Below are 57,671 nucleotides of genomic sequence, written 5' to 3'. Positions count from 1 at the left end.
GAGCTTCCGGCCAGTGCGCAAATTAGCATCGTGCAAGATGAGTTCTCGGAAGTATACGGGATGTTGTTTGCAGTACACAGCGACGACGCTGCGCCAGCTGAGTTAAAAGCCCATGCCAAAGAGTTACAACGCCGCTTAAAAGCCGTTGATGGCATTAAAAAAGTAGAGCTACATGGTGTTCCCCAGCAAATCGTTAATATTGATTTGCCAAGCGAGCGCTTAGCAGAGCATCAACTCTCGGCTGCTCAAGTATTTAGCCAATTAACCACCCAAAACATGGTGCTAGATTCTGGCAGCTTTAAACTTGGTGAAGAGCGCATAAGAGTTAGCCAAAGCGGCACCTTTGAAAACCTAAGTGATATTCAGAATCTATTGCTTAAATCTGGTATTGCCGAACTCGGCTCTGGCTTAATTCGCCTAGGTGACATCGCCGATGTTTACTTGGATTACCAAACTCCAGCTTTATCAGAAAGCCGCTATAACGGCAGTACTGCGATTACCGTTGCAGTAAGCCCAGTTGATGGCATTAATGTCGTGGCCTTGGGTGACACCCTAAAACAGGTGATTCAGCAGTTTACTAGCGAACTTCCACTTGGCACCGAGGTTGGCACCATTGCCTTTCAGCCCGACGAAGTGCAAAAGTCTATCAATAACTTTGTAAGCAACTTAGTTGAAAGTATTCTTATTGTGGTGGCAGTGCTTTGGGTATTTATGGGGCTGCGCAGTGCTGCCATTGTTGGCAGTAGCTTGCTTATTACCTTGCTTATTACCCTTATTTACATGCTAGTTGCTGGCATTGATTTACAACGCGTGTCGGTTGGCTCGTTTATTTTGGCGCTAGGTATGCTGGTAGATAACGCCATTGTTATTACCGACATGTTCAAGGCAAAACTCAACCAAGGCATAGAGCGCTATCAAGCCGCCACTAACAGTGTAAAAGAAACCGCTGTGCCCTTACTCGCTGCTACCGTGATCGCCATTATGGGTGCTACCCCAGTGTTGTTATCACAAACCGATGCTGCCGAGTTTTCTATTTCGGTATTCCAAATACTTTGTAGCTCACTGCTGTTGTCTTGGTTAGTGGCGATGACACTTACCCCTCTGATGTGTTGGGCCTTCATTAAACCTAAGGCTAAACAAGTAGACCAGCCAGAGCCAAAGTTTGCCCAAGTTGCGCGCAAGGTTCTTACCTGGGTAGTGGCAAAACCCTTTAGCGCTATTGCTTGCATCATTCCGGCTTTACTTGTTACCGCCTTAATTGTTCCCAAAATTGCGATTAACTTTATGCCTGGCTCCGATAGGCCCATCTTATTTCTAGATTACTGGCTACCCAACGGCGGACAAACCGAGGTGGTGTCACGTGATATGAAAGTGATTGAGGACTGGTTATTGGAGCAACCGGAAGTAAGCAGCATTTCAAGCTACATAGGCGCCAGTGCTCCGCGCTTCTCGGTAACCGTTGAGCCAGAACCATTTGATAGCAGTTACGGGCAAATTCTGATTAATGCAAAAGATTTTGAATCTATTGCGCCGCTTATTGAACGTGGTGATAACTGGCTAATGAGGCGGTTCCCTAATGCTGAACCTCGCTTTAGAAACTTAAAGCTAGCCACCAAGGATAAGTTTGCCATTGAAGCGCGCTTTAAAGGCCCCGATCCGCAAGTTCTGCAAGACTTGTCAGCGCAAGCTCAAGCCATTTTCAATGCTCACCCTAATACCAAGTATGTACGTGATGATTGGCGACAAACCAGTAAACAGCTGGTGCCAATTATGAACCAAGACAAAATGCGCCGCGCAGGTATTAATCGCAGCGACGTAGCACTGGCTATCCAACGAGCGTCTAGCGGTGTTGTTGTGGGTGCGCTGCGCCAAGGCGATGAGACCTTGCCAATTAAAATGCAAAGCAGTAACACCGATATTGCGCAATTAGAGAACATTCCTGTTCGCTCACTATTGGGTTTACACACTGTGCCGCTTAGCCAAGTTGTCGACGGATTCGAAACCCGCGAAGAGCAAAGCATTATTTGGCGCCGTAATCGAGTACCAATTATCACTGCGCAAGCAGAAGTATTTGGCCAAACACCTTCGGATGTGCGCAAAGAGTTAGCCGAGCAAATTCAAGCCATTGAATTGCCTTATGGTTACAACTTTGAATGGGGTGGCGAGTACTACGATGAAAAACGCGCAATTGACGACACCTTAAAGCAAATTCCAAAAGCGACGTTGATGATGGTGATTGTAATGGTGGCGCTGTTTAATGGCTTAAAACAGCCTGCGATTATCCTAATTACCTTGCCGCTAGCCGCGATAGGTTGCGCTTGGACGCTGTTCTTCTTTGGTAAACCCTTTGGCTTTATGGCCCTAACTGGCGCAGTTGCGCTATCGGGAATGATCATCAAAAACGGCATTGTGCTCATTGATCAAATCGAACTAGAACGCAAACAAGGTAAAAGCATTAACGAGGCCGTTGTAGAAGCCACAATTAACCGCACCATGGCCATTTCGATGGGCGCACTAACCACCGTACTGGGCATGGTACCGCTACTTAGTGACCGTTTATTTGACCAAATGGCAGCGATTATTATTGGCGGCTTGGTGGTAGCGACCTTCTTGTCGTTAATCATTATGCCGGCGTGGTATCGGATTTTTTACCGTGACCCACAAACCGAAAACAAAGCTGAAGATCTAAGTGTAAGTTCGGAGCTAAACCATGAACAAAATTAAGCCTTTAACTACAAGCAAAGCCCTGTCGGTAATGGTGTTCTCAGTATTGGCAACCGCTTGTGCTAGTGCTCCCGAATATCAAATGCCAGAGACATCGGTAGACACCGTGTACTCTGAGCAACAGTCTAATCAGTTTGTAAACCAACAAACGGTTGAGGCGGCGTGGTGGCAGCAATTTAACGACCCCATTTTAAATGATTTGGTGCTGCAAGCTCAGCAGCAAAACTTAAACATTAAAATGGCGGCTAACCGCGTTCAAGCAGCGCAAGCTTATCGCAGTGCGGTAGCGTCATTTAAAGTACCAACCGTGAGCTTAGGTGGTGGCTACACCAGCTACCAACTCAGTAAAAACGATCCTTTAGCGGGCCCCGCTTTTGGTATTGAAAATCCCATATCGGGCGGAGAGTTCGACTTAATTGAGCAGCAAAACGGCGGCTTTTTTGCTGGCATAAATGTAAGTTGGGAAATGGACTTGTTTGGCCGAATAGACAAGCAAGTAAACGCTGCAGAAATTAGGGGTGAGCAGGCCGAAATTTTCCATCAAGGCATGCACACCTTAGTGAGCGCAGAGATCATTAATAACTACTTACAATATCGCGGTGCTCAACAACGTATTGCCATTGCTAAACGAAATATTAGTGAGCAAGAAACCGTCCTTAAACTGGTTAAATCGCTCAGCGCCAGCGGCTACGGTTCAGATATGGATGTAGCCAAGGCAGAAAGTGCACTGGCTTTAAGCCGCGCGGCCCTGCCCCAGCTTAACAGTGCCGAAAGTGTGCATTTAAATCGCATGGCTTTAGTACTTGCGCAAACCCCGTCTAGCTTGGCTGAACAACTTGGGGAGCCAGAAGCCTTGCCAGACTTTGAAGGCATGATCCCCTTAGGTTTGCCGTCTGATTTACTTAACCAGCGCCCCGACATCAATATTGCGGAGCGCGAAATGGCGGCGGTGAATCAAGAACTAGCGGCCAGTTTGGTAGCGGGTTACCCACGCTTTTTCTTAACCGGTGGGCCAGGCTTAAGTGCTGAGAATTTTGATGATTTATTCAAAGCAGACTCTGCCGCTTGGCTCGCTAGCATAGGGGTGCAATGGAACCTGTTTGATGGCGGACGAAACGACGCCTTGGTAGAAATACAGCAGCAGAGATTTAACGACAGCGCCTTGCAATACCAACAAACCGTGAATGCAGCCTTTGTTGAAGTAGAGACCATGTTAATGGCCTATGGCAATAGCCAAGTGTTTGCCAGCAACATAGAGCAAGCAAGCGAACAAGCCGATCTTGCATTAAGTAAAGCCAACTCACTATACCGAGCTGGCCTACTGGACCACTTGGCTGTTTTAGATGCGCAACGCCAGCAAAACTTGCTTGAAGACGCACAAGTGCTTGCTCAGCTGCAAACCGCTAACAGCATAGTTGGTTTACATAAAAGTTTAGGGGGTGACTGGACGATGCAATAAGTTTGGTCATGTTGACGCTTTGGCAGGTAAGCCTAATTAATTAGCCAAAGCGTCCTTTTTCTCGCCCATTATCAATTTGAGAACAAATCAATTTCAGGTGACAAATAGAAACCATCGTTTAAATGAGTAAGCTGTTTTTCTGAAAGATTCGCAGGAGTGTATTCATTTGAAGGCTTTTGCTTATCCAACAAACCAATATGTTGGTAGGCTGCTGCCACTAATTCACTGCAAAATAATGAATCGAGGTTTTCTTGATTCTCACCAAATGGGCCTTCCCATCCAGCCCGAGCCAGCTCCCAAAAGTCTTGTTCATAATGGCGTAGTTTTAGCTGTTCAAGTAATTGCATTAATTTGCTTAAATGCACATCCGATAAGGTTCCACCTAACAACTGGCGAATTGAAATACTGCCCAAGTGTTGTTTAACCCGTTGGTGTAGCGGCACTACCTGCACCCCATTGCTGGCTTGTTGAGAATACAAACAGGTATCTTTTGAATTAGGAACTGCTTCCCAAAGGGTCACAAAGTCATAGGCTTCTAGCTCTAGCACCATGCCAACATGTGACCATTTGCTAAACGTGCCGTAACGAATAATGTCGCTACTTAAACCTTTGCCAGAAAAAAACACCAAATCGCCAGTTTTTAGTTTTTTGGCTAGTGGGTCGGGCTTTAGCATCCTGCTAACTCTCTCGATAGTCCTAAGGGTCTGTTGACCTTTGGTGTTGAAATTTTGTTCGAGATAAGCGGACTTCAATCGCGGCGAACACTTTGAAACCTAGTAGGCTAAGTAAGAAGTGCTCAACAAAGAGTAAAGTTCGCTTTTCCGAACCCGCTGGGCAGTATTGTTGAAAAAACCATCAACAAAGATCAACAGCCCCCAATTTGCTTTATATGATAAAAACAAAAAGCCCGCAATAGAGCGGGCTTAAATCAAAGAATAGACAATTAGCGCTAGCGATTATGCCGAAGTACGGCGTCTCATAAGCAATCCGCCCAAACCTAGCAACATAATGGCTACGGTTGTTGGCTCACTAACCTGCGCTGGTAGAGAAAGATTATTAACCCGCACTAATAAAGTATCTTGATTACCGCCATTAATAGAACTCACCATAGGATCATTGAAATCACAATGGCTGTAGGTGTTGTCAAAATACTGAGCAGCACATTTATTCCCATCTTTAAATAAATCTCTAGCAGGAATAATGGCAAGCTCTGCCAAACTAGCGAAACGCCAAGTACTTACACCTAATGCCGCATTTAAAGCATCGTCGTATAAACCACCAGCGTATTCCCAATTATCCACTAGCTGACTACAGCCACCTGAGCAAGGCGAGGCCCAAACCCAATCAAAAATATCACTACTTACAATCACGTCTTCCAGAGGATCTAGAGCGATGACCGTAGCGGCCGATTGTTGTGAAAACACCATACTTGAGATGAACATGGCAAACATCGTTATTTTTTTTATTTGTTTCATTTTTCCGCTTTCCTTGCTTTAGTTTGTTAGCGAGCGCACAAATGCAAGAAATATACCTTTATATCAATAGCTTTACTTACAAGCACTTAGCGAAAAAACGACCACTCTTTAATTGATAATTGTAAAATTAACCGACAATAATTTAAACAAACAAGAAAATTAAATTATTTATTTTCAATACCTTATAAGCTCACATAATTAGTTTAATAAGCTTTAGGTGAACGGACACCTAAATGTGATATTAATCACAATTTAACCAGCCTTAATCAGGCTGTTTCTGCACCAAACACTGCTGCATATTGTCGGTGACTAACTTAAAGCGCGAAGCCAAACGGTGATAACGGCGTTGCACCAAATAAATGGTTTCACTCACTGGATTAGCTAAATGGCTAGCAGCAATAAGCTCAGGTTTGGCAAAAGCGGCCACTGCGTGCGCAGGCAACACCGTAAAGCCCAAGCCCATCGCAACCGGCTCTAAAATCAAACTAATTTGGTTAGAGAATCCGCGAAGTTTAAATTGGTTCGTTTGCTCGAATTCTGGGTAGTTGGCTGACAATAACAATTGTGAATGATGAGCGCCGTCGGGGTGGTCCACATAACCTAAATCTAATAAGTCTTGCCAACTAGCATTGTTATATCGTGCCGGTGTTACCAATACCAAAGCCTCTTCTGCGAAGGCTTGGGTAGCCAACTCACTTAGGGTGCTGGGGCGAGTAATAAAACCTAAATCAAGCTGACGATCGGCCAGCATTTGTTCGATGCTAGCATTGGGTGCAAATTTATAATCAAACACCAAATCAGGGTATTTTGCTTGTAAATCCAACAGATTTGGATAGAGCTTCAAACCCACGCTGCCGGGGCTGGCAATCCGACACAAACCGGCATGAGGATCATCTTGTTTAAGTGACAGTTCAAGCTGGTTAAGTTGAGCCAAGGTTTGCTGCGCTTGCAAATACACTTGATTGCCCGCCTCTGTGAGCGTGAAGCTTTTGCCTTCTCGTTGTAACAGAGTTTGCTGGTAGTAGTGTTCTAGCTTACGAATTTGCTGGCTTACGCCAGGCTGAGTCATCGCTAGCTTTTCTGCGGTGCGAGTAAAATGTCCGGTTTCAATTAAGGTGCAATAGGTTTGTAACCAGTCGATATTAATCATAATGAAACCTTATTGAAGTAGCCAAGAAGGATAACATTATGCAGGAGCAGATTTTTCAAACAAGGCTGCACAGCAAACAAAGCCTATCGCCCCCCCAAAAAAACTTAAAGTCGAGAGAACAGGATGTTTGCAGCACCGGATACAAGCGCTAAATTAGATGGGATAAGCACATAGATTGTAGCAACGAACAGCAAATAGAATTGCAGCTTCACAAATAGCAGGTTTACTGTAACCCCAACATAAACAGTAACATCGCTAGAGAAGAAGCAAGGCTGCGCCAGTGATTCCAATAGGTCCACTCTGCTAAATATTGCTGCCACTGCAAGCTTTGTGCTTCGCTTAGCGCATCACCCACGGAAATTAGCGCCAGCGATTTATTCCTTGGTACGTTAGCAAACGCGGTCACCGCAAAGCAGCCCAGTAAATAACAAAGGCCCGCAGCCACCAGCCATAGGTTAATTGTTGCGGCAAAAAACACCTGCCAAACAAGCACCACTAAACACAAGATTGCCGTGCCCATAAACAAGCCTAAAAATCCTGGGTTAAGCACCGAGATATTAATGCTTTGCATGGCCGCTAAACCTTGCTGAGCATTCAGCCTAGCCAAAGCAGGCATTACAAAATTTGAAAATGCCACAAAAATACCAGCCACTAAACCACAGCCAAAAGCCGCGGCGATTATTAAGCTTTGTTCAAACATGTATTTCCCCTAAACCACTAGCTTTAGTCCTATAACACTAATGCAAACTAGGCTAATCATTGCCCACTGTTTGAGCGTAGGCTTTTCCGCTAATAGCCACCAGCCCAGTAGCATACTAAATACCATCATAGTGCTTAACACAGCTGCCGCAATGGCTAGGGGGCCTAAGGTCATTGCTAAGGCATAGCAACCAGTGCCAATAACCGTAGGTGAGGCGAAAATGAGGATCTGTTTATACTGTACGGCTGTCACCTTTTGCATTCCGCCGTGGCCGCTAAGCTTACCTCGCGCGAACGCCATTAACATAGCCATCACGCCAATCATCACTTCCCAGCTAAATCCCACTAGAAATGGGTGGCTGTCGCGAGACATTTTGGCCACCAGTATCAACGCACAAGACATTAAAGCGCCATAACAAGCACTGGCTACAATGCCAATAAGCGGCTTGTATTGGGGGGGATTCTCCGTGGATTTAGTGTTAGTACGAGTTTGACTTGCTCCCAACAGCAGCACAGCAAGTAAGGTTAGTCCGGCCATTAACCATTGCAATGGACTTAAACGTTCATCTAACAGTAACTCGCCCAACAAGCCGACAAACAGCGCCGTAAATGCCATCGATAAAGCGCTAGCAATGCCCACAGGTAACCTTACAAAGGCTATTGCATTTGCCCAGTTAGCCAAGGCGGCTAAACCCGCCGCTAGTACCAACCAACCAGCATGATGAATAAAACCAGAATACGCAGACAGCGGCACCAATAGCAGTAAGGGAGACATGCTAATGAACAAACTTAAACCGCGGTAGGCCACCGCACTAAGCAGATCTGATTGGCGATAAACCTTGGCCATTAGCACCCCTTGTAGGGCATAGGCAAAGGTAGCGGTTAAGGCGATAAAAAAGAACAAGGCTGCGTACTCACTAAAAATTTACCCCAGCCTACGCAACAAACTTAATAGCAACAAGGGCTTAACTAAGCATCGAAATGGCGTAAGCAAAAAACATTAGCCCTGCTTAAGTTTAGCCACCCTATTTAAACGCTTGATGTAACCTCAATCACTAACGCGCTCGCAATGCCTCTTGCTTAGCTAAGCTCTGCTTTAAGTAATCGATGAGTAAACGCAACTTCTTAGAACTCGCCGAGCCTTTAGGGAAAACACAATACACATCAATATCTTGTAATTGATAATCGACCATAAGCACTTCTAGCTTTCCAGCCTGTATTTTTGGCAAGGCGTCGTACAAGGGAACACGCCCTAAGCCATGGCCACCTTCAACAAAGGCAGTGCGCACTGCTGCATTATTAGTGCTCATGCCACCTTTGGTTTTTATGCTATAAGAACGAGAACCTTTGCTTAGCTGTAAGGTACTTGAGCCTGCGGTATAAATAACCCATTGGTGGGCATCTAAATCTGCAGGTTTAGTCGGCCGGCCATGCTTATTTAAGTATTCTGGGGCAGCGCATAAGCAGGTACTTAAGGTGGTTAGCTTGGCGGCTTGCAAACCAGAGTCGTTAAGCTCGGCGCCACGGATGGCTAAATCAAAACCATCTTGAATAATATTTACCACCTCATCACTTAATACCAGCTCGATATTCACCTTGGGATACAAACGGCGAAACTCATTAATCGCTGGCACAATGGTTTGTAGGCCAGCGTTTACCGGACAAGAAATTTTGATCGAACCTTCCGGCTCTTGCTTAAGGTTTTCTATCTGTAAATTTGCGGCTTTAGCTTGCTCGGCAATGTTATGACAGCGCTGATAGTATTGCTCGCCAGCCTCGGTTAAATGCAAACTTCGAGTTGAGCGATTTAATAAGCTAAGCCCTAGTTGCTGTTCTAGCTTTTTGATGTGGTAACTAACCACCGCGCGGGTAATGCCAATATGCTTTGCGGCAGCGCTAAAACTGCCCTGCTCCACCACCTGAGCAAATACCACCATACTTTTTAGCTGTTCAAAGCTAACGCTCATTGTTCTATCTCTTTTTTAAAACACCTCCTCATTGTATCAATTATTCTACCAATTATGTCTATTTAATCTGCATTGTTGGAATGAGCTTACCCACCTACACTAGGTGCATTGCTATTGCGAGATCGCATAGTTACTCATCAATTTTAAGGAATGCACCAATGAACACAGCTAAGAAAATCCTAATGGTTCTAACTTCTCACGACCAACTGGGCAATACCGAACATAAAACAGGTTTTTGGGTAGAAGAATTTGCCGCCCCTTATTATGTGTTTTTAGATGCTGGAACAAACATCACCTTAGCGTCACCTAATGGCGGCCAACCACCCATTGACCCAAATAGCGAGCTCCCTGATTTTCAAACCGATGCCACTCGCCGCTTTGACCAAGACGACGCGGCAAAACAACAGTTAGCCACTACACTTAAGCTCGCCGACCTTGATGCTAGTGATTACGATGCGGTGTTTTACCCAGGTGGTCATGGTCCATTGTGGGATCTTACCGACAATCCACAATCTATCTCGCTACTAGAGACCTTTGTTGCGCAAAACAAACCAGTTGCAGCAGTTTGCCATGCCAGCGCAGCCTTACTAAATGTAAAACAAGCCGATGGCCAATTACTGGTAAAAGGCAAAGCAGCAACCGGCTTTACCAACAGTGAAGAAGCCGCAGTACAACTTACCGAGGTGGTGCCATTTTTGTTAGAAGATGAGTTAAAAGCCCGCGGTGCAGATTACCAAGCAGTAGCCGACTGGAACCCTTTTGCGATTCAAGATGGTTTAATGATTACCGGTCAAAACCCGGCATCTTCAGAAATGGCCGCAGAAAAAGTACTACAGCACTTGGCCTAATCGCTAAGCTAGTTAATTGAAGGAAATATGATGTTAAATTTTTCGTTCCAAAACAGTACCCAAATTCATTTTGGCGAAGGGCAAATAGCTACCATCGCTAACGAGATCCCGGTGGATGCCAAAGTATTGGTCACCTATGGTGGAGGCTCAATAAAAAGCAATGGCGTTTATGATCAAGTTGCAAAGGCCTTAGAAAATCACCAGTGGTCTGAGTTTTCGGGCATCGAGCCTAACCCTAGCTATCACACGCTTATGCGGGCTGTTGAGCAAATTAAAGCGGAAGGGCTTGACTACATTCTTGCAGTAGGCGGTGGCTCGGTGATTGATGGCAGCAAATTTATCGCTGCTGCAGCTTGTTACCAAGGCGATGATCCTTGGGACATTATTGCCAAGCAACACCCGGTTGATGCAGCCTTACCATTGGGTGCAGTGCTTACCTTGCCAGCTACTGGCTCAGAAACCAACCCAGCAGCAGTGGTCACCCGTGACGGCACTAAATTACCTTTTTATGCCCTAGCAGTGCGCCCTAAGTTTGCAGTTTTAGACCCAAGCGTAACTTTAAGTTTATCGCCCCGCCAAGTAAGCAACGGTGTGGTAGATGCTTTTGTTCACGTAATGGAGCAATACCTCACTTACCCGGTAAACGCCAAAATCCAAGATCGCTTTGCCGAAGGCATTTTGCTCACCTTAATTGAAGAAGGCCCTAAAGCACTTGCCGAAGAGAGCAGCAAAGACTTAGAGGTTCGCGCTAACATTATGTGGGCAGCCACCATGGCCTTAAACGGTTTAATTGGTGCTGGCGTGCCGCAAGATTGGGCAAGCCACATGTTGGGCCACGAGTTAACCGCCGCTTATGGCGTTGACCACGCACGTAGCTTGTCTATCACTTTGCCAGCGGTAATGAAAATTCGCCGTGAAGCAAAAGCCGACAAATTGCTGCAATACGCAGAACGCATTTGGGGCATAAGCGAAGGCGACAAGCAGCAACGCATCGACCAAGCGATTGCCGCTACCGAAGCCTTCTTCCGTAGCATGCAAGTTCCAGTGCGCTTAAGTGACATCGAACTAGGTGCTAGCGATGTAGAGGTATTGTTGACTAAGTTAGAGCAACACCAAATGGTGGCTTTAGGTGAAGATAAAAAAATTACTTTAGATGTTAGCCGCGAAATCCTAAACGCCGCGCTATAAAGTCAATACAGTTAACAAAAAGGGCCTGAGGGCCCTTTTTTATTGAGAACAACACAGAGTTCTAGGTGCAATATAAGCACCGCATTAATTAGATCGTTTTTAGGTACTCAAGTATCGCGTCACATTGCTGCGAATCAAAGGCAGTACCAATCACCCCTTTAGGCTGATCCAAATAGTGTTTACTAGGATCGTATATATCTGAGAAGTGATGGCCAGTGTTGTGATTACCCGGTATTGAAGTATCTAAGATAAAGTAGCCTTCCGCCGTATATTGCTGACCTTTTCTCAGCGCTTTGTTAGCCACTTTTTCAAAACCTTCAGGCTGCTGTAATCCTAGATTCACCGCGTCATAGCCAATGTTACCCAACTGCAAATACTTAGGGCGCTCGCCTCCCTCTGGGCAAAGCAAATCACGCAATGTTGCTACAGAACCGTTATGCAAAAATGGTGCAGTAGCCCAAACACCATTCAGTGGGCGAGCTTTATAGCCAGAAGTGACTCGAATACAGTTGGGGCGTCCTCCTTCAAATTCAGCTTGTAAGGCTTTATCACTCACGCCCTGTTGTTTAAACCAAGCGTTCACGGTTTCCTGCACTATAGCGCCCAGCGCTAAGCCAAATAATACTTCTCCGCTATCGTTTACCGACAAGTTCACCAGCTGGGCTTTATCTTTCTTCGAATAGTTAGCGCCAGCCATTTGGCTGCCATAAAGCTGGTTAGGGTTTTCGCCACAAATTGTTTCATCAATGCCTAAACCCGGAGTCACGTTCGCAGCAGCTACATTGCTTACTCCAGCCGTGCTTAAGGTGCGAGTAGCCAATACATTTGCCTGAGCAGGATCGGTCCCAACCTGCGACAAATCAATCAGCTTAAGCTGTAGTACTTTCTCTGCGGTTTGTTTTTGCTCGCCATTTTGCTGATAAACAATCGGTGAAAAATATTGCTCTTGCCAAATCTCTTGGCTGTCTAAGGGCGGTAAATGGCAGCCCTGACACTTAGCTTGATAAAGTGATGCCCCAAGCTCGGCTTTTTGTTGATCTATTGGGCCAAATTGCCACTTAGGAGGCTGTAAACCCGAAAAGCCCTTAGTTTGGCTAGGTTGTTCCCCACCAAGAAAGTGTTCTAGCCACACCAAGTTTTGCATTGGGATTGACGAACTAAAGCGATTGTCATCCATAGCGCTTTGCATATCCACGTAGGCATTTACCCCCATCGCTTCGCCAGCATTGCGAATGAGCGGGCTCATAATTGAGGCGTCGTATTGCACCCAGTTAAACCAAGAAGCGCTCCATAAATGCGGATAATTAACTGGCGCATTTATCGCGTGGTAATTATCACGGCGATTGATGTTCTCGGCAAATACCTGGTTACCAATACGGTTTAGCGCGTCTAAGCGCATAAAGCCTTCATTTACTCGAATAACATCTTGCTGCCCTTCGCTAGCGGCAACAATGCTGGCTAACTCTTCTGCCAAAGACAGCTTGTTGGCAGAGCTATAACTAGCGCCAAGCACTCGGCGAGCAAAGCGGTCGAAACGCCCATCTAAAATGGGTAACTTACTCGAAAGCAAAGTTTGACCCAGCGCAGCGGCCAAGGTTTCGGTAAGCAAACTTAAGTCGGTGGTGGCGGGAGCACCGTCAATCACATACTCGGTTTTGCTCTCCCCTTCCCCATGAACAAAGTGGCCGGTATGACAAGCCGCACAAGTAAAACCAATGCCCGCAGTGCGAGTTGGATAACCAGGTAAATTAACAGAATCGGTGCGAGCAAAACCAATAGGTAAACCATCGGGATTTTGCTCACTAACTTGTGAGCGAATAAAGCCAAAACGCAGCAAAAACTCGTTTGCCGAAAGCAAGCCATTATCAGAAAAACCGTTTAGCAATAGCAAAGACCAAAGCGAGCCGCTGGGCTGCTCTAAACTCACAAACCATTGGTAAGGAATGGGAATGGTGCGAGTACCCTGGGAAATGTGATGATACTTCCTAGCATCATCACTAACGTAATCACCTTTGCTGCCCCAATTTTGCTCTGGCCAATACTGTTTTAGCCAAGAGCCATCTTGGTGAACAACTTGCAGCTCGGGCAAATTAGGCGGTGTTAAGGCATCGGTAATGCTCTTCACCTTGTCACTGCTTAGTAGCATCAATAAATACACCACTAGCAGCACCAACAATATGATGCCTAAACGAGCCAGTTTGCTAGATAACACCTTACTCATACATTAATTCCTTTCTTCCATGAAGGGTAACAAGCAGATGATGATTCACTATTACTGCGCTGAGCAAGCGCCTAACATCCTTGAAAAGATATCTCTGCTAAGGCTAAACCATAGAGGAAAAGTGGCTTTAATGTAAACCTATTAACTGTGGTGTCAGTACCGTAAGCTTTACGCACGTGCGTAACACCTAGAGATAAGGCAGCTAAGATAACAAAGCTGCCTAGCATCGCTTAAGCCTTTAGTTTTTGAGTAAACTTATGCCCGCTGCTTTGCCGATTATTTTTGTCACTATGGCTACGCCCAGCGTTACCTGCTTGCCAAAAAGGTTTACTGCCTTCAGCTAAGGCTTGCGCTCGGCTTAAACCAATATCTTTGAGCAACTCGTCATTCAAGGCTAGTAAAGCTCTGCGACTGCGGCGACGTGCTCGATACAGGGCAAGGCGCTTAATCAGTGCATGAAAACCCATATGGAAAGAAACTTGTATCTGCATATTCCGCTCCTTGTTTTAATCAGCTACCCCTCTAGCTTAAATTTTGAACAAGCAAGCTTACAGATTCAGAATATAAGAATTTTTCCATTACAGATGCCGCAAATAGTTATCTGTAATGCTTGTTAATGTTCAATCTGTACTGCTTTGCTACACAACTTTGCTTAACTGTATTCCTCTGTGTTATTAATGAGCGATGTTTTGGCTAAGGAGTTGCCAATGACCCTCTACGAGCAATTTGCACAAGAACTTAAGGAACAAATCTCTCAAGCTTATTACCCGGTTGGCCAAAAGCTGCCATCTATCCGCGAGATGAGTAAGGCGAGAGGGGTAAGTATTTCTACGGTGCAAGAGAGTTATCGATTGTTAGAAGATGCCGGCTTTGTTCGCAGTAAGCTCAAGTCGGGTTATTATGTTCAACAACCTCCAAGCACCGCACAGCTGCCAGAAACCAGCCAACCAGAGCAACGCCCTGTGCCGATCGACAATTGGCAAGCAGTGTTAGAGCTTATGATGACAGAAAGCAATAGTCACTTTCTTGCCTTAGGCAGAGGCTCACCAGATACCGAGTTAAGCAGTTTAAAGCCATTGCAGCGCTTACTTAGCGACAATATTAAGTATCAAAGCAAACAAGTTTTTAGCTGCTCAAAAGGCAATGGTTTGTTTAAGTTACGGGTGCAAATTGCTCGCCTAATGCAGAACTCTGGCTGTCATATTCATCCCGATAACATCCAAATCACAGCTGGTTGCCAGGAAGCACTATCCTTAAGTTTAAAAGCACTCACACAGCCAGGCGATATTGTGGCGATTGATTCACCCAACTTTTATGGCTCGATGCAGGCGATTCAATCTAACCAATTGAAAGTTATTGAGATCCCAACCCATCCAGAAACCGGCATTAGTTTGCCCGCCCTAGAACTTGCACTAGAACAGTGGCCGATCAAAGTGCTGCAACTAATCCCAACATCTAATAACCCTTTGGGTTATGTGATGCCCGAAAAGAACAAACTTAAGCTGCTAAAAATGGCCGAAAAATACGATTTCGCCATTATTGAAGACGACATTCTGGGCGACGGCTATTACCAAACACCTCGCCCGCGCAGTTTAAAGTCCTACGATAGCCAAGATAGAGTGTTGTTTTGCTCGTCGTTTTCTAAAACCATTGCCCCAGGCTTGCGTGTGGGCTGGGTAGCACCTGGCCGTTATGGGCAAATGCTCACTCACTTAAAATTTGTTACCTCACTAGGCGCTAACAGCTTACCCCTGCTGGCAGTGGCCGATTTTATCGAGCAAGGGCATTACGAAAAACACCTAAGACTGGCAAAGCAGCAGTATCAAGCAAGGCGCGATTTGATGCTCCATTGGGTACAGCGCTACTTTCCCAGCGGCAGTAAAATGAGCTTTCCTAAAGGCGGATTCTTTTTGTGGGTAGAGTTACCAGAGTCAATCGACAGCTTGGTGCTAAACGAAAACTTAAAGCCGTTTAACATTGGTATTGCGGCGGGTAGCTTGTTTTCAGCTGCAGGCAAGTATCAAAACTGTTTACGCATAAGTTACGCCAACAAACCCAGTGAGCGCATAGAGCAAGCCATCAAAATTGTTGGCGAACAGGCAAAGATTCTCTTACAACAAGCCTTAACGCGAGCTTAATAGCGTTAAGCTCGCTCGCTTATTTATTACAGTTTCTTCCACTGTAACTTAGTGCATTTGCCGTTGTCGTCGTGCACACGGCAACCAAAGCGGTAGCCATCTTTTACTAGGCTTTTATTGTAATACTCTGCATTTTTATCGAATTCGCTAAGCGCTGGCTTGCTGCTTGGTTGTTCAGCAGCAACTGTAGTTACGCTAAGACCTAAACCGAACACTAGTGCAACTGAGCTGATTAAAACATTACGCATTTTTCTTCTCACAATTATTGATAAAAGTAATTTCTGCGTTTTATACCAGCTATTTTCCGCAGTGCAATCTGCGACAGTTTTGTGAAAAAACTCACAATATAAAGCAGACGTAAAAATGACAGCATTTTCACTTCTTGAGTATCAGGAAATTAATTATGTAATCAGTAAATAATAAAAATGACATCGATTTCAACAGAGGGTTATTTTTATTTAATTGTTAGTTTAAGTGGCTATTATTTACGCAAATTCTGTGAAAAGCAGCCAAACATCATACTTTAAACATAAATCTTTAAATTTCAGTCAATTAAAACTAACGCCAAGTAAACGATTTCATAATTTAGCATTAATGTTAATAAGCATACTTTAAGCGATCATGTTTATTAACAAACCACAAATATTAAAATTTACATGACGAATTAAATAATAATTTCAAGCCTAAAATCTAAATTTGTTAGTTTGACAAGTATCATAGCTTGGGATAATTTTTGGGCCACAGTAAATGGATTTAAATCATATTTAACGGCAATTGCTATTAGATATATAAGGTAACAATGAAATTAAAACACATAGTTAGTGCTGCTGTTATTTTACTTAGTTCTCAAGCCAGTGTGGCCAATGAAAGCATTGATAGCTCTGAGCTTCCTGCGCTTAAAAACTATGCTTTTGCCGCTTGCATGTACCACATTCAAGCCAAAATCGATCCCACTCCGGCTGCCACGCTAAATGGCTTACGCGAAGAAATGGAAGTGTTCTACCAGTACAGCGTATTACCTACCGAACACTTTGAAGCGGTATACGCCGAAGCTGAAGCTGGCGCTAAAAATGTCCCACCTTCCGGCTCTATTCGCTACTGTATTAGCTGGCTACAAGAAGACAAAGTAGAACAAATACTGGCTAACTAAATTTGCCCTACTCTAGCGCTTAACGCCGTCTAACCGCATAATAGCCACTTCTTAGAAAGTGATGAGATTATGCAATGCAAAACGTATTAGTAACCGGTCTAAATGGTCGACTTGCACCTTACCTTAAACAAGCGCTAGAAAAGCAAGGCATTGCAGTACATGGCTTTAATCGCCAAGAGCTAGACATTACCAACCGCGCGCAGCAGCTAGGCTATGTTCGCGGCAACCACATCGATGCAATATTTCACCTAGCTACAGGGCCCGAAGAGTGGCTGGCTTGTCTAGCTGGCATTGCTGGTGAACAAAATATTCCAATGCTATTTACCAGCACCGAAAGTGTATTTAACCCAGAGAGCACCGGCCCTTTCACCCCAGAGCATCCCGCAGATGCGGTAAATGATTATGGGCTATACAAAATAAGCTGTGAACAAGCAGCCCTTGCCGCTAACCCCAATACCATTATTGCTCGCCTAGGCTGGCAAATGTTCGATAACTTTGAGCAAGATAACCTACTCACACATGTTAGAGATATGCATGCTGAAAAAGGTTACTTGGCTGCTAGTACCGAGTGGTTACCAGCCGTGGCCTTTGTTGAACATAGCATGCAGTGCTTAGTCACTTTGGCTAAGCAAGCCAAACCGGGGATATATCATGTAGGCGGTAATGAGCAAGGCTTGTCTTTCTACCAATTGGTGCAAATGATCAATCAAAAGTACCAGTTAAACTGGGACATTCGCCCCGGTAGTGATCCACAGCGAGATGGCCGAATTATCGACTCACGAGTAGTATGTGGCAGCATCGCCGAGCAATTGGCTGTATAGAATGGCCGCGCGCTAAATCAGGGCCTCGCCTTTTCCAACTAAATTGAAGAACAGTAAATATGTCAGAGCAAAGTATTAAAGTAGTAGTAGGGTCGCGCAACCCAGTCAAAGTGCGAGCAGTTGCTAAAGCCCTCGCGATGTATTACCCAGATGCTGAGATTGACTGCCAAGGCATTGATGCCCCTTCTCAAGTGCCCGAGCAACCCATTACCACTCAACAGACTCGCGATGGTGCAGTAAATCGCCTGCGTTACTGCCAGCAGCACCAAACTGCCGATTTTTATGCCGCAATTGAAGGTGGCGTAGATATGTTTGAAGATGGCCCCGCTACGTTTGCTTATGTGGCAATCGCACGTGGTGAGCACCTTTCGGTAGGGCGTGGGGCCAACATGCCTCTGCCGCCAAGCGTTTATCAAGCACTAGAGCAAGGTGAGGAACTTGGCCCACTAATGGACAAGCTGTTTAATACTAAGAATATTAAGCAAAAAGGCGGCGCCATTGGACTACTCACCAATGGCTTAGCAACCCGCGAAGATAACTATGTGCATGCCCTAATATTGGCGCTAGTGCAGTTTGCTCACAAAGAGCTATTTGCTCTGTAAACCCACCATTGCAGACAGGCGGCGTTTACGCCGCTGTAAACAACAACCAAGCAAACCACTGGCTAGCAGCCATGCTGATAGCGGCTCTGAAGCTTCTACAGGAGTTGTTATAGAGGCCGGTTTAAAATCCACTAAATACATCATGTCGTCGTAATCATCATCTCCCAACATGCCTGGCTCAAAAAAGCCAAAAGGAAGGTCTTCCCAACCGATTAAATAGGCATTAGTAAATATGTGTTCGACAATGTTTCCACCAATATCTAGATAGCGTGATTGTCCGTTAAGCTCAGGCATTGCAAAAGTCATAGTATGATCCCAACCTCCATTTAGCTGATTTTCCGAATAGAACGTTGAGTAAGTAAGTGGACCACCCTGCTCCAAATACCAACCAAATTCGCCATTAATATCCAAAGTAACACCTGAAAATGGCTGACTTGTTGAGCCATCCCCCTTAATACCGTAATGTGGATCGGAGGGTAAAATAGCTGTTTTATCGTTACCCACACCGATATCTGTATAGATACCTAAGGTATTGTGGTTACCGGCTGTTAGGCCAACTAAGGCCACACTTTGAGAGCCTTCACCAACAAACAATTGATCATTAGCTACAAAACGATTATCCAAATCGACATTGCTTTGGTAGTTGGTGCCCAATAACAGATTTACAGCATCGTAAAGATCCGGTACTCCATCATTGTGATCCCGAGCAGTCGGGACTCCGTTGGCTTGATTGTGATATACATCGTTAATAACATTGCTACTAAAGGGAGTAGCTTGTCCACTAAAATGCAGCAGTGCTAGCGCCGCTATTGTTATTCTCATTTTCATTCCCGCTGTTTCTAATTATGTTTTTTAAGCGAGCAAATAATAACCACACAAAAATAAAGGACAACCCAAAACTGAACAATTTGTGAACTAGATAATAATTAAGTCAATATTGGATGTTTGTGGAAATACCTCATCACTCGTGCCTAAAAGAACCTAGGCTCAACGACAAAAGTTGACTTTCCGCCACAAGTCTATAAAGTGGCGGCCATTAGAAATTCAGTCTATTTTTTGAACTCCGCTTTAAGGTTGCCTTCTTTTAACCTTCGTTTCGTCGTTTTAAATTCAAGCTTGTTTTTCCAATCTTGCCTTTCGGCAACTATATGATTGTCTGTCATCTATGTGTCACATAAGCGGCTTATAAGTCAGACCAACTACATCACTTGCAAAGCCAACTAATGGCGCCAGCAAGTAACAAATTTTAGCGACTTGCTTTAAAGCAAGCGCCCAGGCCTAACAACCTTGAGAGTTATATCTGAACTGCATACTTAAAACATTTCATGATTTCCCTAGAGCAAGGTTATTGGCCCTATTAACAGAGAACAATAACTATGAGTAAACACTCAAGCTCTAAAGAGCAACAATATGCTAATCCCATTCCCGACCGCGACGCGATTATTGCGCTGCTCGATCAGCAAGGCCAAGCACTTAACCGCGAGCAAATAGCGGTAGCCCTAAACCTAGACAGTGAAAACGATCTAGAAGCCCTGCGCCGCCGTTTAATTGCGATGAGCCGCGATGGTCAATTACATAGCGACCGTAAACGCAATTACTGGCCAGTAGACGACAGTGAGTATTTGGTAGGTAAAGTAATCGGCCACCGTGAAGGGTTTGGCTTCTTAAAATGTGAAGGCTACGACACCGACTTTGTATTGCATAGCTCGCAAATGAGCAAAGTATTTGATGGCGACCTTATTCAAGCGCTGCCAAATGGCTTTAATAATCGCGGTCGTGAAGAAGCGCGAGTGATTAAAATACTGGAAAAGAACACCCAACAAATCATTGGTAAGTTGGTTGAAAGCAATGGCCACTTTAGCCTGCAACCAGACAACCAAAAAATTAGCCAGATCATTGAAATACCAGCAGAGAAAACCTTAGGTGCTAAGCAAGGCCAATACGTGACTGCAGAGCTAATTAGCTACCCACATAAACGTGACAATGCCATCGCCCACATTAGCGAAGTGATTGGTGACCCTATGGCGCCAGGCATGGAAATCAACCTTGCGATCCGCAGCCACGATATTCCCTTTGAATGGCCTGAAGAAGCACTAGCCCAAGCCAAACAATTAGCCCCAGAAGTGGCCGCGCAAGATAAACTAAACCGGGTGGATTTCACCGCAACGCCTTTTGTCACTATTGATGGTGAAGATGCCAAAGACTTCGACGATGCTGTGTATGCAGAGCCGCTAAGCAACGGCAACTGGCGCTTACTGGTGGCGATTGCCGATGTATCACACTACATTCAGCCAAACAGTGCCTTAGATATAGAAGCACAAAAACGCGGCACCTCGGTGTACTTTCCTGGCCATGTAGTGCCTATGCTGCCCGAAGCGATTTCGAACGGTTTATGTTCGCTTAACCCTCTGGTTGACCGTTTAGTAATGGTTTGCGAAATGAACATAGATGCCCAAGGTCAGCTGGCCAGTTACCAGTTTTGCGAAGCGGTGATTCACTCACATGCCCGCCTCACTTACACCCAAGTGGGCGCAATGTTAGAGCAAGCCAACTCAGCGCAAGGCCAACAGCTGTGTAAAGAATTTGCCAACGTACTGCCACACCTACAAGACTTACACCGTTTGTATGGCGTATTGAAACAGGCGCGTGAACTACGCGGAGCCATTGATTTTGAGACCCAAGAAACCCGATTTGAATTTAATAGCGAACGTAAGATTGAACAGATTGTTCCGCTAGTACGCAACGACGCCCACAAGCTGATTGAAGAATGTATGTTGTGCGCCAACGTTGCCACAGCGCGTTTCTTAGAACAGCTAAAAATTCCGGCTTTATATCGCGTACACCAAGGCCCTAAAGAGAAAAAGCTAAGCGCTTTACGTAGCTTTTTAGCCGAGCTAGGTTTGAACTTAAGCGGTGGCGACAAACCTACGCCAGCCGACTACAACAAACTACTCAGCAGTATTGGCGAGCGGGATGATGCCAGCATTATTCAAACCATTATGCTGCGCTCAATGAGTCAAGCAGTGTATACCCCAGAAAACGAAGGACATTTTGGCTTAGCTTTTGATGCTTATGCCCACTTCACCTCGCCAATTCGTCGCTACCCCGACTTATTGGTGCATCGCGCTATTCGCTCAATCATTCGCAGCAAAGAGTCTGGTGGCATCATGAAGCGTGCCCTTAAGAGCCTAAGTGGTAAAGGGTTTGATCCTGTGCAGCGCCTAAAAGGTGCTACGCCACTAACCATTGAACAAAGCTATCCTTACGACACCGCACAAATGTTGATGTTGGCTGAGCATTGTTCGTTAGTATCTCGCCGCGCTGACGAAGCCAGCTGGGATGTTGATGCTTGGCTTAAATGCGAATACATGCAAGACCGAGTGGGCGAGAGCTTTGAAGGCATTGTAAGTGGCGTAAACGGCTTTGGGTTGTTTGTTGAATTGCCTGCCACTCAGGTTGAAGGCAGTATTCATATTTCTGCTTTAAAAGGCGATTTCTACCATTACGATGCCAACAAGCAACGTTTAACCGGTGAAAACAGCCGTAAAAGCTATGGCATTGGCCAAGCCATCTCGGTCACCATTGCCCGAGTAGATATGGAACAGCGCAAAATTGAATTTGTCTTAAAGCAAAGCCATAAAGGTTTAAGTAAAAACGTCGCTTAAACCTTCATCGAACAATGGTTTTGGGGCTCCCTCAAAACCACTGTTCACAAAACGCATAAGCACCGCAGCTAAAAGCAAAACACAAATCTGGCCACGATTTATAAACCTCGAAAACTGGCATTAAGAAAGATAAACGTTTTTGGATACCAAGCTATCTAGGGCCTAACTTGGCTAAGGTACTGCTGCAAAAAAGCCACAAAATGCTGCAAGCGAGAAGAGTGTTCAATTTTAGGTGGGTAAAGCATCCACACCTGTCGCTGCTCTACTTGGTAGTCACTAAGCACACGCTGCAAACGCCCCTCTCTGACTAATTGCCACAGCAAATGCTCGGGCACCCTAGTGACCCCTTGATGATTTAGTGCAGCCTTAATCAAAATATTGTTGTCGTTTACCGCAAACTGCCCTTTTGCTTCAATTTCTTCAACTTTCCCTGCTTTTACAAACTGCCAATTGCGCCAACTTGGAAATGCTAAACACTGTAAATTTGCTAAATCACTGGGTTGAGTGGGTTGCCCGTTAGCCGAGAAGTACTCAGGTGAGGCAACCACCCAATGGCAATATGGCATAAGCTTACGTGCCACCATGTTTTCTGGAGGCTTTGTGGTTACCCTAATGGCCAAATCAAAGTTTCGTTCGTGCAAATCTTCTAAGTGGTGGCCTACATCAATTTCAAAGCTCACTTCTGAATAACGCTGCGAGAACTGATAACACACATCGGCCAAGAAGCTATCGGCAAAGGCCGCTGGAGCGGTTAAGCGCAAGATACCTGCAACCTTATCACCACTGTGTTCAAGCTCGCGCTCTAGGTCTAACAATCCGTGGTGCATAGCTTGCGCTTGCACAAACACTTTGTGCCCTTCGGTCGTTAAGCGCACCTTACGGGTAGTTCGTATTAATAACTGAGTTTGTAAATCTTGCTCCAAGCTGCGAATTTGCTGAGACAAATAACTACGCGAAATAGCTAAATGCTCAGCAGCTTTAGAAAAGCTCAAATGCTGAGCAACTTCATAAAACAGCAACAAGCGCTCCAACTTTTTATGATTCTTAGACACTATCACCCATCCACGCGTTTAGTTGTAAACAATAATACTCAAAAATTAGAGTTTGTATGTTATATCAAACAGTATTTTTGCTTTTACGATCTTTTTTCATGCTTTAGCTACGCTCTATACTGGTGCCAATTTCCTCTATTTAAGTAGGTGTAATATGCAATATCGTCGTTTAGGCCGCAGCGGCCTGCAAGTTAGTGAATTTGGCTTAGGCTCATGGGTAACCTTTGGTAAACAGGTGGATTTATCAGCGGCCAAGCAGATCATGGCAAGGGCTTATGATGCTGGTATCAATTTTTACGATAATGCCGAAGGCTACGAAAGCGGTGAAAGTGAGCGCTTAATGGGCCAAGCCATCGAACAGCTTGGCTGGTCACGCGACAGCTTTGTTGTGTCTAGCAAAGTATTTTGGGGAGGCGACAAGCCCACCCAACGAGGTCTAAGCCGCAAACATGTGTTTGATGCTTGCCACGCCGCACTGGCCAGATTACGAGTAGATTATTTAGATTTGTTCTATTGCCACCGCCCAGATATTGATACGCCAATATACGAAACAGTGCGAGCTATGCATGACTTGGTTAGCCAAGGCAAAGTGATGTATTGGGGTACATCTGAGTGGAGCGCCCAACAAATTACCGAAGCATGGGCAGTGGCTAAAGCCGAAAACTTACATGCCCCAATAATGGAGCAACCACAATACAACATGATGGTTCGTGACAAAGTAGAAGCCGAGTACCTGCCGCTTTATTCCTTAACTGGGCTAGGCACCACTATTTTTTCTCCATTAGCGAGTGGCTTGCTCACTGGTAAATACCTAAATGGGGTGCCAGAGAATAGCCGCTTAAGTTTGCCTGGCTATGAATGGTTGCGCGACATGCTAATTGGTGAAAACAACAAACTTGAGCAAATTGCCCAGCTAAATCAGCTCGCCCAGCAATTAGACATGCCATTACACCACTTGGCCTTAAATTGGTGTTTACGCACTCCCAATGTAAGTAGCGTGATTTTGGGCGTATCTAAACTGGAACAGCTTGAAGATAACTTGCAAGCACTAGCCAACAGCAGCAGCTTAAATCAGCAAGTTTGGCAGCAAGTGGATGATATACTGGGTAATAAACCAGCAGGGCCAGAGCGCTTCTAGTGTTTTAAAAATAAGCACTTACAACAATAGAGCAAAAGCTCTACCACGACATACTACCCCTTGGGTAGTATGCTGATCACAGTATTTGGAAAAACCACCTGAAATAAGCATATTGCGAGTTACTTTTGTCACAACTTGTCTATACTGACAAAAAGGTGTTTACACCTACAAAACAACAATAGTACTAAACGCATAAATCGATTAGGGGCCTTAGGGCCCCTTTTATTTTATCGTGCAAAAAACGACGATACCTGCTTAAGTACTTGTTCTGAAATACTATTCCAATAACGCCAAGTATGCCCCCCCTCAGCGGTCAAGTAAGAAAACTCAACTCCCTGCTGATTAAGTTTTTCAACTAAACGTTGATTAGATGGGTAACTGATTGAGTCATCCTCTCCACAAAACAGAGTAAGCTCAGCATCTAATGTGAAGTTCTGCCAACTAAAGCTGGGATACATTTCCATATCAAAATAACCACTAAGCGGCAACGAAAGGCCAAATTGCTTTGGGTACTTATCTGCTAAATAAAACGCACCTGCGCCGCCCATTGATATGCCACTAATGGCACTATAACCTGACCCAGCCTTAACTTTATATTGCTCAGCAACATGAGGCAGCAGCTCCTGTATAATGAAGCTTTCATGCTGCCCTTTGTAATAGCTGGTTCCTGCAGAAGGCATTAACACAATAAACGGCTCAACACTCTTATTGGCAATCATGTTATCCATTAAGTGTTGAATTTTGCCGTCTATAATCCACTGCTTATAATCTTGACCGTAACCATGCAAAAGCATCAATACTGGATAATCTTGCTTAGATGTTTGGTAACCAGGCGGCAAGTACACGGCATATGGGCTGGCTTGATCTAAGCTGTCACTCTTAAACTCGGCTTCAACAATGCTGCCATGAGCAATCCCTGGCTGAGCTATTAACAATGCATCCTCTTCGCCAATAACAAATACAGAATTAACGCCACCATAACCATCGGGCACCGATTGCGGGTTTTGCTGGTCGGCCACCCACACTCCGTCTATCACAAATTTGTATTGCCATGCCCCAGGTTTTAAGTACAAGGTGATAGACCAGTGGTCTGCTTCGCTTGGCTGCATAACAAGCACCTTACTTCGCCAATCACTCATTTCTCCGGCTAAGTAAACCTGTCTTGCATTTTTTGCTTCCACGGTAAAAGTATGAGCAACAGTATTCTCACTGGGGTAAAGTAAAGGATGCTCAAGCTGTATAGCAGTTTCTCCCAATTTAGCGTTAGCAGCTTGTTGCTCTGTCAAGATATGCCCTTTAGCAGTGACAGTACCAGAACAACTGAAACTGTCGTTACTCCATTGCCAATCATAAGTGCCAGTTATTTCTTTGTTGTTTACTTCACTATATGCTGAGGAGTAGCTAAGCGTCCCACCGTCTGTTTCAGTACTAGGCGATGTCCAAGTAATCTTTCCCTGGCTTATTATGCCGGTAGTACCTCCTTCTATACTTAACTGACATTGATTCTGAGACACCTCAAATACTTGTTTATAGCGTTGGCCTAAACCGTTGCATTCGTAATCATCAACATCAACAACTAACTGCCAAGTGCCCGCTACGTTGTCGCAGTCTTTTGTGCTGTTGTTAGAACACCCCACCAGCATCCAAAAGGCCAAAAGCGCAGTGACAAGGCATGCTAATTTATTGTTCATTGCTTTACCTCCCTATAAATAGTTCTCCGGCAATGGAAATAAAAAGATATATATCAATAGTATATAAACACAGTGTAAAAATAAGCTAAAGAGGTAAGCGCAACATATGTGATAGAGATAAATAGTAAGATTTATTTAGCTTATATATTTATATTTGGAGTGAAGAGTTAACTGCGCGCGTAAAGGTAAACTTGGCTGCAAAGTTACATTAGAAATACTCGTCGCGCTTCGCAATGTACTGAGAAAAGGGAAAGAAAAGCCAAGTAATAAAGAGGCCCTTAAGCCTCTGATAGAATTTAAGCTCAGCTAGCCTTGCTGACTAACGCTTTGCGATACTCCACAATATCTTCAATACTGCACACTGGCATGGCATGCTGCCTGGCAAAGTTAACGATCTGAGGAAGACGCGCCATGGTGCCATCTGGCATGGTCACTTCACACAATACTCCGGCAGGTTTTAAGCCCGCCAAGCTCATTAGATCTACCGTGCCTTCGGTATGTCCTCGCCTGGTTAATACTCCGCCCGGCTGGGCACGCAAGGGGTAAACATGGCCAGGTCGGGCTAAATCACTGGGTTTAGCATTGTTGGCAATAGCTGTTTTAATGGTAGTAACGCGATCTGCAGCCGACACCCCTGTGGTGACCCCTTGCTTGGCTTCAATGCTTACCGTAAAGGCCGTACCAAATTGGCTAGAGTTATCACTGACCATTGGCGGTAAATCAAGCTGTTTGATTTTGTCATCGTTTAAGCACAAGCACACAATGCCGCTACATTCACGGATCAACATAGCCATTTGAGCATTAGTAAGTGTTTCGGCGGCGAAGATTAAATCACCTTCGTTTTCGCGGTCTTCATCGTCAACCACCAACACACCTTTGCCATCACGCAAAGCGTTAAGTGCGGCGTTAACACGTTCAATAGGATTGCCATATTCGGCAAGTAGAGACTGATTCATGGTTTAATTCCTTAAGGTACAACATTAAGATATCCAGAATCAGGGCACACAGGAATAGCGCCACTCCAATAGGAATGACGTTGTTATCGGCATCACTAAGTGCTCAGCCACAGCCAAGTACTTTGCTTTAAAAACATAAAGCAACTAAATGATACATGATTCTCTTCCATCCGGACTTATTACAGCTACGCTGCAAATTACCGTCGGCTCTGGACTATTAACTCATTAAGTTAAGTCACCAGATCTGCTGACCCCAACTACTGTTGGGCGCTCGCGGGCTTTTACTGTCTCGTTTGCTAACGACACACTAACTACCGCCGGTGGGGAGTTACACCCCGCCCTGAGAATTATTGCTGCTCCGATTACGAAACAACCCGCTTATGTTGCCCTGCTTCTGCTAGAAACTCAATCTTGAACTGAGTTAACAAAATCACGTTTAGCTATTGATAAAACACAAAGAAGAAATCAAAGTAGCACTTGGTTTAGCAAGCCATTGTTATTTCACATTAATACTTAGCGCTTACAAGGTTTCGTCATGGAAGACACAAACAAGCCTCTAGAAGAAAGAAACGAAGAGTTTATTGCTTACGAATTGGCCATTTTAAAAGACCGAGGCCAATGGACTAAATATTGTCGCATTGTTGCTAATGCCATGTCGGCGATACCTTGGGTTGGCCAAGTACTAGCTAGCAGCGCCTCCATTCATGGAGAAAGCGAGCAAGGTAGAGTTAACGAACTGCATGAAGAGTGGCTCAAAATCCACCAGCAAAAAGTTAATCAACTGATGTTAACCCTCGATGAAATGGCATATCGATTAGAGTCGGTGCATGCCAACCATAAATCTCGAATACAATCAGACGCCTATTTAGCGTTAATACGCAGAGCGTTTAAGTCTTGGGATGCTGCAGAAACACAAGAAAAACGTGATTACGTGGTGAACCTAATATCTAACGCTGCGGCTTCTCCTCTTTGCCCAGATGACCAAATTCGCTTGTTTAATGACTGGCTCGATAAATACCATGAAATCCACTTCAAAGTGATCCGCGCTATTTACCAAAGCAAGGGAATAACCCGATTAGCCATTTGGCAGTCGGTAAGTGAAGAAATGCCCCGTGAAGATAGTGCTGAAGCCGATCTGTTTAAGTTGCTTATTAGAGATTTAAGTGCAGGTGGAGTTATTAGACAAACTAGAGAAACCACTTATGAAGGTGACTTTGTAAAACAGTCAAGCAAAGGTAAAGTTAGAAAACCTGCAAGCCCGCTCTTAGAATCTGCTTTTGAAGAAACCAAGCCCTATCAACTCACCGAATTAGGTGCTCAGTTTGTTCACTACACCATGAATCAAGTGGTCAAAAAGCTAAGCAGCGTTTAGCAAACCTTTAAGAGAGGCTTAATTTCACAAACTAGGCAGGGTTTAACTTAGCCCTGCCGATACGCCTATTTTGGTAGCAATACGGTGTCGACAACATGAATCACACCGTTGCTAGCTTTTACGTCTGCAGCCACTACCTTTGCGCTATTGATCATTACCGTTTCACCGCTAGTACTAACGGCTAACATGCCTCCTTGAACGGTTGTAGCGCTATCAATGTTAACTACATCGGCTGCCATGACTTTTCCGGCTACAACATGGTAAGTAAGCACGGCGATTAACTTATCTTTGTTCTCAGGCATGAGTAACATTTCCACGGTTCCTTCGGGCAATTTTGCGAAGGCTTCATCGGTAGGAGCAAACACAGTAAAAGGCCCATCTCCCTTTAAGGTATCAACCAATCCTGCGGCTTTCACAGCGGTAACTAAAGTAGTAAAAGAGCCATTCTCGACGGCTACATCAACAACATCCTTTTTCATGCCGTGATGACCAGCTTGAGCCAACATTGAGAATGTCATTGTTGTGATAATCAAAGTAAATACACTTGCAATTCGTTTAATCATTGTCTCTTTCCTTCAAGCTTAAGTTGCGTAGGTTTCGAGAATGGTTACGGCTGGCAAATTTGCTTAGATCAAACGAAAAGCACAATCGTTCCACTTTTATCAAACTAAAGCGTTAAATAGATCTGGTGAAATAGGCATTGAATTCAATCACTTACAGAACAGTGGATCGCTAAAACCTTCAGGTTTAAGTTCACTTGTACCTTATTGGAACATTTCATTGATTGTCATATTTTCGTCATCGTAAAGTCACATTGAGTACACAAAATGCCCTTCGAATTGTAACTATTTATAGGGATATAACATGATGCTCAAGAAGAGCTTGGTTTCATTGGCAGTAATTTCTAGCCTAACATTAACAGCGTGTAGTAGTGACGATGGTCAAAATGGTTTAAACGGTGAGCCTGGTGCAGATGCTGTTAGCAGCATCATGCTTAACCCGGTTGGTCGCGCAGTATTAAACCCAGACGGTGCCGCTGAGATCCTGCAATACCACGCTGCTACTCAAACTATTTATGCCATTAATAGCTCTGACGCAACGGTTGAGATGATTGATGCTTCTGGCCTTAGCTCTGAGCAACTAAGTGCTCCAACTAGCGATACTAACCTAAGCGCTACCCCACTTACTTTACCAACCGAAGCCAATGGCGTTGCTTTGGGCGGAGCCAACAGCATTGCCGTGCATAATGATTTAATGGCAGTAGCCATTGAAGCCGACGCCCAAGCCAACAACGGTTTCATTGTTTTCTACAATGGTTTAAACGCTGGCACTCCAGTATTCCTAAGTGCCGTTGAAGTAGGAAACTTGCCAGATATGGTTACTTTCACGCCTGATGGCAGCAAAGTGATTGTGGCTAACGAAGGTGAGCCAAGCGGCGATTACAACAACGATCCTGAAGGCTCAATTGCAGTCATTAGCGTAACTGATGGAACACCAGCAACTAGCGCCACTATCATCGACTTTACTAGCTTTAACGGCATGCAAAATGAGCTTGAAGCTAAAGGGCTACATTTCCCTAACCCAAGTGGTCGTACTTTAAACGGCCAAGTAATTGCCACCACTGTTGCACAAGATTTAGAGCCTGAATACATTACCGCCAGCAACGACATGGCCTATGTAACGCTTCAAGAAAACAACGGCTTAGCACTTGTAGATTTAAGCGATAACAGCGTGCAAATTATCGGCTTGGGATATAAAGACTGGTCAGGGTTAAACTTTGACGGGAACGAGGATGGCACAGTGAGCTTTGGCCAATACGACGGCTTATACGGCGCTTACATGCCAGACACTATTGCTTCTTTCTCGTGGAATGGGGCGCCGTTCCTCATTACTGCCAACGAAGGTGATGCACGTGAGTATTTCTTTGATGTAGCCGACGAAGCTGCCTGTATTGCTGCGGGTGGTCAAGACTACGATGAAGACGATGGTTGCTTAGCCTTTACCGAAGAAGTAAAACTTAAAAACCTTACCGCCCAAGCAGGCTCTATGCTAGAAGCACTGCAAGCCGGCGGCGAGATTGATGACTTACGCGTAACAAATGTACTGGGTGATGCCGACGGCAATGGCGAGTATGAAACTGCCGTAGCCTACGGCGCTCGCTCATTCACCGTATGGGATCAAAATGGTTTAGTAGTATTCGATTCTGGTGATGAAGTCGGTCGTATCACTGCAGCACTTCACGGCAATGCCTTTAACAATGGTGATGATGAGAACGAAGGCGACTCTCGCTCAGAAAACAAAGGCGCTGAACCTGAAGCGTTAACTGTTGGCACTGTTGGCGACAAAACCTACGCCTTTATTGGTTTAGAGCGCATGGGCGGCATTATGGTTTACGATGTAACTAACCCTTACAACAGCAAGTTCGAAACCTACGTAATTAACCGTGACCTAACAGAAGGTTTAAGCGTTGATGACGGTATTGGTGACTTAGCTCCAGAAAGCTTGGTATTTGTTGCCGCCGATAGCAGCCCAACCAGCCAACCATTATTGTTGGTAGGTAACGAAGTAAGTGGGTCGTTAACAGTATGGGAAATTACTGCTAACTAAGGCTAAACCCTGCATCCACTCTTCATACAAAAAAGGAGCCCATTGGCTCCTTTTTATTCTTAACTGCTAATTTATTGTTAAGGCCTTATACTCTGCGATATGGCAGGTAAATAGGCTCCCACATATGCTCGGCAATTTCTTGGTCGATGTCTTTACCGCTCAAGCAGCCTTGCGGATCGGTTTCTTGAATTTGCTTTAAAATCGCTTTAGCTACAAAGCCAGAAACTTCTTTTAGCTCACGCATTCTTGGGAATACACAGCCGCTGTCTAAGTCTTCTTGAGAAACATATTCGGCCAAAGCAAACGACGCTGTGGTAAACATTTCCATGGTGATTTTGCTCACGCCAGAAACAATGGTTGCAAGGCCAACTGCAGGGAAAATAAACACATTGTTACCCTGACCAATACGGTAGTTTTTGCCGTTGTAATCTACGTCGTCAAAGGGGCTGCCGGTGGCCACAATGGCTTGGCCATTGGTCCACTTGTATACATCTTCTGGTAGGGCTTCACAGTTATCGGTTGGATTAGATAGCGGGAATACCATCGGGCGGTCGGTATATTCCAGCATCTTTTTCACATGGCTTTCTTTAAATGCACCGCCTACACCACTACAGCCTAATAATACGGTAACCGGCGTATTATCGATAAGCTCGCCCAAACTCGCCTTGCCTTCTTCGGCTAGCGTCCAGTTTTGGGCTAGTTCAAACGGCTTAGCGTAACGTTTTTTGTATTCATCGAGATCTTCACGGTTATCAAAAACCACTCCGCGTGAGTCTAGAATGAAAATACGATCACGTGCCTCTTGGTGGCTAATGCCCTCTTTAAGCAAGCCAGCAAATATTTGGTCGGCAACACCTACCCCGCCGGCGCCTGCGCCGTACACAGCGTAAACTTGCTCACCAAGGGTTTCGTTTTTAATTTTAGTAGCGCCAATCACGCCAGCCAAAACCACAGAACCGGTGCCTTGAATATCATCGTTAAATGATGGTAATTCGTCTTCATACTTAGATAGGTTATCGAAGGCATTAGACTTACTAAAGTCTTCCCATTGCAATACGGCTTCTGGGAAGTGCAGCTTAGTTTGCGCCACAAATTTCTCAATGAAGTCTTGGTACTCTTGACCACGCATCCGTTTTTGCGGAAGGCCTAAATACATAGGATCGTTGAGCAAGTCTTGATTATCGGTACCTACATCAAGCGCAATCGGCAAACAACGTGCAGGGTGAATACCTGCGCCTAAGGTATACAGTGACAACTTACCAATAGGAATGCCCATGCCACCAATACCTAAATCACCGAGGCCGAGAATACCTTGGCTGTCGGTAACCACAATAATCTTAATATCTTTACCGGCGAAGTGGCGCGCCATCTCGCCCATTTGATCGACATTCTCTGCGGTAATGTATAACCCGCGGTCTTTTTGATAGCGGTGGCTAAATTCCTGACAGGCCTTACCTACAGTTGGGGTATAAATAATCGGCGCCATTTCTTCAATGTGGCGAGATACCAATGCATAAAACAAGGTTTCGTTTCTGTCTTGCAGTGCGCGTAGGTATTGGTATTGCTCAATGTCGCTACAAGCACTTAAAAAGCCTTGGTAAACACGCTTTAATTGATCTTCAAAGGTTTGCGGCTTAGGAGGCAACAAGCCCGCCAAATTAAAGGCTTCGCGCTCTTCAAAACTAAAAGCTGAGCTTTTATTTAAAGTACGATCGTTAAGTAATGCGTTACCAGATATTGAAACAGGGCGAAACTCGTTACCGTTTTCGTCTTTCCAACGTAAATATTTACCAGCGGCCATGGTGTCCTCCGAGACAGCACGTGAGAATAATTAGCTAACTGTAAATGATAAATGATCAGGCCGATTCTGTACGCTATTTCATTAAAAAATAGGAAAATTTCTCTGTTTAAAACGCAGGCAGGAGTTTTTTATCTCAAGACAACTACACCAAATGCCAATCTGTGAGATACAATTAAGCATCCGCTTTTTAGAATTAGCCCCCGCATTGAAACAATCAAGCTTTGAAGTAAAACGTAATTTCATTATCAGACTAGGCAAGGCCTTACATAAATATGGTACGCCGGCGTTTCGCTTAGAGTCACACCTAAGTAATGTCGCTGAGACCTTAGGCCTAAATGGCTATTTTTTAGTTACTCCTACCTCACTCACTTTTGTACTTTGGGCACCAGACGATACTCAAGAATATAACTATGTGATGCGAGTAAAGCCCGGTGAAATCGATTTAGGTTTATTGGCCCGTACCAATCAGCTGGTTAAGAAAGTAACCGAAGAAGAGATCAGTTTGGCCGAGGCCATAGAGCGGCTAAACCAAATGGCCAATCAGCCAGCCTTACACTCTCCTTGGGTAATTTGCTTGGCCTTTGCCATTACTGGCGGCGCATTTGCCATGTTAATGTCGGCCAATTGGAGCACCATTATTTGGTCGAGCTTGCTTAGTTGTATTTCATTTTATTTGGCTTATCGCGCCGAGCACTCTAAAGGGGTACATGAAGCCTTAGAGCCAGTGGCTGCGCTGCTCTGCTCCTTTGTCGCCGTTGCTATTTCTCAGTTTGTGCCTGATGTAAACATCCCCATAGTGGTGCTTTCGGCAATCATTATTTTCATTCCTGGTTTATCGCTTACTCTTGGTTTAAGCGAGTTAGCCGCGCGCGAACTAATATCGGGTACAGCAAGGGTAATGGACGGCATTATGGTGTTGTTTAAACTCTATTTTGGCGCGGTGTTAGGCATGGCCTTTGGTGCTCTAATTTGGGGGCAGGTTGATCTTCAATCTAGCTTTGTTAGCACCTGGTGGATTAAGTGGCTAGGTGTGGTGTTGTTATCCTTAGGCCTTAGCGTGGTATTTAAAGTACGCGCTAAAGATTTACCTTGGGGCATTCTTTCGGGAGTGATTGCCTATGCTGCTGCCTTTGCTGGCAGCGCCTACCTAGGCGAAGCATTAGGTCCTTTTGTTGGGGCATTTATTGTGGGTGTTTATGCAAACCTATTTGCCAAGTTAACCAAGTCTCCGGCATCGGTGGTATTGCTGCAAGGCATAGTATTATTGGTACCGGGTAGTAAGGCTTATATCAGCTTAAATTCATTGGTACTAGGTGAGTCAATGGTGAGCATCCCCAATATTGGTTCGCAAACATTTTTGATTTTCATGTCGATTGTGGCGGGAATTTTATTTGCTAACGTAGCGGTACCGCAACGTAGCTCGCTATAAAGAAAAAAAAGGCGCTTAAGCTAGCACAGACTTAAGCGCTGGAAAATTATCGAGGATTAAAACTGCTACAAACTAGACCAAATCGCAGAAAAATTGGCCCCCGACAGCGTCCTAAAATTGGATCGGTTCACGAAAACATAAAGGAACTAACTATTCAGCTACTTCGCTGTTTTCAGGGTCTTCAGGTTGAACGGAAATTTCAAGGTTTATGAATTCTGCTTGGCTTAATACACCATCCTGGTCTGTATCAAGCTCACTCCATACTTCAGTAAGGATCGGTAGTTCGGCAGCTTCTTCCATGCTTACCACCAAATCTTGGTTGGTATCTAGGTCTTTGAACACTTCACTATTTGCCGAGGCTAGGCTGGCTACAAATAGCGCTAACACTGGAAAGCTATACTTCAAGTTCATAAGAAACTCCTTGTTTAACATCTACTTCACTAAATGGCCGCTAACTAGGTTTAGCGGTTGACGAACTACATATAGCAAAGGCCGAACCAACTTTTAAAAAACAATTAAAATCAACAACTTAACCAAAATCCAGGGACGCAATTAAAATGCCAGCGTCGCCTACAAGCGACACCTAAATAGTAATAAAAGCCAAAACCGACGAGTTATGCGGCTTCAAGCTGTCTCTTATCTACGTCACCGCTGTGCTCAATTCTCATACAAATAGAAAAACCTGCATAAATTCAGTCATATAAACAAGCGATGGCGATTAATATATGGACTGCTACACTGGCTAAATACGCATTAAAAAAGGATTTAGCATGTTTACTCGCAGCCTCATTGCATCAACCCTAATAATTAGCGGCTTTTGCTATTCAAATAGCCAAAGCGCCGATGCTTATGCCCCAGAGTTAGCCAGCGGAGTGCAGGCTAAGACCGAGGTCACTGCCAAAAAATTCATGGTGTCGGCTGCTAACCCCTTAGCGGTTGAAGCCGGTTATGAGGTGCTAAAAGCAGGTGGCAACGCCGTAGATGCAATGATTGCCGTGCAAAGCGTACTAGGTTTGGTTGAGCCGCAATCCTCAGGTATTGGTGGCGGCGCTTTTGTAGTGTATTACGATGCAGCCAAGCAACAACTCACCACCTTTGACGCCCGAGAAACCGCCCCTTCACAAGTTGATGCTGGCTTGTTTTTGGACCAACAAGGTAAACCACTAAAGTTTTATGATGCGGTGGTGGGTGGGCGTTCAGTAGGCACACCTGGAGTTATCGCGCTGTTTGAAGAAATGCATCAGCGCTACGGTAGCGCCAATTGGCAAGATTTGTTTAAACCGGCAATTGGCTTAGCTAAAGAAGGTTTTAGAGTGAGCCCGCGATTGGCTAAGTTAATTGCTGGCGACGCTGAACGCCTCGGTCGCTACCCAACTAGCCGCGACTACTTCTTTGATGACTCAACCGAGCCTTTACGCGAAGGGCACTTACTACAAAACCCTGATTACGCTAACACCTTACAGTTGGTCGCAGAGCAAGGCGCTTCAGGTTTTTATCAAGGTGATACCGCCAAAGCAATTGTTACGGCTGTTGGTCAATTCAATGACAACCCGGGTTTGCTTAGTGAAAAAGATCTAGCCAATTACCAAGTAAAACAGCGCCCTGCCCTTTGCTCTGCTTACTTTCAATACTCAATATGTGGCATGGGGCCACCGAGTTCAGGCGCTAGCACCGTTGGACAGATCCTCGGCATCGCTGCACATTACCCCTTGGCAGACTGGGGGCCTAATAATCCACAAAGCTGGCGTATTCTCGGCGATGCTTCTCGCCTAGCCTTTGCAGACCGAGGCGCCTACCTTGCCGACAGTGATTTTGTCAACGTGCCACTTAGCAACTTACTAAGCCCCGAGTACCTCGCCAAACGCGCTAAGCTGTTAAGTGGTGATAAAGCCTTAACCTCGGTTAGCCCTGGCGAGTTGCCTTTAAACGCCTATCGCAGCATGGACCAAAGCCTAGAGCTTCCTTCTACCACTCACATCAGTATTGTGGATGCCCAAGGCAACGTATTGTCGATGACCAGTAGCATTGAGAATGCCTTTGGTTCGAGAGTATTTGTAAAAGGATTCTTACTTAACAATCAGCTGACTGACTTCTCATTTGTCGCTGAGAAAAACGGTAAGAAAGTGGCGAATGGAGTCGCAGCCAATAAACGCCCTCGCTCTTCTATGGCGCCAACCATTGTTATGGAAAACAAACAGCCAATTATTGCCATTGGCTCACCGGGTGGCAGTAGCATTATCGGTTATGTAGCGCAGAGTTTAGTTAACCACTTGAGCTGGGGAATGAGCCTACAGCAAGCGGTTGAACAGCCTCATTTAAACAATCGTTTTGGCACCTTTGAGCTGGAAGCCAATACAGCCGGTGCAGATCAGCAATTGGCTTTAGAAGCCTTAGGCTACAAAACCAAAATCAAAGATATGACTTCGGGTTTACAAGGCATAAGGATCTACCACGATAGGTTAGTAGGTGCGGCCGATCCTAGGCGTGAAGGAATAGCCAAAGGGGACTAGCACTAATACCAATCGTACTAAGTAACTGTTCATTCTATCTGGTTAAAATTCTCGATAACTGCGTTAGGATTTTTGATTGTAGAATAACTACTTATCGCAAAATCCTGCCTTTTTCTCGAGTATTTTTCCTGCGTTATTTCTGATCACTTACTTAGTGTGATTGGTATAAAACAAAAAAACAGCGCAAAGGCGCTGTTTTTTTTAAATGATAAAGCCGTTAGCCTTAGATAATGCGATGCTCATCTAACATGGCTTGGCGGGCTTTTTTCTTCTGCTCAACCAAGGCCATTTTGGCTTTGCGCTTATCGCAAGGCTCGGGGCAGTCACACACTTTTTCGATGCCTAAAGAAGCAATTCCGCCACAGCTTCCACTAATGGTTTTCTTTTGGAAAATGTAGCCCACAGCCATAGCGGCAATAACCACCATGAAGAAAATGAATGTCACCAAAAAATAAGCCATTACGACTCCTTATTCTGTTATTGGACTACAAAAGGCACAAATTTGGCACTGATATGCTCAACAAATTCGTTCTCTTGCTTCTCGATAATATACACCGCTAGCTGCTTAGCTTCAGCAAATTCCATCGCTTGCTCCACACCCATTACCGTAAATGCGGTGGCGTAAGCGTCGGCCATCATGCTGGTTTCATCGATAACGGTTACCGACACAATATGGTTGGCAATCGGTTTACCGGTATTTGGATTGATGGTGTGTGAATATCTGACCCCATCTTGCTCAAAATAATTTCGATAATCACCCGATGTCGCTAAACCATTATCACCCGGTGCAATCACTTTTTGAACCGCCCGCTGTTCAGCCAAGGGTTTCTCTACAGCAATGCGCCAGCCAAGGGCTTTGTCATTGTGACCTTTTAGGCGTAACTCACCACCAATATCGACCATGTAGTTCAGGTAACCTTCAGCTTCCAGCAAATCGGCAACACGGTCTACTCCGTGGCCTTTTGCAATTGCTGATAAATCTACATAAAGCTCAGGTAGATCCTTTGACAACTTACCAGCATTCAAACTCAAGTGATGGTAGCCAATTTTAGCACGAGTCTCGTCAAGTAGCTGGTCATTAGGTCGCTTCTCAGGACGCCCCTCTGGGCCAAACCCCCACAAGTTAACCAATGGACCTACGGTTACGTCAAAAGCACCATTAGAGTCTTCTGAGAGCTGTAAAGAGGCTTCAATCACCAAAGCTAGATTATCTGAAATGCTAATCGCCTGATTACTAGAGTGCTGGTTAAAACGTGACAATTCCGAATCGGCTATGTAGGTAGACATCTCTTGATTGACTTGTTGTAACACTTGGTCAATTTTAGCTTGCAGCTTGTCGCCACCTGGCAGTTTGGCCTTAGGCGCAACTAACTTTATTTGGTAATAGGTTCCCATAGTGCGCCCTTCAATTTGTAAGGTATACAAATTATTTTGCTCACTACAGCCACTAATAAAAAAGGCTAGCCCAAGCAGGGCTAGCCAATAATGCTTCACTAAACTCACGGTTTAGCCACCAAAGTCATCAAGTAGAATGTTTTCGTCTTCCACGCCTAAATCTTTAAGCATGTTAATAACAGCAGCATTCATTACCGGTGGACCACACATGTAGTACTCACAATCTTCTGGAGCATCGTGGTCACGTAAGTAGTTTTCAAACAATACGTTATGAATAAAGCCTGTTTTACCTTCCCAATCGTCACCAGGTTGCGGATCAGATAGAGCAACATGCCATTCAAAGTTTTCGTTTTCACGGGCCAACATGTCGAAGTCTTCTTCATAGAAGATCTCACGACGTGAACGTGCACCATACCAGAAGCTAATTTTACGCTTCGAGCTCAATCGCTTAAGCTGGTCGAAAATGTGCGAACGCATAGGTGCCATACCTGCACCACCACCAATAAATACCATTTCAGCATCGGTTTCTTTCGCGAAGAACTCACCAAATGGACCAGAGATAGTAACTTTATCACCTGCTTTTAGGTTAAAGATGTACGAAGACATCTTACCGCAAGGTAGGCTCATATTGTTTGGCGGCGGCGTAGCAATACGCACGTTCAACATGATGATGCCTTCTTCCTCAGGGTAGTTCGCCATTGAGTATGCACGAATGGTTTCTTCATCAACTTTTGACTCTAAGTTGAAGAAACCAAAGTGTTCCCAGTCGCCACGGTATTGTTCTTCTACATCAAAGTCAGAGTACTTAACGTGGTGAGCTGGTGCTTCAATTTGAATGTAACCACCCGCACGGAATGGCACTGATTCACCATCAGGAATTTGCAGTTTAAGCTCTTTAATGAAGGTTGCTTTGTTATCGTTAGAGATAACTTCACAATCCCATTTTTTCACACCAAAAATTTCTTCTGGTAACGAAATTTTCATGTCTTGCTTAACATTAACCTGACAGGCTAAACGTAAACCAGTAGCAGCATCACGCTTGCTAATATGATCTAATTCAGTAGGAAGAATATCACCGCCACCTTCATGAATGTGAACATGACATTGACCACATGAGCCACCGCCACCACAAGCAGAAGATACGAAGATACCTGAATTACCTAATACACCCAGCAACTTGCTACCCGCTTGAGTAGTAATCGCCTTGGCAGGGTCATCATTAATTAAAATTTGAATGTCACCAGAACTTACCAGCTTAGACTTAGCAAACAAAATGATTGTTACTAAAGCCAAGACGAGCAAGGTAAACATGGTTACGCCGAGAATAATTTCCATCGACTAATTTTCCTTGTAGTTATTGGCCGTCTTAAAGCTGAACGCCTGAGAACGACATAAACGCCATTGCCATTAAACCTACGGTGATAAAGGTAATACCTAAACCACGTAAACCATCTGGCACGTCTGAATACTTCATCTTTTCACGAATACCGGCTAGCGCCACAATGGCTAACATCCAACCGATACCACTACCTATTCCGTATACCAAAGATTCGCCTAGGTTGTACTCACGTTGCACCATGAACGATACACCACCGAAGATGGCACAGTTAACGGTAATCAACGGTAAGAAGATACCTAGAGCTTGGTACAAGGCCGGGAAGTACTTATCTAATACCATTTCTAGTATTTGTACTAAGGCAGCAATAACACCAATAAAGGTAATGAAGCCCAAAAAGCTTAAATCAGCATTTGGCAAGCCAGCCCAGCTAAGCGCGCCAGGGGCCAATAAGTTGAAGTAGATAAGTTGGTTTACTGGTACTGAGATACCCAATACCACAATAACCGCTACACCTAAGCCAAATGCAGTTTTAACTTTCTTAGAAACCGCTAGGAAGGTACACATACCTAGCAAGAAAGCTAAAGCCATATTTTCAATGAAAATAGAGCGAACTAACAAACTAATATAATGTTCCACTCGATTACTCCTTCGGCTCTACTTGCTCTGGGTATGCAGTACGCAAGGCCCAAATCAACAAACCAATAATGAAGAATGCCGAAGCAGGCAATAACAATAAGCCGTTTGGTTGGTACCAACCGCCATTGTTGATCAATGGCATAATTTCAATACCAAATAGCGAGCCCGAACCAAATAGTTCACGAACCGCACCTACCGACATCAAAATAGCACCATAGCCTAAGCCATTACCGATACCATCAAGGAATGATTTAAACGGTGGCTCCTTCATTGCGAAGGCTTCTGCACGGCCCATTACGATACAGTTGGTAATAATCAAACCAACAAATACCGAGAGCTGTTTAGAAATGTCATACACCACCGCTTTAAGCACTTGGTCTACCACAATTACTAATGAAGCAATAATCGCCATTTGAACAATGATTCGCACACTGCTAGGAATGTGATTACGAATCATAGAGATGAACAAGTTAGAGAATGCAGTAACAACAATTACGGCTAGGGTCATTACAAACGCAGTTTCTAACTTACTGGTTACCGCTAATGCAGAACAAACACCAAGCACTTGCAGCGCGATAGGGTTATTTGCAAAAACAGGCCCAAATAGAACCTTTTTGGTTTCCTTAGCATCAGCCATTGTTTAGGCCTCCCTGTTGCAACTTGGCAAGGAACTTACCAAAGCCTTTATCACTTAACCAAAATTTGAAGGTGGCATCGACACCGTTACTGGTTAGCGTTGCACCAGATAATCCGTCCACTTCGTAAAGTGAGTCAGCTGGAGCACTACCTTTAATCACAGAGATCGCAGTATCGCCGTTTTCATCAAACAGCTTTTTGCCGATGAACTTGTCTTGCCACAATGGATTAGCTACTTCACCACCTAAACCAGGAGTTTCCCCTTGGTCATAGTAAACAATCGCATCAACGGTATTGCCGTCTGGCTGAATAGCCAAGAACGCGTACATAGTTGACCAAAGACCACGACCATGTACTGGCAAAATAACCCGTTCAATTTCGCCTTGCTCGTCTTTAACAAGATACACACTAGCAAGGTTAGAACGACGTACGATACCGGCAATATCTTCTTCGCTAGATAAACGAATACTGGTTGCTGGATCTTTAGCTGATTTGCGCTGTTCAAAGGTAGCAGGGTCAATTTGATCTTGAGAAACAAACTCACCGGTTTCGATATCAATCACGCGTGGCTCAATCACCTGCGAGTAAACATCAGCTACCTTACGACCATCTAGGGCTACACCAGATACTGCCAAGATATTTTTCTGCTTATCTTCAACCGCATTCTGCTGCTGCATCCCTCGTAGACCAACTGCTGCAAGAGATACAACAATTGAACACACTAAACTTACGCCAACAACAACCTTAATGGTTTTGGCTAAGGAATCATTACTGGCCATCGCGAGCAAGCCTCCGTTTGATATTGGCTTGAACTACAAAGTAGTCAAAGATTGGAGCAAACAAATTAGCGAATAGAATTGCCAACATCATGCCTTCTGGGAATGCCGGGTTAACTACGCGAATTAACACCACCATCACACCAATTAAACCGCCGTACCACCACTTACCTTTGTTAGTAAATGAAGCTGATACTGGGTCGGTTGCCATAAAGAACATACCAAGAGCAAAACCACCCAATACTAAGTGCCAATGTGGAGGTAGCTGGAACATCATGTTGCTGTCAGAGCCAATCGCGTTCAAGAGCAAGCTGCTAATCACCATACCGACTAATACGCCGGCAACAATGCGCCATGATGCAATGCGGGTGAAGATCAGGAATAGACCACCAAGAGCTAGCAAGAACGTAGATGTTTCACCACTTGAGCCTTGAATAAAGCCAAAGAATGCGTCGCTCCAAGAAATGCCTTGGTCAACTAAACCCTGCATACCTTCTGCTGCAACAACGCTTAATGCAGTTGCGCCTGAGTAGCCATCTACTGCTGTCCATACCGCATCGCCAGAAATGGCTGTTGGGTAAGCAAAGAACAAGAAAGCACGGCCAGCTAAAGCAGGGTTTAGGAAGTTTTTGCCGGTGCCGCCAAATACTTCTTTGGCCACTACAACACCAAAGGTGATACCTAAAGCAACTTGCCATAACGGCATGGTTGCAGGCAACGTAAGTGCAAATAAGATAGAAGTAACAAAGAAACCTTCGTTAACTTCATGGCCACGCACAGAAGCAAACAATACTTCCCAGAAGCCACCAACAACAAAAGCGGTTAGATAGATAGGTAAAAAGAAAATTGCCCCATATATCATCGACGCAATCCAGCCAGCTTCGGCGCCCGTTGGAACCCCTAGCATGCTAATTAATGCGCCATGCCAGTCGTCTGGTACAGTACCTGCGCCAGCGATAATGGCTTCGTTAGCTTGGATACCCGCGTTATACATGCCAAAGAACATAGCCGGCATTAAGGCAACCCAAACAAAAATCATGATACGTTTTAAGTCAATCGCATCACGTACGTGGGTGTTTTTCTTGGTTACTAAGCCTGGCGAGTATAAAAACGTCGCGATAGCTTCGTATAAAGCGAACCACTTTTCATGCTTACCACCAGGTAAGAATTGCGGCTCAATCTTTTCAATATAATCTTTAATACTGCTCATGCTTAACCTTCCTTCTCAATCTTGGTCAAACAATCACGTAGCACGCTACCGTACTCGTATTTGCCAGGACACACAAAGGTACACAGTGCTAAATCTTCTTCATCTAGCTCTAAACAACCTAATTGTTGAGCACTGTCGGTATCATTAGCCAACAAATCTCGAAGCAATAACGTAGGTAAAATATCTAGCGGCATAATGCGCTCGTACTGACCAATTGGCACCATCGCTCTAGAGCTACCACCGGTAGTGGTAGTGAACGGGAACAATTTGCTCTTATTAAGGCCAGAGATAAATATTCTCGCTAAAGAGAACTTACTGGTACCAGGCACAGCCCAGCCCATAAACTCTTTCTCGTAACCTTCTTCCAGCGCAACAACCTGCTGGTGATAACGACCAATATAAGCGTGAGGACCAGTAGCATGATTACCCATAAGCACTGAACCAGAGATAACGCGGTGCTCGCCGTCAACCAACTCTCCATCGGTCAACTCAACAACATTAGCACCTAACTCAGTACGCACTAAACGAGGTTCTTTAACCACTGGACCAGCCAAAGACACAACCCGTTGGTTGTAAACTTTACCGCTAGCAAATAGGTGACCAAATGCAATTACCTCTTGGTAAGAAAGCGTCCAAACTGTGCGCTGAGCACTAGCAGGCTTTAAGGTATGAATATGCGTTCCAGCTAAACCTGCTGGATGCGGGCCAGCAAATACGTGCTCTTCAACACGGGCTGCATCCGATTTAGGTAAGCTATCATTTGCTTTACAAACAAAAACTTCCCCAGCAGTTAAACGAGACAAAACACGTAAGCCTGTTAAATAAGCACTTTCGTTTTGGTCTATTACTACTTTGGGATCGGCAGCGAGAGGGTTAGTGTCGATGGCAGTAACAAATATGGCAGAAGGTTCTGAGTCTACTGCTGGCACTTTGCTATAAGGACGAGTTCTTAAGCCAACCCATTGGCCTGACTTAACTAACTTGTCTACAATCGTAGCGCGATCTGCGCTGTCGATTTCTGCATCGCTTAGGGCACCAAAGTCGATGCTATCGCCGTCTTGTTTTTCAATAACAACAGACTGCAATACACGTTGGGCACCACGGTTAATTTCTTGAACAACGCCAGCACAAGGTGCAGTAAATACAACGCCGGGGTTCTTCTTATCTTCGAACAGCGTCTGACCTTGGCTTACCACGTCACCCACTCGAACCTTCATTGTAGGACGCATGCCTACATAATCTTCTCCGAGTACAGCAACTTTGGTAACAATAGACGCGTCTACTATTTGCTGTTTGGGACCGCCTTTTATAGGCAGATCCAGTCCTTTATTTATTGTAATCATACTCTCTTACACATGTGTTGGGTCGGAAGACGAGCGATGATTTCTGTGTAACTTTTGTACTCAAAATTGGGTAGTTCAGCTAACAAGTCTTAGACAATTAACTAACAAGACACAGAAATCGCGTGTATTCTAGCACCAATTAATCCTATTTCTCCAAAGAAAAAGGCCAAAAACCTAACCTATTCGACTTAAGTGTTAGCGGATTGTTAACAGACTTGTAAAACAAGTCATGCTTCCACCAAACAAAGCTCAAATTGCTGACATATCACCCTAATTATTTTGTGGTGATTTTTAGCTTATTCTAAGGTTGTTGGATCCAGCTTCACCTGATTGTACTTAAGTACGCCAAATTGAAACCGCTGATAACTACTGAGAACCTTTTCAAAGAACCGATCCTGCTGGGCTAACTCTTGGATCACTTCAACACTGAAACTTTTAAGCGAAGCAAGCACGTCATCGGGGTATGCCAAAACCTCTACGCCATGCTCGTTGGCCAGCACATTGAGCGCTTCTATATTGTAGACCACATATTCGTTAAGGGTTTCTTGATTAACGACTTTGGTGGCATTTTCAACAATTCGTTGTAAATCAGCAGGCAAGGCGGCAAAAGCATCTTGGTTTATCACAAATTCTAAGGAGGTACTCGGCTCATGCCAGCCTGGGTAATAGTAGTAAGGTGCTACTTTATGAAAGCCAAACGCAAGATCGTTGTATGGTCCCACCCACTCAACAGCGTCTAACTCACCAGATTGCAAAGCAGTGTAAAGCTGCCCAGCGGGTAAATTTGTTGGCTGGCCGCCTGCTAATTCAAGTACTCGCCCACCTAGGCCGGGCAAACGCATCTTTAGATCTTTAAAGTCTGCAATAGTGGATATTTTTTTGTTATACCAGCCACCCATTTGCGCGTCGGTATTGCCACCAGGAAACGGAATTAAGTTGTGAGGCGCATATAACTCACGCCATAGCTCTAAGCCTCCTCCAAGGTATAACCAGGCATTCAGCTCTTTTGCTTGCATGCCAAAAGGCACCGAACTAAAAAATGCCGCCGCAGGAAGCTGCTCTTGCCAATAGTAGGCTGCACTATGGCCCATTTCAGTTTTCCCTTCCGACACTACGCTAAATACCTCTAAGGCGGGATAAAGCTCACCAGCGCCATATACATTTATTTGCATACGGCCATTACTCATCGCGGCTACTTCTTCAGCAAAGCGGTCCGGTGTTGAGCCTAAACCAGGTAGGTGCTTTGGCCAAGAGGTCACTAAGGTCCATGTGTACTCAACTGGTTGAGATTCGCCTTGATTCGCCGAGCGATCAAAGCAAGCACTCAATAGCAACGTTAATAACGCCACCTTTATATATACCCGCATTAAACAATCCTTATTTGATGCAGTGTGTTAGCTATTGTCCACCACGGCACTGAGGTGAACTAGGTACTTGTTGTTGCTCAGCCCATTGCGCAGGCGTAAAAGTATGCATTGCTAAAGCGTGAATTTCATTTTTAAGCTCTTCGGCAAGCAACTGATTTACCGCTCGATGGCGTTGCAATAAACGTTTACCTTCAAAGGCCTCACTCACAATTGTCACTTTAAAATGGCTCTCTGAGCCAGCAGGCACATTATGCATATTACTTTCATTTACCACTTCTAAATGCGTTGGAGCAAAATGTTGCTGCAATTTATTGGTGATTAGTGTTTCAACCCGCATAACTGTTCCCTGTATTGATTAGTCATCTGGCATTGTATAACGAAAAGTAAAATTGATCCTCGGCTGTTTTATCCGCAAAGCCTTAGGCAAACTGTGTTGCCATTGGTCTTGGCATAATCTATTCATTACCAATAAATCGCCATGCTCCAGTAAATACTCGTGTTTTTGATCTTTGGATTTATTACGAAATAAAAAACGACGCGCTTGGCCTAAACTCAAAGAAGCAATCACCGGTTGCTTACCCAATTGCTTTTCGTTGTCACTATGCCAGCCCATGTAATCATGACCATCTCGATAATAGTTTAGTAATACGCTGTTAAACTGCTGCCCGCACTTTTGCTGCACGGCAAACTTTAGTGGTAATAAAAAGCTAGGCCAAGACAAAGGCGTACGCCACTCGCCCGAATAACGATAAGCGGTATTCGCATCGCCTATCCACAAGGAAAGGCGTGGCTCCAAGCAAGTTTTGCCAAATATTTTGATGGTATGTTGCTGCCAAGGCAGCTTGGTAAGCGATTGTCGATAAAATGCCTCAGCAGACTCGGCTTTTAGCCACTGCTGATGATGAACAATGTTTTCTACTTGAGTATCTTCTGCTAGCACCACGTACGACAGCCTATTTCCATATGGGTGTTGCTTTAGTTTAGCCCTCAACTTAGATACACTGCTGCCACTAATCAAGGCCTGCAGCATACAAATCCAATATGAGTCATGAATTGCAAATTAACTCGCTCCATTTGAGCTTATCGCGCTACCCAAAACAGGCGACAAACGATTTACAAGCATGGAATGCTGCTGATGAACTGATGCTCAACTTTGCCTTTGAGCAAACCACCGCAACCAAACGCATACTCATTATGAATGATGAATTTGGTGCACTTGCCTGTGCTCTGTTGGCCGCCCCTGAGTTTGCCGATAGCCAAATACATTGGTTAAGCGACTCTTTTATTGCACAACAAGCCTTAGCTGAGAACTTAAAAGCAAATAACTTAACTATGGATGGGCGGCTCACTCTGCTTAGCAGCACCGATAGTCTTCCAGCCAGTGACATGGTGTTAATGCGTCAGCCCAAAAGCTTAAATTATTTGGAATACCAACTAATTGCACTGCAAGCGATATTGTCAGCTGATAGCCTTTTTGCCTGCGGAGTAATGCTAAAGAACTTACCTAAGTCAGTTTTCTCTTTATTTGAAAAACACCTTGGTAAGGTAAGCACTTCGCTGGCGAAGAAAAAAGCCCGCCTATTGTTTGGCCACTATCAAGGTATTAGCTCTACTAGCCCTTATCCAAAACAGTGGAAAGTTGCAGAGCACCAATTCAAGCTAAACGACCATGCCAATGTATTTTGCTTCGGTAAATTAGATATTGGCAGCCGCTTTATGTTAGAAAATTTTCCGCAGGGCGATTTTGAAGCGGTGGTTGATTTAGGTTGTGGCAATGGCCTACTGGGTTTGCAAGCGCTCAAACATTATCCCAAAGCTAAAGTCTCTTTTTGTGACGAATCGGCTATGGCCTTAGCCTCGGCAAAAAATAATGTAAGCTTAAACTTTCTAGAGCGATTAGCAGATTGTGAGTTTAACCACGACAACGCTTTGCAGCATCAAGCCGACAACAGTGCCGATCTCGTGTTATGTAATCCGCCTTTTCATCAACAGAACACCATTTCTACGCATATTGCCCAACAAATGTTTCGTGACGCTAAACGCTGCTTGCGTAGTGGCGGCCAACTGATAGTGGTAGCTAACCGACACTTGGGCTATCACCCACTATTAAAATCTTACTTTGGCGGTTATAAGTTACTGGCGAGCAATAACAAATTTGTTATTCTGAGCAGCACTAAGCGTTAATCCACTCATTAAGGTGAACAACTTGAAAACTCAGTTTTTATTGCCCGCTTTGCTAATTAGCGGCGTATTAGGGCTTAGCGCCTGCAGCAGCCAACCGCAGCAAGTCGCATTAACCCCAAGCATTGAGGTTAATGATTCGGCTCAACACTCAATCATTGCTGCAATAAAATCTCAAGATTTACGCAGTAACCGATTTTTAATTAGCATTCACCAAGAAGGTGAAGAACAAGCCCAGCTGATTTCAAGCGGCAACAATTTGCGTCTAAACATCGAGCAACAGCTCTCTAGCGCTTGGCAACAACAAGGCATTGGTTTTGTGCCTGAGTCACCAAACCTAATTACCATCGATATACTAGAATTGGCCAACAAAGTAGAAGAAAGCAGCGTTAAACATACAGCTAGTTCTGTTATGCGTTTAAAGGTAACTATCGACACCCCTCACAAAACCTTAAGCAAACAATTTCGTTCCACCCACACTAATGAAGGTGCGTTTTCTGTCAACGTAAGCAAGCAAAGCGAAGCCATGAGCCAACAGCTTTCTGAACTACTGACACAAATCGCTAACGACCCGCAACTTATTGAAGTATTGGAGTATCAATTATGAACTTGGGCATTTTCCGTAACACCTTGGTGGCTTGTGTTTTCGCTACATTAAGTCTTGGCGCTAGTGCACAAACCTTAAGATTCATCACTAACCAAGGTGAATTTGAAATGGAACTGAATGCCGAAGCTGCGCCAAAAACTGTCGCTAATTTCCTTCGCTATGTAGAAGACGGCAGCTTTAAAGGTACGTTATTTCACCGCACCATTTCTAACTTTATGGTGCAAGGTGGCGGCTACTCAATTAACTACGAAAAAGTAGATACTTATCGCCCAGTTGAAAACGAATCGAAAAACGGCTTGAGCAACAAGCGTGGCACCGTTGCTATGGCACGCACTAACGACCCACACAGTGCTACTCGTCAGTTTTTCATCAACGTTATCGATAATGCCTATTTAGACGGCAGCGCAAATAAATACGGCTACACGGTATTTGCAGAGATCACTTCGGGCATGGACGTAGTGGATAGAATTGTAAGCAAGCCAACTAAAACAGGTCCTATCCCTGGCATGCGCAATGTTCCTATGGAAAAAGTGATTATTGAAGATGTAGTCATTGTTGACGAAAGCCAACCGTAAACTCGCCACAACTTAACCGAGCTATAAATGAACTCATCGCTAAATTGGTCTCAGACCCTACGTTCTTATTTAGATAAACGATTGCTTTGGGTATTTATGCTCGGTTGTGCCAGCGGCTTTCCGTGGGTACTAATTGGCTCAAATATGTCGGGCTGGCTTACCGACGCAGGTTTGTCACGCTCAGCCATTGGCTTTTTTGGCTCGGTATTTACCGTGTATGCCATCAATTTTTTATGGGCTCCCTTAGTTGATAGGGTAAAACTTCCCGTTTTACATGCTTGGCTCGGCCAGCGTAGAAGTTGGATATTTTTGTGCCAAAGTATCGTGTTGCTGTGTACCTTTGGCATTGCCCAGTTTGACCCAGCCAACAGCTTAGTCTTTACCTCGCTGCTGGCCTTGTGCATCGCCACTGCCTCTTCCACCCAAGATATTGCCATTGATGCTTACCGTATCGATACCTTTGCAAATAGCGATTCACATCGCTTACCGCAAGCCTCGGCCATGGCCGTAATCGGTTGGTGGACGGGCTATTCTCTGCCGGGGTATTTGGCATTTATTAACGCCGACAGCATTGGTTGGAATGGTGTCTATTTAGGCATGTGTTTCATTGTTGCGCTATTGATGCTCTTTACCGTGTTAGTGAAAGAACCTATTAGCAACCGTGAAGCATTGCAACAACAAGCCGAAGCGCGCCATGCTCAATACCTTGGCACTAAATCACCTTTGGTAGCTTGGTTAACGGTAACGGTTGCCGAACCGTTTTTAGATTTTTTCCGCCGCAACGGGGTGCGCGTAGCCATAACCTTGTTGCTGTTTGTGTTTCTATTCAAAATTGGCGAAGCATTCTTAGGCCGCATGTCAATTACCTTCTACCGCGAAGTAGGCTTTAGTAACGAGCAAATTGGCCATTACTCTAAACTTATTGGTTGGGGTGCAACGGTTTTATTCACCATTGTTGGCAGTGCCTTTAATGTACGCTTTGGCATTATTAAAGGGCTTATATTAGGTGGTATTGCTATGGCTAGCAGTAACTTAATGTTTGCCTGGATTGCCGCGACCGGCCCAGATGAACAACTATTTTTAGCTACCATTATTGTCGATAACTTTACCAGTGCCTTTGCCACAGTAGCCTTTGTTTCGTTTTTAACGGTGCTTACTGGCCAAGCGTTCTCGGCAACTCAATACGCCTTGCTTGCCAGTTTGGGCAACTTAGGCCGAACCACGCTCGCCTCTTTCAGCGGTAGCTTGGCAGATTATTTAGAATCTTGGCCACTATTTTTCATCTTAACCGCGGTGATGGTTGTACCAAGTTTAATCATGTTACTCAGCTTGAAAGGCTACTTTACCAAGATATTGGCGCATAACGAATCCAGCAAACAAACTTAAGCGCTATCTTCAGGCGCAACTAAGCGCCAGCGCTTACTTAATAAACGCCTAATCGTAGCGCTAGGGGCCTGCTCTAGTGCTAGCTGGGCATTTTGCTCTGCCAGTTTCTGTTCTCCACTGCGAAATTGTAAGTCTGCCAATACTGCATACCAATGATAGGAGCGACTCAGCCAACTAGGAACTTGAGAACTCTCCAGCTCTGCCAAGCCAACCTTTGCCCCTTGCCATTGCGCTAGCGCTACTGCTCGATTGAGAATATGAAAGGGTGAAGGCGCCAGCTTTTCTAGCAACAGATAGGCCTCCACTATTTTATGCCAACGAGTCTGCTCAAAAGAAGAAGCCAAGCAGTGTTCTGCCGCTATGCCAGCTTCTATATGGTAGCGAGACAATTGCTCACCTTGTGCCGAACGCTGCAAACAACGTAAGCCCATAGCAATTTGCGCCTGATTCCAGCTACTACGATCTTGTTCTTGCAACAGCAGTAGCTCACCCGCTTGTTGTCGCGCGGGCAACCTAGCTGTATTTAGATACATAAGCGCTAACAAAGCGTAGCTTTCGGGCCGATTGCCCAAGGCATGTTGGCTTAGCAACCCAGTTAAACGAATTGCCTCTTCACATAAATCTTGGCGAATAGATAAGTCTTCATGAGAAGACAAATAGCCTTCGGTAAATAGTAAATACAATACCCGATACACTGCGGGCAAACGCCGTTGCATGTCTTGCTCGTTTAAGCTGTCTAGTTGCAAGGGTTGCTGTTGTAGGTGTTTTCTAGCACGACTAAAGCGCTTATAAGCATTAGCCTCACTAATAAATAGCCGCAATGCGGTTTCTTTAATGCTAAACCCCACCAAACTTTTTAGAGTGAAAACCAGTTGCGACTCCACCGCTAAAGCCTCATCACTAGCAACAAACAACATTCGCAACAACGCGTCACTTAATTCTCCACTAAGTGGCGGCTCTACCAGTACTTCAGTTTGTAGCTCCTCAGTATGGGCTAGCAAATTAGCATGGCTTTGCTGTTGGCGAAACTGCGACAAAAGGTAACGCAGTGCCACTTGATAGAGCCAAGCAGAGGGTTTGTCTGGCACGGCCTGTTTCAACCAATTATCAAGCGCTTGGGCCATCGCCCACTGCACCGCATCTTCTACTTGCTCAAAATGCTCAAAGCCAAAACGACGAACCAATAACGCCACGAGTTGGCCATACTCGTGGCGAAATAGATGCTCTATTTGTCCGTGGGAACTCAAGGTTTGCTTATTTCTCGAAGTTCAATATTGGTTCCCATATTTTCGACCATAGGGCTCGCTTTAATCACCTCAATAGCTTCTGACAAATCACTGGCAGTAAGCAACATATAACCACCAACAATTTCTTTAACTTCGATGAAGGGGCCATCTTTTACTTCATCACGATTAACCACCGCCCCTTCACTGCCTAACTTACCGCCCATATCCACAATGTTGTCGGCAAACTTAGTTTGCCAAGCATTAAATTTGGCATACATCACTTCCATGTCACTGGCAGATAATTGTGCGCAGCCGCCCGAGTCACTGCGAAGTAAACACATATATTGTTTATTGCTCATTATTTCACTCCATTAAAATTGCTATCTAATCAGTGAAGCATATTTCACCGACATAGTAATGACGTTTAACAAATATAAACTTGGACACTTGGTGGGAAAGTTTTATTAAAAAGTTTTTGAGATAAGCACCAGACACAAAAAAACCGCCAGATGGCGGTTTATGCAGTTCAACAAACCTTGGCTATACAGCCTTAGTCGCGAAAGTTATTAAACTGGAACGGTTGGTCGTATTCACCACTGCGTACCAATGCCATCGCAGCTTGCAGATCATCACGCTTCTTGCCAGTAACACGTACTTGTTCACCTTGAATAGAGGCCTGAACTTTTAGCTTGGCATCTTTGATCTGCTTAACCACTTTTTTAGCGGTGGCTTGATCAATCCCGTTTTTAAAGTTAACCACTTGAGAGTGGGTTTTGCCGCTACGGGTTACCGAGGCTAAATCAATCGACTTAGCATCAACCGAACGCTTTACTAAAGTGCCACGCAAAATATGCAGCATTTGCTGTAACTGAAACTCAGCCTCGGCAGTCATCTTAATTGACTCATCTTTGTATTCGAAGCTGGCTTCTACACCACGAAAATCAAAACGCGTTTCCAGTTCACGTATTGCATTATCACAAGCATGGCGAACTTCGTTAGCATCTATCTCAGAAACAATGTCAAATGAAGGCATGTTTTCTCTCCCCTAAAATCTGGCCTTATGCGAAAATTGCTGCATTATATCCCGTTACCACTAAAAGAGTATCGCTTGCGGCAACGCTAGCGCCAATTTTGTTAGATTAGTGAGTCTATTTATGACTGTTTCTACAGAACCCTATTACGACTTTGCCATTATTGGCGCAGGCGCCGTAGGTGGCTTACTGGCCAGCTTGTTGAGCCATCAACAACAAAAAGTGTGTTTTGTTGACTCACGCTTAAAGCATAATCAAGACCTAACACTACAACTCGATAGCCTTGAATATGGCGTGATTACAAACAACTTAAAGGTATTTCCCAACTTACCTAGTTGCCGATGGTTGCTACTATGCGTAAAAGCCCACCAAGTAAAACAAGCCTTGTCTGCGTTTAAGCTAGCCGACAATTGCAAACTAATGCTAGTGGTGAACGGGATGGGCGCAGACCATGAGATCGTAGATAAACTAGCCCCCCAACAACTGTATTTAGCCAGTAATACTCATGGCGCGCTTATTGAAGAAAAAACCGATTCTCAACTACAGCTAAAACACACTGGCTTGGGTCAGCTTGTTGTTGGGCCTTACCTAAAAAACGCCACAAAGCCACAAGATTTGATGGCACTTGAGCAAGCATTACCAAGCGCAAGTTGGCAAGACAATATTTACCCAGCTATGTGGCGAAAACTAGCAATCAATTGCTGTATTAACCCTCTCACTGCATTGCACCAATGCCGAAACGGCGAGTTGCTAGATACACGTTTTGCCAAAGACATTGCCGCACTTTGCGATGAAGTTAGCCAAGTAGCCGCTGCAGAACAGCTTGATTTAAGTGCCGATGACCTACACAAAACGGTGTTGCAGGTGGCGAAAGCAACTGCCAATAACTTTTCCTCTATGCAGCAAGACATACATCACAAACGTCTTAGTGAAATAGGCTACATTAATGGTTATATAGTTAAGCAAGCTGCGAAACATCAATTGGCTTGCCCACATAATCAATACATGCTGCAACAGATCCAGCGATTGGAGAAACACAATGACTAAAGTGATGGTAGCTATAGCCTCTGGCAGTGAAGAGATTGAAGCCGTAAGCATTATCGATGTATTACGCCGAGCCGAGATTATCGTAGACGTAGTGAGTATAGAAGCCAACAAACGCTTAGATATTGTTGCCTCTCGCGGCGTAAAGCTGATGGCCGATTTACACATTAGTGAAATAGACGCTGCAGATTACGACATGTTGGTATTACCCGGTGGTGTTCCCGGTAGTGAGGCTTTCCGTGACTGTGAATCACTCATTACCATGCTTAAGCAACGTAAAGCGAAGCAATGGTTAGCCGCAATTTGCGCAGCTCCTGCTGTAGTACTAGCAGAGCATAATTTACTGGGTGATGCTGCGGTAACTTGCCACCCTGGCTTTCACCAGCAGCTACCACAAAACCAATTAAGTCTAGACAGAGTAGTGGTTGATCAACCCCATAAGCTCATCACTAGCCAAGGCCCCGGCACAGCCATTGAATTCAGCCTAGCCTTAATTGCTCAACTAAAAGATAAAGATAGCGCCGACCAAGTGGCTGCTCCTATGGTGCTTGCTTAAATCCAAACTTAAGGAAAAAAGCCATGCAAAACATGGCTTTTATTACTTAAACAACGGCAACTATTGGCAAACGCCACCGGTTACCGCGGTAGCTATGCCCGCGCCAGTTCCAGTAAAGCCAAATTCAACTGACTGCCCAGCAGCAATAGTGCTATTCCAAGCAAGGTTAGAAGCGGTGTATCCCTCGGCAGAATTTAACTCTGCATTCCAAGAGCTACTAATGCTTGAACCATCACTATACGCCCAGCTAACTTGCCAAGTATTGATGGGTTCGCTGCCAGTATTAGTGATAACCACTGCCCCTTGGAAACCACCTTCCCATGAATTAACCACTACGTGTTTACACGCAGCATTAGGATCAACAGGATCTGTTGGATCTGTTGGGTCTGTTGGGTCTGTTGGGTCTGTTGGGTCTGTTGGGTCTGTTGGGTCTGTTGGGTCTGTTGGGTCTGTTGGGTCTGTTGGGTCTGTTGGGTCTGTTGGGTCTGTTGGGTCTGTTGGGTCTGTTGGGTCTGTTGGGTCTGTTGGGTCTGTTGGGTCTGTTGGGTCTGTTGGGTCTGTTGGGTCTGTTGGGTCTGTTGGGTCTGTTGGGTCTGTTGGGTCTGTTGGGTCTGTTGGGTCTGTTGGGTCTGTTGGGTCTGTTGGGTCTGTTGGGTCTGTTGGGTCTGTTGGGTCTGTTGGGTCTGTTGGGTCTGTTGGGTCTGTTGGGTCTGTTGGGTCTGTTGGGTCTGTTGGGTCTGTTGGGTCTGTTGGGTCTGTTGGGTCTGTTGGGTCTGTTGGGTCTGTTGGGTCTGTTGGGTCTGTTGGGTCTGTTGGGTCTGTTGGGTCTGTTGGGTCTGTTGGGTCTGTTGGGTCTGTTGGGTCTGTTGGGTCTGTTGGGTCTGTTGGGTCTGTTGGGTCTGTTGGGTCTGTTGGGTCTGTTGGGTCTGTTGGGTCTGTTGGGTCTGTTGGGTCTGTTGGGTCTGTTGGGTCTGTTGGGTCTGTTGGGTCTGTTGGGTCTGTTGGGTCTGTTGGGTCTGTTGGGTCTGTTGGGTCTGTTGGGTCTGTTGGGTCTGTTGGGTCTGTTGGGTCTGTTGGGTCTGTTGGGTCTGTTGGGTCTGTTGGGTCTACAGGACCATCCACTATGCCGCCCGAGCCTGCAGGAATTTCGCTACACATCGTGTAACCCACACAGTTGCCGCCATTTTCTTGAGAGTGTCCGGCATCTTCGTATAAACAAATAGGCACAATGGTGCCGTAAAAATCACACTGTTGAACAACCGGTAGTTCTTGGCCATCAAACACAGAAGCAAGAACCGAGGTTTGTTTAATACCATTTTCGCCATTGATTAGGCGTTTGCCCCAAGTAGTGAGTTTGCTGGCATCGAAGTTAACCGTCATATCCAGTTCAAATGTACCCGGCGCTGTATTGCCCGACCAAGACCAACCTAAGTAGCCAATTTTATATTCTTCGGCCACCGCCAAAATAGCATCTTCATCCACATCTTGTCCTTGATGATCCATGCCAAACTCACCCACGATTAGTGGCATGTTGTGGCGGCTCAAAAAGGTAGATACGTAGGACTCGATCTTCTCGCGGTTTTGGTAAACCTGGTACATATGCACACTAAACATAATGTTGTTTAACGAATCTGCAGAAGCGACCTCTGTGGCATTGTCTAACATAATCTCCTGCCAATCTTGTCCCCAGTTTGCTGCATCAATCATTATGGTGTGGGTAAAGCCAGCATCTCGTAGCGTTGTTATCGCTTTTTTATGTTCATTTACATAGGTTTCTGCAGGTACATTGTTACCAAAGGGTTCGTTAGCAATGTTGATGATCACATAGTCTTCTTCACCCTTAAGCACATCTGCAAGTTCCACCCAATAAGCGGCTGTGGTTTGTAAATCGCCGGCCTCAGCTTTTTCACCTGATCCTGTTACATCATGCACTTCAAGCACACAGACTAAACGATTTAACTTACACATCTTAACCACTTTGGCCACGTCTTCTGCATCGTTTTTAGCAAACTGCTGACCATCACTTAGCACCACCCTCACGGTATTTGCGCCAGCTTCAGCAATGTCTCTAAATGCACCTTGGCGGTAGTTATACCAAGCGTGAGCATGGTTTACCCCGCGCATAATTACCTCATGCCCGTTAGCGTCTAGCAGTTGAGTACCTGAGGTACTAAAACCTGCCACTGCAGGCAAACTAGACAAGGCCAACAAGCCCGCCGCTACACTAAGACTTAATCGAGAAATAGGGTTAACACGCTTACTATTGTTGAGTTTTTCTAAAGTACTGATGTTCATATCGGTGACGCTCCTTTTCAATTAATGACAAATAAAACTATTAACAAAACAAACAATAGATAAATAGTCAGAGAAATAACTCAACGAATAGTGGTTTCATAGTGATTTCACGAAATACATCAATACAGATCTAGTTTTAGGCAAAATTTAAAACCAGCCATTGACTAATTGTATTATTTTAAATCTAAAGAATATTTTGGCGTTCAGTGAGACTGCCGGAACTAAAGCCCCGGCATATTGCTATTAGCGGATTTATTCAACAATGACCCGCGCATTAACTGCTTGAACAGGGCGATTGTTGGGGTGTTTCATTACTGCAGTAAAGTCACGAATTTGCTGCTCGGAAGCACTAACTGGTTTTTTTAGCACCAACCAAGTGACTCCTTCGCTACACGGCGGTGTTGTTAATGAGCCATTAAAGCGGTAGTACTCGTGACTCTTTGGCCACAGCGCCAATCCATCTACCGGATCAAGCAAGGCTGCTTGCTCGCCAGCATGTTTGGGCATTTGCGCCCATGCTTTTGCCAATTCTTGGTTCTCATCTCCTTGCTCGAACATTACTGCCACCACCGCCAAGTGACCATCTTCATCGGCATGTACAAAGTGCGCTTCCAGCGGGAATGACTTTCCTTTTAAGGTGTTTTCACTGGGTGAATGGAAATGAAACTGTTTTAACTCAAAGCTATGCCCAGCAAGGCTAATACTGCTGCCAGGCTGGTAGTTCACTTGAATAGTATGCCCATTGTTGATGACTTCACTGCCTGCGGCTTTATAACTAAGCGCCAAAGTTGGCAGCTCACCTTTGGTTGTGCCATCAATATTAATAGGTGATTGATTTTTGCCGCTTGCGCAAAGGCTAAACTCGGGGGCTAACTCACCCCAATGCTCAGGCCCTTGATGACCAGAATAGCCCCAGTGCCCATTGCCTTCTGCCAATACACTGCCCGAAAAACCTAATACAGCACTAATCATTACACTTTTCAGTTGTTGCTTATTCATCCTTAGATCCTTGAATGTAAAAAGCCCATCGCAAAAACCGATGAGCATAAACGGAAAAAAGGTTTTATCAATTTATTGATAACGAGATCAATAAAAATAAGAAACACACTGAATTTATTACAATTTAGCTGTAAATAAAGCCTTACTCATTGAAGGCTTTATCATCAATGCTGCTTATTCACTAAGAGTGATAATAGGCAACTCATCCCAAATCTTTTCTTGGTTAGCCTCGCCACCAGAAAAATTCCACGGGCCAGCATCTTCAGCAAGTGGTCTATAAACAGCAGACAAACCATCTAAGTCCCAGGTAGAAAGGTAAAAACGGATACCATCTAAACTATTTGGCCTACCAAGAGAATCACTTGCAAAATCAAGATAGATGACTTGCTGAGCCTTATCTACAGTC

General features: G+C 44.8%; 53 protein-coding genes and 1 riboswitch (2 of these 54 running past the window's edge). Of the genes, 20 read left to right on the top strand and 33 right to left on the bottom strand.

Annotation, left to right across the window (positions count from 1 at the left end; genetic code table 11):
• Positions 1 to 2,724, top strand: partial view of an efflux RND transporter permease subunit gene (locus ACYFDN_RS08145; protein WP_483510704.1) — the 3' portion only. It extends 360 nt beyond the left edge of the window; 2,724 of the gene's 3,084 nt are visible here — the last part of the coding sequence; its start codon lies beyond the left edge, outside the window; the stop codon is at positions 2,722 to 2,724.
• Positions 2,711 to 4,183 (top strand): efflux transporter outer membrane subunit, encoded by a 1,473-nt coding sequence (locus ACYFDN_RS08140; RefSeq protein WP_483510703.1) that lies wholly within the window; start codon positions 2,711 to 2,713, stop codon positions 4,181 to 4,183. The genes ACYFDN_RS08145 and ACYFDN_RS08140 overlap by 14 nt, the downstream gene beginning before the upstream one ends.
• 71 nt (positions 4,184 to 4,254) lie before the next feature.
• Here ACYFDN_RS08140 and ACYFDN_RS08135 read toward each other — a convergent pair whose 3' ends face one another.
• From ACYFDN_RS08135 to ACYFDN_RS08110, 6 genes are all read right to left on the bottom strand, one after another.
• Positions 4,255 to 4,857, bottom strand: a complete 603-nt coding sequence (locus ACYFDN_RS08135) for a YiiX/YebB-like N1pC/P60 family cysteine hydrolase (protein ID WP_152779981.1) — start codon at positions 4,855 to 4,857, stop codon at positions 4,255 to 4,257.
• A 282-nt stretch (positions 4,858 to 5,139) separates the two neighbouring features.
• The gene (locus tag ACYFDN_RS08130; RefSeq protein WP_483510702.1) at positions 5,140 to 5,658 is read right to left on the bottom strand and encodes a PEP-CTERM sorting domain-containing protein; all 519 of its coding nucleotides are present in this window, start codon (positions 5,656 to 5,658) and stop codon (positions 5,140 to 5,142) included.
• 262 nt (positions 5,659 to 5,920) lie between these two features.
• On the bottom strand, positions 5,921 to 6,808 hold the full coding sequence (locus tag ACYFDN_RS08125) for a LysR family transcriptional regulator (RefSeq protein ID WP_483510701.1): 888 nt from the start codon (positions 6,806 to 6,808) through the stop codon (positions 5,921 to 5,923).
• Positions 6,809 to 7,031: 223 nt separating this feature from the next.
• Complete coding sequence (locus ACYFDN_RS08120; RefSeq protein WP_483510700.1) at positions 7,032 to 7,508, bottom strand: anthrone oxygenase family protein; 477 nt, start codon at positions 7,506 to 7,508, stop codon at positions 7,032 to 7,034.
• A gap of 9 nt (positions 7,509 to 7,517) precedes the next feature.
• Positions 7,518 to 8,411 (bottom strand): EamA family transporter, encoded by an 894-nt coding sequence (locus tag ACYFDN_RS08115; protein WP_483510699.1) that lies wholly within the window; start codon positions 8,409 to 8,411, stop codon positions 7,518 to 7,520.
• Between the two features lie 151 nt (positions 8,412 to 8,562).
• Positions 8,563 to 9,474 (bottom strand): LysR family transcriptional regulator, encoded by a 912-nt coding sequence (locus tag ACYFDN_RS08110; protein WP_483510698.1) that lies wholly within the window; start codon positions 9,472 to 9,474, stop codon positions 8,563 to 8,565.
• Between the two features lie 158 nt (positions 9,475 to 9,632).
• Here ACYFDN_RS08110 and ACYFDN_RS08105 point away from each other — a divergent pair, with 158 nt between their 5' ends.
• Positions 9,633 to 10,322, top strand: coding sequence for a type 1 glutamine amidotransferase domain-containing protein (locus ACYFDN_RS08105; RefSeq protein ID WP_483510697.1), 690 nt, complete (start codon positions 9,633 to 9,635; stop codon positions 10,320 to 10,322).
• 30 nt (positions 10,323 to 10,352) lie between these two features.
• A complete protein-coding gene (locus ACYFDN_RS08100) occupies positions 10,353 to 11,510 on the top strand; it encodes an iron-containing alcohol dehydrogenase (RefSeq protein ID WP_483510696.1) in 1,158 nt (385 codons plus the stop codon).
• An 88-nt stretch (positions 11,511 to 11,598) separates the two neighbouring features.
• Here ACYFDN_RS08100 and ACYFDN_RS08095 read toward each other — a convergent pair whose 3' ends face one another.
• Together ACYFDN_RS08095 and ACYFDN_RS08090 are read right to left on the bottom strand one after the other, a co-directional pair.
• A complete protein-coding gene (locus tag ACYFDN_RS08095) occupies positions 11,599 to 13,731 on the bottom strand; it encodes a di-heme-cytochrome C peroxidase (RefSeq protein ID WP_483510695.1) in 2,133 nt (710 codons plus the stop codon).
• Between the two features lie 230 nt (positions 13,732 to 13,961).
• On the bottom strand, positions 13,962 to 14,222 hold the full coding sequence (locus ACYFDN_RS08090; RefSeq protein WP_016400881.1) for a DUF1127 domain-containing protein: 261 nt from the start codon (positions 14,220 to 14,222) through the stop codon (positions 13,962 to 13,964).
• A gap of 216 nt (positions 14,223 to 14,438) precedes the next feature.
• On the opposite strand from ACYFDN_RS08090, the gene ACYFDN_RS08085 reads away from it, so the two are divergent.
• Complete coding sequence (locus tag ACYFDN_RS08085) at positions 14,439 to 15,869, top strand: aminotransferase-like domain-containing protein (protein ID WP_483510694.1); 1,431 nt, start codon at positions 14,439 to 14,441, stop codon at positions 15,867 to 15,869.
• 26 nt (positions 15,870 to 15,895) lie between these two features.
• Here the strand turns inward: ACYFDN_RS08085 and ACYFDN_RS08080 are convergent, their stop codons facing one another.
• The gene (locus ACYFDN_RS08080; protein ID WP_016400879.1) at positions 15,896 to 16,117 is read right to left on the bottom strand and encodes a hypothetical protein; all 222 of its coding nucleotides are present in this window, start codon (positions 16,115 to 16,117) and stop codon (positions 15,896 to 15,898) included.
• Between the two features lie 551 nt (positions 16,118 to 16,668).
• Between ACYFDN_RS08080 and ACYFDN_RS08075 the strand changes: the two genes are divergently transcribed.
• The 3 genes from ACYFDN_RS08075 to yjjX all read left to right on the top strand — a co-directional run bounded on the left by ACYFDN_RS08075 (position 16,669) and on the right by yjjX (position 18,442).
• Positions 16,669 to 17,019, top strand: coding sequence for a hypothetical protein (locus ACYFDN_RS08075; protein WP_016400878.1), 351 nt, complete (start codon positions 16,669 to 16,671; stop codon positions 17,017 to 17,019).
• A 74-nt stretch (positions 17,020 to 17,093) separates the two neighbouring features.
• Positions 17,094 to 17,840 carry a sugar nucleotide-binding protein gene (locus ACYFDN_RS08070; RefSeq protein WP_483510693.1) on the top strand — a complete coding sequence of 249 codons (747 nt, stop codon included), beginning with the start codon at positions 17,094 to 17,096 and terminating at the stop codon, positions 17,838 to 17,840.
• Positions 17,841 to 17,899: 59 nt separating this feature from the next.
• Entirely contained in the window at positions 17,900 to 18,442 is a 543-nt protein-coding gene (gene yjjX, locus ACYFDN_RS08065; RefSeq protein WP_483510692.1) for an inosine/xanthosine triphosphatase, read from the top strand.
• Here yjjX and ACYFDN_RS08060 read toward each other — a convergent pair.
• Complete coding sequence (locus ACYFDN_RS08060; protein ID WP_483510691.1) at positions 18,428 to 19,264, bottom strand: hypothetical protein; 837 nt, start codon at positions 19,262 to 19,264, stop codon at positions 18,428 to 18,430. The genes yjjX and ACYFDN_RS08060 overlap by 15 nt on opposite strands.
• 554 nt (positions 19,265 to 19,818) lie before the next feature.
• Here ACYFDN_RS08060 and rnr point away from each other — a divergent pair.
• On the top strand, positions 19,819 to 22,107 hold the full coding sequence (gene rnr, locus ACYFDN_RS08055; protein ID WP_483510690.1) for a ribonuclease R: 2,289 nt from the start codon (positions 19,819 to 19,821) through the stop codon (positions 22,105 to 22,107).
• A gap of 155 nt (positions 22,108 to 22,262) precedes the next feature.
• Here the strand turns inward: rnr and ACYFDN_RS08050 are convergent, their stop codons facing one another.
• A complete protein-coding gene (locus tag ACYFDN_RS08050) occupies positions 22,263 to 23,159 on the bottom strand; it encodes a LysR family transcriptional regulator (protein WP_483510689.1) in 897 nt (298 codons plus the stop codon).
• 154 nt (positions 23,160 to 23,313) lie between these two features.
• Between ACYFDN_RS08050 and ACYFDN_RS08045 the strand changes: the two genes are divergently transcribed.
• Complete coding sequence (locus tag ACYFDN_RS08045) at positions 23,314 to 24,297, top strand: aldo/keto reductase (protein WP_483510688.1); 984 nt, start codon at positions 23,314 to 23,316, stop codon at positions 24,295 to 24,297.
• A gap of 227 nt (positions 24,298 to 24,524) precedes the next feature.
• On the opposite strand, the gene ACYFDN_RS08040 is transcribed toward ACYFDN_RS08045, so the two are convergent.
• Complete coding sequence (locus tag ACYFDN_RS08040; RefSeq protein WP_483510687.1) at positions 24,525 to 25,988, bottom strand: alpha/beta hydrolase-fold protein; 1,464 nt, start codon at positions 25,986 to 25,988, stop codon at positions 24,525 to 24,527.
• Between the two features lie 302 nt (positions 25,989 to 26,290).
• Positions 26,291 to 26,944 (bottom strand): 3,4-dihydroxy-2-butanone-4-phosphate synthase, encoded by a 654-nt coding sequence (ribB, locus tag ACYFDN_RS08035; protein WP_483510686.1) that lies wholly within the window; start codon positions 26,942 to 26,944, stop codon positions 26,291 to 26,293.
• A gap of 154 nt (positions 26,945 to 27,098) precedes the next feature.
• Positions 27,099 to 27,296, bottom strand: a riboswitch (FMN riboswitch).
• Positions 27,297 to 27,479: 183 nt separating this feature from the next.
• Between ribB and ACYFDN_RS08030 the strand changes: the two genes are divergently transcribed.
• The gene (locus tag ACYFDN_RS08030; RefSeq protein WP_338622035.1) at positions 27,480 to 28,316 is read left to right on the top strand and encodes a hypothetical protein; all 837 of its coding nucleotides are present in this window, start codon (positions 27,480 to 27,482) and stop codon (positions 28,314 to 28,316) included.
• A 65-nt stretch (positions 28,317 to 28,381) separates the two neighbouring features.
• Here ACYFDN_RS08030 and ACYFDN_RS08025 read toward each other — a convergent pair whose 3' ends face one another.
• The gene (locus ACYFDN_RS08025) at positions 28,382 to 28,879 is read right to left on the bottom strand and encodes a fasciclin domain-containing protein (protein ID WP_483510685.1); all 498 of its coding nucleotides are present in this window, start codon (positions 28,877 to 28,879) and stop codon (positions 28,382 to 28,384) included.
• A 301-nt stretch (positions 28,880 to 29,180) separates the two neighbouring features.
• On the opposite strand from ACYFDN_RS08025, the gene ACYFDN_RS08020 reads away from it, so the two are divergent.
• Positions 29,181 to 30,923 carry a choice-of-anchor I family protein gene (locus ACYFDN_RS08020; protein WP_483510684.1) on the top strand — a complete coding sequence of 581 codons (1,743 nt, stop codon included), beginning with the start codon at positions 29,181 to 29,183 and terminating at the stop codon, positions 30,921 to 30,923.
• 85 nt (positions 30,924 to 31,008) lie between these two features.
• On the opposite strand, the gene ACYFDN_RS08015 is transcribed toward ACYFDN_RS08020, so the two are convergent.
• Positions 31,009 to 32,724 (bottom strand): NAD-dependent malic enzyme, encoded by a 1,716-nt coding sequence (locus ACYFDN_RS08015; protein WP_016400307.1) that lies wholly within the window; start codon positions 32,722 to 32,724, stop codon positions 31,009 to 31,011.
• 205 nt (positions 32,725 to 32,929) lie between these two features.
• Here ACYFDN_RS08015 and ACYFDN_RS08010 point away from each other — a divergent pair, with 205 nt between their 5' ends.
• The gene (locus ACYFDN_RS08010; RefSeq protein WP_040306848.1) at positions 32,930 to 34,153 is read left to right on the top strand and encodes a threonine/serine exporter family protein; all 1,224 of its coding nucleotides are present in this window, start codon (positions 32,930 to 32,932) and stop codon (positions 34,151 to 34,153) included.
• Between the two features lie 150 nt (positions 34,154 to 34,303).
• Here ACYFDN_RS08010 and ACYFDN_RS08005 read toward each other — a convergent pair whose 3' ends face one another.
• On the bottom strand, positions 34,304 to 34,564 hold the full coding sequence (locus ACYFDN_RS08005) for an EF-hand domain-containing protein (RefSeq protein WP_016400309.1): 261 nt from the start codon (positions 34,562 to 34,564) through the stop codon (positions 34,304 to 34,306).
• 359 nt (positions 34,565 to 34,923) lie between these two features.
• Here ACYFDN_RS08005 and ggt point away from each other — a divergent pair, with 359 nt between their 5' ends.
• On the top strand, positions 34,924 to 36,663 hold the full coding sequence (gene ggt / locus ACYFDN_RS08000) for a gamma-glutamyltransferase (protein WP_483510683.1): 1,740 nt from the start codon (positions 34,924 to 34,926) through the stop codon (positions 36,661 to 36,663).
• A 223-nt stretch (positions 36,664 to 36,886) separates the two neighbouring features.
• On the opposite strand, the gene nqrM is transcribed toward ggt, so the two are convergent.
• The 11 genes from nqrM to ACYFDN_RS07945 form a co-directional block, all read right to left on the bottom strand.
• Positions 36,887 to 37,123, bottom strand: a complete 237-nt coding sequence (gene nqrM / locus ACYFDN_RS07995; RefSeq protein ID WP_016400311.1) for a (Na+)-NQR maturation NqrM — start codon at positions 37,121 to 37,123, stop codon at positions 36,887 to 36,889.
• 17 nt (positions 37,124 to 37,140) lie between these two features.
• On the bottom strand, positions 37,141 to 38,166 hold the full coding sequence (locus ACYFDN_RS07990) for an FAD:protein FMN transferase (protein ID WP_483510682.1): 1,026 nt from the start codon (positions 38,164 to 38,166) through the stop codon (positions 37,141 to 37,143).
• A 3-nt stretch (positions 38,167 to 38,169) separates the two neighbouring features.
• Positions 38,170 to 39,393: an NADH:ubiquinone reductase (Na(+)-transporting) subunit F gene (nqrF, locus tag ACYFDN_RS07985; RefSeq protein ID WP_016400313.1), complete on the bottom strand. Its 1,224-nt coding sequence runs from the start codon at positions 39,391 to 39,393 to the stop codon at positions 38,170 to 38,172.
• Positions 39,394 to 39,424: 31 nt separating this feature from the next.
• Positions 39,425 to 40,033, bottom strand: coding sequence for an NADH:ubiquinone reductase (Na(+)-transporting) subunit E (nqrE, locus tag ACYFDN_RS07980; RefSeq protein WP_016400314.1), 609 nt, complete (start codon positions 40,031 to 40,033; stop codon positions 39,425 to 39,427).
• Positions 40,034 to 40,037: 4 nt separating this feature from the next.
• Positions 40,038 to 40,670: an NADH:ubiquinone reductase (Na(+)-transporting) subunit D gene (locus ACYFDN_RS07975; RefSeq protein WP_016400315.1), complete on the bottom strand. Its 633-nt coding sequence runs from the start codon at positions 40,668 to 40,670 to the stop codon at positions 40,038 to 40,040.
• Entirely contained in the window at positions 40,663 to 41,448 is a 786-nt protein-coding gene (locus tag ACYFDN_RS07970; protein WP_016400316.1) for a Na(+)-translocating NADH-quinone reductase subunit C, read from the bottom strand. The genes ACYFDN_RS07975 and ACYFDN_RS07970 overlap by 8 nt, the downstream gene beginning before the upstream one ends.
• Positions 41,438 to 42,655 (bottom strand): NADH:ubiquinone reductase (Na(+)-transporting) subunit B, encoded by a 1,218-nt coding sequence (locus ACYFDN_RS07965; protein ID WP_483510681.1) that lies wholly within the window; start codon positions 42,653 to 42,655, stop codon positions 41,438 to 41,440. Before ACYFDN_RS07965 ends, ACYFDN_RS07970 begins: the two co-directional genes overlap by 11 nt.
• A 2-nt stretch (positions 42,656 to 42,657) precedes the next feature.
• Positions 42,658 to 43,998, bottom strand: a complete 1,341-nt coding sequence (locus tag ACYFDN_RS07960; protein WP_152780028.1) for a Na(+)-translocating NADH-quinone reductase subunit A — start codon at positions 43,996 to 43,998, stop codon at positions 42,658 to 42,660.
• 296 nt (positions 43,999 to 44,294) lie between these two features.
• Positions 44,295 to 45,365: a TRAP transporter substrate-binding protein gene (locus tag ACYFDN_RS07955; protein WP_483510680.1), complete on the bottom strand. Its 1,071-nt coding sequence runs from the start codon at positions 45,363 to 45,365 to the stop codon at positions 44,295 to 44,297.
• A 31-nt stretch (positions 45,366 to 45,396) separates the two neighbouring features.
• A complete protein-coding gene (locus ACYFDN_RS07950; RefSeq protein ID WP_016400320.1) occupies positions 45,397 to 45,702 on the bottom strand; it encodes a BolA family protein in 306 nt (101 codons plus the stop codon).
• An 18-nt stretch (positions 45,703 to 45,720) separates the two neighbouring features.
• The gene (locus ACYFDN_RS07945; RefSeq protein ID WP_483510679.1) at positions 45,721 to 46,395 is read right to left on the bottom strand and encodes an alpha-ketoglutarate-dependent dioxygenase AlkB family protein; all 675 of its coding nucleotides are present in this window, start codon (positions 46,393 to 46,395) and stop codon (positions 45,721 to 45,723) included.
• An 11-nt stretch (positions 46,396 to 46,406) separates the two neighbouring features.
• Here ACYFDN_RS07945 and ACYFDN_RS07940 point away from each other — a divergent pair, with 11 nt between their 5' ends.
• Genes ACYFDN_RS07940 through ACYFDN_RS07925 form a run of 4 tightly spaced genes read left to right on the top strand, consistent with a single transcriptional unit; the run spans position 46,407 to position 50,114 of the window.
• Positions 46,407 to 47,549, top strand: a complete 1,143-nt coding sequence (locus tag ACYFDN_RS07940) for a methyltransferase (RefSeq protein WP_483510678.1) — start codon at positions 46,407 to 46,409, stop codon at positions 47,547 to 47,549.
• A 22-nt stretch (positions 47,550 to 47,571) separates the two neighbouring features.
• Positions 47,572 to 48,153: a YajG family lipoprotein gene (locus ACYFDN_RS07935; RefSeq protein WP_483510677.1), complete on the top strand. Its 582-nt coding sequence runs from the start codon at positions 47,572 to 47,574 to the stop codon at positions 48,151 to 48,153.
• A complete protein-coding gene (locus tag ACYFDN_RS07930) occupies positions 48,150 to 48,728 on the top strand; it encodes a peptidylprolyl isomerase (protein WP_483510676.1) in 579 nt (192 codons plus the stop codon). Before ACYFDN_RS07935 ends, ACYFDN_RS07930 begins: the two co-directional genes overlap by 4 nt.
• Before the next feature lie 27 nt (positions 48,729 to 48,755).
• Positions 48,756 to 50,114: an AmpG family muropeptide MFS transporter gene (locus tag ACYFDN_RS07925; protein ID WP_016400325.1), complete on the top strand. Its 1,359-nt coding sequence runs from the start codon at positions 48,756 to 48,758 to the stop codon at positions 50,112 to 50,114.
• Here the strand turns inward: ACYFDN_RS07925 and ACYFDN_RS07920 are convergent.
• From ACYFDN_RS07920 to ACYFDN_RS07910, 3 genes are all read right to left on the bottom strand, one after another.
• Positions 50,111 to 51,361, bottom strand: a complete 1,251-nt coding sequence (locus ACYFDN_RS07920) for an RNA polymerase sigma factor (RefSeq protein WP_483510675.1) — start codon at positions 51,359 to 51,361, stop codon at positions 50,111 to 50,113. The two genes, ACYFDN_RS07925 and ACYFDN_RS07920, sit on opposite strands and share 4 nt — an antisense overlap.
• Positions 51,358 to 51,699, bottom strand: a complete 342-nt coding sequence (locus ACYFDN_RS07915) for a YciI family protein (RefSeq protein WP_483510674.1) — start codon at positions 51,697 to 51,699, stop codon at positions 51,358 to 51,360. Before ACYFDN_RS07915 ends, ACYFDN_RS07920 begins: the two co-directional genes overlap by 4 nt.
• A gap of 191 nt (positions 51,700 to 51,890) precedes the next feature.
• Positions 51,891 to 52,373, bottom strand: coding sequence for a YajQ family cyclic di-GMP-binding protein (locus ACYFDN_RS07910; protein WP_016400328.1), 483 nt, complete (start codon positions 52,371 to 52,373; stop codon positions 51,891 to 51,893).
• A 121-nt stretch (positions 52,374 to 52,494) separates the two neighbouring features.
• On the opposite strand from ACYFDN_RS07910, the gene ACYFDN_RS07905 reads away from it, so the two are divergent.
• Both ACYFDN_RS07905 and ACYFDN_RS07900 read left to right on the top strand, forming a co-directional pair.
• Positions 52,495 to 53,418 carry a ketopantoate reductase family protein gene (locus tag ACYFDN_RS07905; RefSeq protein ID WP_483510673.1) on the top strand — a complete coding sequence of 308 codons (924 nt, stop codon included), beginning with the start codon at positions 52,495 to 52,497 and terminating at the stop codon, positions 53,416 to 53,418.
• Positions 53,411 to 53,971 carry a DJ-1 family glyoxalase III gene (locus tag ACYFDN_RS07900; RefSeq protein ID WP_483510672.1) on the top strand — a complete coding sequence of 187 codons (561 nt, stop codon included), beginning with the start codon at positions 53,411 to 53,413 and terminating at the stop codon, positions 53,969 to 53,971. Before ACYFDN_RS07905 ends, ACYFDN_RS07900 begins: the two co-directional genes overlap by 8 nt.
• Before the next feature lie 60 nt (positions 53,972 to 54,031).
• On the opposite strand, the gene ACYFDN_RS07895 is transcribed toward ACYFDN_RS07900, so the two are convergent.
• From ACYFDN_RS07895 to ACYFDN_RS07885, 3 genes are all read right to left on the bottom strand, one after another.
• Positions 54,032 to 56,266, bottom strand: a complete 2,235-nt coding sequence (locus tag ACYFDN_RS07895) for a cellulase family glycosylhydrolase (protein ID WP_483510671.1) — start codon at positions 56,264 to 56,266, stop codon at positions 54,032 to 54,034.
• A 252-nt stretch (positions 56,267 to 56,518) separates the two neighbouring features.
• On the bottom strand, positions 56,519 to 57,265 hold the full coding sequence (locus tag ACYFDN_RS07890; protein ID WP_338622054.1) for a carbonic anhydrase: 747 nt from the start codon (positions 57,263 to 57,265) through the stop codon (positions 56,519 to 56,521).
• A gap of 174 nt (positions 57,266 to 57,439) precedes the next feature.
• Positions 57,440 to 57,671: the 3' end of an alpha-amylase family glycosyl hydrolase gene (locus tag ACYFDN_RS07885; protein WP_483510670.1), read on the bottom strand. 2,423 nt of this gene lie beyond the right edge of the window; only the last 232 of its 2,655 coding nucleotides appear in the window; its start codon lies beyond the right edge, outside the window; the stop codon is at positions 57,440 to 57,442.

The sequence above is a fragment of the Agarivorans sp. D1326 genome, assembly GCF_056958115.1.
This window is presented reverse-complemented; position numbering and strand designations above follow the sequence as displayed.

Excerpts from the sequence above, each read along its gene's own strand:
- ACYFDN_RS08090 (WP_016400881.1), bottom strand. The coding sequence starts at position 14,222 with ATGCAGATACAAGTTTCTTTCCATATGGGTTTTCATGCACTGATTAAG.
- rnr (WP_483510690.1), top strand. The coding sequence starts at position 19,819 with ATGAGTAAACACTCAAGCTCTAAAGAGCAACAATATGCTAATCCCATT.
- ACYFDN_RS07925 (WP_016400325.1), top strand. The coding sequence starts at position 48,756 with ATGAACTCATCGCTAAATTGGTCTCAGACCCTACGTTCTTATTTAGAT.
- ribB (WP_483510686.1), bottom strand. The coding sequence starts at position 26,944 with ATGAATCAGTCTCTACTTGCCGAATATGGCAATCCTATTGAACGTGTT.
- ACYFDN_RS08020 (WP_483510684.1), top strand. The coding sequence starts at position 29,181 with ATGATGCTCAAGAAGAGCTTGGTTTCATTGGCAGTAATTTCTAGCCTA.
- ACYFDN_RS08085 (WP_483510694.1), top strand. The coding sequence starts at position 14,439 with ATGACCCTCTACGAGCAATTTGCACAAGAACTTAAGGAACAAATCTCT.
- ACYFDN_RS08030 (WP_338622035.1), top strand. The coding sequence starts at position 27,480 with ATGGAAGACACAAACAAGCCTCTAGAAGAAAGAAACGAAGAGTTTATT.
- ACYFDN_RS08125 (WP_483510701.1), bottom strand. The coding sequence starts at position 6,808 with ATGATTAATATCGACTGGTTACAAACCTATTGCACCTTAATTGAAACC.
- ACYFDN_RS07970 (WP_016400316.1), bottom strand. The coding sequence starts at position 41,448 with ATGGCCAGTAATGATTCCTTAGCCAAAACCATTAAGGTTGTTGTTGGC.
- ACYFDN_RS08075 (WP_016400878.1), top strand. The coding sequence starts at position 16,669 with ATGAAATTAAAACACATAGTTAGTGCTGCTGTTATTTTACTTAGTTCT.
- ACYFDN_RS08040 (WP_483510687.1), bottom strand. The coding sequence starts at position 25,988 with ATGAACAATAAATTAGCATGCCTTGTCACTGCGCTTTTGGCCTTTTGG.
- ACYFDN_RS07900 (WP_483510672.1), top strand. The coding sequence starts at position 53,411 with ATGACTAAAGTGATGGTAGCTATAGCCTCTGGCAGTGAAGAGATTGAA.
- nqrM (WP_016400311.1), bottom strand. The coding sequence starts at position 37,123 with ATGGCTTATTTTTTGGTGACATTCATTTTCTTCATGGTGGTTATTGCC.
- ACYFDN_RS07960 (WP_152780028.1), bottom strand. The coding sequence starts at position 43,998 with ATGATTACAATAAATAAAGGACTGGATCTGCCTATAAAAGGCGGTCCC.
- ACYFDN_RS08110 (WP_483510698.1), bottom strand. The coding sequence starts at position 9,474 with ATGAGCGTTAGCTTTGAACAGCTAAAAAGTATGGTGGTATTTGCTCAG.
- ACYFDN_RS07895 (WP_483510671.1), bottom strand. The coding sequence starts at position 56,266 with ATGAACATCAGTACTTTAGAAAAACTCAACAATAGTAAGCGTGTTAAC.
- ACYFDN_RS08025 (WP_483510685.1), bottom strand. The coding sequence starts at position 28,879 with ATGATTAAACGAATTGCAAGTGTATTTACTTTGATTATCACAACAATG.
- ACYFDN_RS08135 (WP_152779981.1), bottom strand. The coding sequence starts at position 4,857 with ATGCTAAAGCCCGACCCACTAGCCAAAAAACTAAAAACTGGCGATTTG.
- ACYFDN_RS07940 (WP_483510678.1), top strand. The coding sequence starts at position 46,407 with ATGAGTCATGAATTGCAAATTAACTCGCTCCATTTGAGCTTATCGCGC.
- ACYFDN_RS07910 (WP_016400328.1), bottom strand. The coding sequence starts at position 52,373 with ATGCCTTCATTTGACATTGTTTCTGAGATAGATGCTAACGAAGTTCGC.
- ACYFDN_RS08105 (WP_483510697.1), top strand. The coding sequence starts at position 9,633 with ATGAACACAGCTAAGAAAATCCTAATGGTTCTAACTTCTCACGACCAA.
- ACYFDN_RS07890 (WP_338622054.1), bottom strand. The coding sequence starts at position 57,265 with ATGAATAAGCAACAACTGAAAAGTGTAATGATTAGTGCTGTATTAGGT.
- ACYFDN_RS07915 (WP_483510674.1), bottom strand. The coding sequence starts at position 51,699 with ATGAGCAATAAACAATATATGTGTTTACTTCGCAGTGACTCGGGCGGC.
- ACYFDN_RS07905 (WP_483510673.1), top strand. The coding sequence starts at position 52,495 with ATGACTGTTTCTACAGAACCCTATTACGACTTTGCCATTATTGGCGCA.
- ACYFDN_RS07955 (WP_483510680.1), bottom strand. The coding sequence starts at position 45,365 with ATGCGGGTATATATAAAGGTGGCGTTATTAACGTTGCTATTGAGTGCT.
- ACYFDN_RS08005 (WP_016400309.1), bottom strand. The coding sequence starts at position 34,564 with ATGAACTTGAAGTATAGCTTTCCAGTGTTAGCGCTATTTGTAGCCAGC.
- ACYFDN_RS08095 (WP_483510695.1), bottom strand. The coding sequence starts at position 13,731 with ATGAGTAAGGTGTTATCTAGCAAACTGGCTCGTTTAGGCATCATATTG.
- nqrF (WP_016400313.1), bottom strand. The coding sequence starts at position 39,393 with ATGGAAATTATTCTCGGCGTAACCATGTTTACCTTGCTCGTCTTGGCT.
- yjjX (WP_483510692.1), top strand. The coding sequence starts at position 17,900 with ATGTCAGAGCAAAGTATTAAAGTAGTAGTAGGGTCGCGCAACCCAGTC.
- ACYFDN_RS08015 (WP_016400307.1), bottom strand. The coding sequence starts at position 32,724 with ATGGCCGCTGGTAAATATTTACGTTGGAAAGACGAAAACGGTAACGAG.
- ggt (WP_483510683.1), top strand. The coding sequence starts at position 34,924 with ATGTTTACTCGCAGCCTCATTGCATCAACCCTAATAATTAGCGGCTTT.
- ACYFDN_RS08060 (WP_483510691.1), bottom strand. The coding sequence starts at position 19,264 with ATGAGAATAACAATAGCGGCGCTAGCACTGCTGCATTTTAGTGGACAA.
- ACYFDN_RS08100 (WP_483510696.1), top strand. The coding sequence starts at position 10,353 with ATGTTAAATTTTTCGTTCCAAAACAGTACCCAAATTCATTTTGGCGAA.
- ACYFDN_RS07945 (WP_483510679.1), bottom strand. The coding sequence starts at position 46,395 with ATGCTGCAGGCCTTGATTAGTGGCAGCAGTGTATCTAAGTTGAGGGCT.
- ACYFDN_RS08120 (WP_483510700.1), bottom strand. The coding sequence starts at position 7,508 with ATGTTTGAACAAAGCTTAATAATCGCCGCGGCTTTTGGCTGTGGTTTA.
- ACYFDN_RS07950 (WP_016400320.1), bottom strand. The coding sequence starts at position 45,702 with ATGCGGGTTGAAACACTAATCACCAATAAATTGCAGCAACATTTTGCT.
- ACYFDN_RS08140 (WP_483510703.1), top strand. The coding sequence starts at position 2,711 with ATGAACAAAATTAAGCCTTTAACTACAAGCAAAGCCCTGTCGGTAATG.
- ACYFDN_RS08070 (WP_483510693.1), top strand. The coding sequence starts at position 17,094 with ATGCAAAACGTATTAGTAACCGGTCTAAATGGTCGACTTGCACCTTAC.
- ACYFDN_RS08080 (WP_016400879.1), bottom strand. The coding sequence starts at position 16,117 with ATGCGTAATGTTTTAATCAGCTCAGTTGCACTAGTGTTCGGTTTAGGT.
- ACYFDN_RS07975 (WP_016400315.1), bottom strand. The coding sequence starts at position 40,670 with ATGGCTGATGCTAAGGAAACCAAAAAGGTTCTATTTGGGCCTGTTTTT.
- ACYFDN_RS08130 (WP_483510702.1), bottom strand. The coding sequence starts at position 5,658 with ATGAAACAAATAAAAAAAATAACGATGTTTGCCATGTTCATCTCAAGT.
- ACYFDN_RS07930 (WP_483510676.1), top strand. The coding sequence starts at position 48,150 with ATGAACTTGGGCATTTTCCGTAACACCTTGGTGGCTTGTGTTTTCGCT.
- ACYFDN_RS07965 (WP_483510681.1), bottom strand. The coding sequence starts at position 42,655 with ATGAGCAGTATTAAAGATTATATTGAAAAGATTGAGCCGCAATTCTTA.
- ACYFDN_RS08045 (WP_483510688.1), top strand. The coding sequence starts at position 23,314 with ATGCAATATCGTCGTTTAGGCCGCAGCGGCCTGCAAGTTAGTGAATTT.